General features: G+C 44.2%; 45 protein-coding genes and 1 pseudogene (2 of these 46 cut by a window edge). 23 read left to right on the forward strand and 23 right to left on the reverse strand.

Going from position 1 to position 57,671, the window contains the following annotated elements:
- The 3 genes from ACED53_RS04785 to ACED53_RS04795 form a co-directional block, all read left to right on the forward strand.
- Positions 1 to 1,006: the 3' portion of a hypothetical protein gene (locus tag ACED53_RS04785; protein WP_032498905.1), read on the forward strand. The gene continues 809 nt to the left of window position 1, outside the view; only the last 1,006 of its 1,815 coding nucleotides appear in the window; the start codon falls outside the window, past its left edge; its stop codon occupies positions 1,004 to 1,006.
- Positions 1,003 to 1,740, forward strand: coding sequence for a DUF3726 domain-containing protein (locus tag ACED53_RS04790; protein WP_017099350.1), 738 nt, complete (start codon positions 1,003 to 1,005; stop codon positions 1,738 to 1,740). Before ACED53_RS04785 ends, ACED53_RS04790 begins: the two co-directional genes overlap by 4 nt.
- 387 nt (positions 1,741 to 2,127) lie before the next feature.
- Complete coding sequence (locus ACED53_RS04795) at positions 2,128 to 3,420, forward strand: alpha/beta fold hydrolase (protein ID WP_017099351.1); 1,293 nt, start codon at positions 2,128 to 2,130, stop codon at positions 3,418 to 3,420.
- A 168-nt stretch (positions 3,421 to 3,588) separates the two neighbouring features.
- Here ACED53_RS04795 and ACED53_RS04800 read toward each other — a convergent pair whose 3' ends face one another.
- From ACED53_RS04800 to ACED53_RS04825, 6 genes are all read right to left on the reverse strand, one after another.
- Positions 3,589 to 3,771, reverse strand: a complete 183-nt coding sequence (locus ACED53_RS04800) for a hypothetical protein (protein WP_004730424.1) — start codon at positions 3,769 to 3,771, stop codon at positions 3,589 to 3,591.
- A 263-nt stretch (positions 3,772 to 4,034) separates the two neighbouring features.
- Complete coding sequence (locus ACED53_RS04805) at positions 4,035 to 4,262, reverse strand: PAS factor family protein (RefSeq protein WP_004730426.1); 228 nt, start codon at positions 4,260 to 4,262, stop codon at positions 4,035 to 4,037.
- Between the two features lie 262 nt (positions 4,263 to 4,524).
- On the reverse strand, positions 4,525 to 6,681 hold the full coding sequence (locus ACED53_RS04810) for a c-type cytochrome (protein WP_017099352.1): 2,157 nt from the start codon (positions 6,679 to 6,681) through the stop codon (positions 4,525 to 4,527).
- Positions 6,678 to 7,292: a cbb3-type cytochrome c oxidase subunit II gene (locus ACED53_RS04815; protein WP_017098968.1), complete on the reverse strand. Its 615-nt coding sequence runs from the start codon at positions 7,290 to 7,292 to the stop codon at positions 6,678 to 6,680. Before ACED53_RS04815 ends, ACED53_RS04810 begins: the two co-directional genes overlap by 4 nt.
- Positions 7,293 to 8,717 (reverse strand): cytochrome-c oxidase, cbb3-type subunit I, encoded by a 1,425-nt coding sequence (gene ccoN / locus ACED53_RS04820; RefSeq protein WP_017099353.1) that lies wholly within the window; start codon positions 8,715 to 8,717, stop codon positions 7,293 to 7,295.
- Positions 8,718 to 8,732: 15 nt separating this feature from the next.
- Positions 8,733 to 9,128: a cytochrome c gene (locus tag ACED53_RS04825; protein ID WP_017099354.1), complete on the reverse strand. Its 396-nt coding sequence runs from the start codon at positions 9,126 to 9,128 to the stop codon at positions 8,733 to 8,735.
- A 367-nt stretch (positions 9,129 to 9,495) separates the two neighbouring features.
- Here ACED53_RS04825 and ACED53_RS04830 point away from each other — a divergent pair, with 367 nt between their 5' ends.
- Positions 9,496 to 9,963, forward strand: coding sequence for a hypothetical protein (locus tag ACED53_RS04830; RefSeq protein WP_012600765.1), 468 nt, complete (start codon positions 9,496 to 9,498; stop codon positions 9,961 to 9,963).
- Positions 9,964 to 9,972: 9 nt separating this feature from the next.
- Positions 9,973 to 10,998, forward strand: coding sequence for a diguanylate cyclase domain-containing protein (locus tag ACED53_RS04835; protein WP_017099355.1), 1,026 nt, complete (start codon positions 9,973 to 9,975; stop codon positions 10,996 to 10,998).
- A gap of 53 nt (positions 10,999 to 11,051) precedes the next feature.
- Here ACED53_RS04835 and ACED53_RS04840 read toward each other — a convergent pair whose 3' ends face one another.
- Both ACED53_RS04840 and ACED53_RS04845 read right to left on the reverse strand, forming a co-directional pair.
- Entirely contained in the window at positions 11,052 to 13,484 is a 2,433-nt protein-coding gene (locus tag ACED53_RS04840) for a bifunctional diguanylate cyclase/phosphodiesterase (RefSeq protein WP_017099356.1), read from the reverse strand.
- Positions 13,485 to 13,487: 3 nt separating this feature from the next.
- A complete protein-coding gene (locus tag ACED53_RS04845) occupies positions 13,488 to 14,519 on the reverse strand; it encodes a PotD/PotF family extracellular solute-binding protein (RefSeq protein ID WP_017099357.1) in 1,032 nt (343 codons plus the stop codon).
- A 370-nt stretch (positions 14,520 to 14,889) separates the two neighbouring features.
- On the opposite strand from ACED53_RS04845, the gene ACED53_RS04850 reads away from it, so the two are divergent.
- From ACED53_RS04850 to ACED53_RS04870, 5 genes are all read left to right on the forward strand, one after another.
- A complete protein-coding gene (locus tag ACED53_RS04850) occupies positions 14,890 to 15,540 on the forward strand; it encodes a LysE family translocator (protein WP_017099358.1) in 651 nt (216 codons plus the stop codon).
- A gap of 288 nt (positions 15,541 to 15,828) precedes the next feature.
- The gene (locus tag ACED53_RS04855; protein WP_029225298.1) at positions 15,829 to 16,629 is read left to right on the forward strand and encodes a PhzF family phenazine biosynthesis protein; all 801 of its coding nucleotides are present in this window, start codon (positions 15,829 to 15,831) and stop codon (positions 16,627 to 16,629) included.
- Between the two features lie 70 nt (positions 16,630 to 16,699).
- Positions 16,700 to 17,203 carry a YgjV family protein gene (locus tag ACED53_RS04860; protein ID WP_017099360.1) on the forward strand — a complete coding sequence of 168 codons (504 nt, stop codon included), beginning with the start codon at positions 16,700 to 16,702 and terminating at the stop codon, positions 17,201 to 17,203.
- Positions 17,204 to 17,328: 125 nt separating this feature from the next.
- Entirely contained in the window at positions 17,329 to 17,643 is a 315-nt protein-coding gene (locus tag ACED53_RS04865) for a cupin domain-containing protein (protein WP_017099361.1), read from the forward strand.
- Between the two features lie 53 nt (positions 17,644 to 17,696).
- A complete protein-coding gene (locus ACED53_RS04870; protein WP_017099362.1) occupies positions 17,697 to 18,164 on the forward strand; it encodes a GNAT family N-acetyltransferase in 468 nt (155 codons plus the stop codon).
- Positions 18,165 to 18,291: 127 nt separating this feature from the next.
- On the opposite strand, the pseudogene ACED53_RS04875 reads toward ACED53_RS04870, so the two are convergent.
- Positions 18,292 to 18,788: pseudogene (locus ACED53_RS04875) on the reverse strand (fasciclin domain-containing protein).
- 481 nt (positions 18,789 to 19,269) lie between these two features.
- Here ACED53_RS04875 and ACED53_RS04880 point away from each other — a divergent pair.
- Positions 19,270 to 19,764, forward strand: coding sequence for a GNAT family N-acetyltransferase (locus ACED53_RS04880; RefSeq protein ID WP_009844954.1), 495 nt, complete (start codon positions 19,270 to 19,272; stop codon positions 19,762 to 19,764).
- Between the two features lie 105 nt (positions 19,765 to 19,869).
- Here ACED53_RS04880 and ACED53_RS04885 read toward each other — a convergent pair whose 3' ends face one another.
- Positions 19,870 to 20,523, reverse strand: coding sequence for a DUF2057 domain-containing protein (locus ACED53_RS04885; protein WP_029225299.1), 654 nt, complete (start codon positions 20,521 to 20,523; stop codon positions 19,870 to 19,872).
- A gap of 288 nt (positions 20,524 to 20,811) precedes the next feature.
- Complete coding sequence (locus ACED53_RS04890; RefSeq protein WP_017099364.1) at positions 20,812 to 22,374, reverse strand: arylsulfatase; 1,563 nt, start codon at positions 22,372 to 22,374, stop codon at positions 20,812 to 20,814.
- 346 nt (positions 22,375 to 22,720) lie between these two features.
- Between ACED53_RS04890 and ACED53_RS04895 the strand changes: the two genes are divergently transcribed.
- From ACED53_RS04895 to ACED53_RS04935, 9 genes are all read left to right on the forward strand, one after another.
- A complete protein-coding gene (locus ACED53_RS04895; protein ID WP_009844956.1) occupies positions 22,721 to 24,268 on the forward strand; it encodes an arylsulfatase in 1,548 nt (515 codons plus the stop codon).
- Positions 24,269 to 24,459: 191 nt separating this feature from the next.
- On the forward strand, positions 24,460 to 26,844 hold the full coding sequence (locus tag ACED53_RS04900) for a tetratricopeptide repeat protein (protein ID WP_017099366.1): 2,385 nt from the start codon (positions 24,460 to 24,462) through the stop codon (positions 26,842 to 26,844).
- A 184-nt stretch (positions 26,845 to 27,028) separates the two neighbouring features.
- Positions 27,029 to 28,012: a MoxR family ATPase gene (locus ACED53_RS04905; RefSeq protein ID WP_017099367.1), complete on the forward strand. Its 984-nt coding sequence runs from the start codon at positions 27,029 to 27,031 to the stop codon at positions 28,010 to 28,012.
- A gap of 12 nt (positions 28,013 to 28,024) precedes the next feature.
- On the forward strand, positions 28,025 to 28,987 hold the full coding sequence (locus tag ACED53_RS04910; protein ID WP_017099368.1) for a DUF58 domain-containing protein: 963 nt from the start codon (positions 28,025 to 28,027) through the stop codon (positions 28,985 to 28,987).
- Positions 28,988 to 29,548 (forward strand): DUF4381 domain-containing protein, encoded by a 561-nt coding sequence (locus ACED53_RS04915; RefSeq protein WP_017099369.1) that lies wholly within the window; start codon positions 28,988 to 28,990, stop codon positions 29,546 to 29,548.
- Positions 29,541 to 30,620 (forward strand): VWA domain-containing protein, encoded by a 1,080-nt coding sequence (locus tag ACED53_RS04920; protein WP_017099370.1) that lies wholly within the window; start codon positions 29,541 to 29,543, stop codon positions 30,618 to 30,620. Before ACED53_RS04915 ends, ACED53_RS04920 begins: the two co-directional genes overlap by 8 nt.
- A complete protein-coding gene (locus ACED53_RS04925; RefSeq protein WP_017099371.1) occupies positions 30,613 to 32,337 on the forward strand; it encodes a VWA domain-containing protein in 1,725 nt (574 codons plus the stop codon). The genes ACED53_RS04920 and ACED53_RS04925 overlap by 8 nt, the downstream gene beginning before the upstream one ends.
- The gene (locus tag ACED53_RS04930) at positions 32,334 to 33,728 is read left to right on the forward strand and encodes a BatD family protein (RefSeq protein WP_017099372.1); all 1,395 of its coding nucleotides are present in this window, start codon (positions 32,334 to 32,336) and stop codon (positions 33,726 to 33,728) included. The genes ACED53_RS04925 and ACED53_RS04930 overlap by 4 nt, the downstream gene beginning before the upstream one ends.
- A 78-nt stretch (positions 33,729 to 33,806) precedes the next feature.
- Positions 33,807 to 34,712 carry a LysR family transcriptional regulator gene (locus tag ACED53_RS04935; RefSeq protein WP_017099373.1) on the forward strand — a complete coding sequence of 302 codons (906 nt, stop codon included), beginning with the start codon at positions 33,807 to 33,809 and terminating at the stop codon, positions 34,710 to 34,712.
- A 196-nt stretch (positions 34,713 to 34,908) separates the two neighbouring features.
- Here the strand turns inward: ACED53_RS04935 and ACED53_RS04940 are convergent, their stop codons facing one another.
- Together ACED53_RS04940 and ACED53_RS04945 are read right to left on the reverse strand one after the other, a co-directional pair.
- Positions 34,909 to 36,591 carry an alkaline phosphatase family protein gene (locus tag ACED53_RS04940; RefSeq protein ID WP_371715238.1) on the reverse strand — a complete coding sequence of 561 codons (1,683 nt, stop codon included), beginning with the start codon at positions 36,589 to 36,591 and terminating at the stop codon, positions 34,909 to 34,911.
- Positions 36,592 to 36,771: 180 nt separating this feature from the next.
- The gene (locus tag ACED53_RS04945; RefSeq protein WP_009844966.1) at positions 36,772 to 37,560 is read right to left on the reverse strand and encodes an SUMF1/EgtB/PvdO family nonheme iron enzyme; all 789 of its coding nucleotides are present in this window, start codon (positions 37,558 to 37,560) and stop codon (positions 36,772 to 36,774) included.
- Positions 37,561 to 37,696: 136 nt separating this feature from the next.
- Here ACED53_RS04945 and ACED53_RS04950 point away from each other — a divergent pair, with 136 nt between their 5' ends.
- Positions 37,697 to 39,028, forward strand: a complete 1,332-nt coding sequence (locus ACED53_RS04950; RefSeq protein ID WP_017099375.1) for an anaerobic sulfatase maturase — start codon at positions 37,697 to 37,699, stop codon at positions 39,026 to 39,028.
- A gap of 87 nt (positions 39,029 to 39,115) precedes the next feature.
- Entirely contained in the window at positions 39,116 to 40,174 is a 1,059-nt protein-coding gene (locus ACED53_RS04955; protein WP_017099376.1) for a tetratricopeptide repeat protein, read from the forward strand.
- A gap of 114 nt (positions 40,175 to 40,288) precedes the next feature.
- On the opposite strand, the gene ACED53_RS04960 is transcribed toward ACED53_RS04955, so the two are convergent.
- The 10 genes from ACED53_RS04960 to ACED53_RS05005 form a co-directional block, all read right to left on the reverse strand.
- The gene (locus ACED53_RS04960; RefSeq protein ID WP_017099377.1) at positions 40,289 to 41,341 is read right to left on the reverse strand and encodes an ABC sulfate transporter permease; all 1,053 of its coding nucleotides are present in this window, start codon (positions 41,339 to 41,341) and stop codon (positions 40,289 to 40,291) included.
- Between the two features lies 1 nt (position 41,342).
- Complete coding sequence (locus tag ACED53_RS04965) at positions 41,343 to 41,819, reverse strand: hypothetical protein (protein ID WP_009844970.1); 477 nt, start codon at positions 41,817 to 41,819, stop codon at positions 41,343 to 41,345.
- A 9-nt stretch (positions 41,820 to 41,828) separates the two neighbouring features.
- The gene (locus ACED53_RS04970; protein WP_017099378.1) at positions 41,829 to 45,032 is read right to left on the reverse strand and encodes a response regulator; all 3,204 of its coding nucleotides are present in this window, start codon (positions 45,030 to 45,032) and stop codon (positions 41,829 to 41,831) included.
- A gap of 215 nt (positions 45,033 to 45,247) precedes the next feature.
- Positions 45,248 to 45,622 (reverse strand): hypothetical protein, encoded by a 375-nt coding sequence (locus ACED53_RS04975; protein WP_009844972.1) that lies wholly within the window; start codon positions 45,620 to 45,622, stop codon positions 45,248 to 45,250.
- Between the two features lie 109 nt (positions 45,623 to 45,731).
- Positions 45,732 to 47,870: an ATP-binding cassette domain-containing protein gene (locus ACED53_RS04980; protein ID WP_017099379.1), complete on the reverse strand. Its 2,139-nt coding sequence runs from the start codon at positions 47,868 to 47,870 to the stop codon at positions 45,732 to 45,734.
- Positions 47,867 to 49,453, reverse strand: coding sequence for an ABC transporter transmembrane domain-containing protein (locus ACED53_RS04985; protein WP_017099380.1), 1,587 nt, complete (start codon positions 49,451 to 49,453; stop codon positions 47,867 to 47,869). Before ACED53_RS04985 ends, ACED53_RS04980 begins: the two co-directional genes overlap by 4 nt.
- Positions 49,443 to 50,867 carry a TolC family protein gene (locus ACED53_RS04990; RefSeq protein ID WP_017099381.1) on the reverse strand — a complete coding sequence of 475 codons (1,425 nt, stop codon included), beginning with the start codon at positions 50,865 to 50,867 and terminating at the stop codon, positions 49,443 to 49,445. Before ACED53_RS04990 ends, ACED53_RS04985 begins: the two co-directional genes overlap by 11 nt.
- A complete protein-coding gene (locus ACED53_RS04995; protein WP_017099382.1) occupies positions 50,842 to 53,073 on the reverse strand; it encodes a response regulator in 2,232 nt (743 codons plus the stop codon). The genes ACED53_RS04990 and ACED53_RS04995 overlap by 26 nt, the downstream gene beginning before the upstream one ends.
- 3 nt (positions 53,074 to 53,076) lie before the next feature.
- Positions 53,077 to 54,426: an HlyD family type I secretion periplasmic adaptor subunit gene (locus tag ACED53_RS05000; protein ID WP_017099383.1), complete on the reverse strand. Its 1,350-nt coding sequence runs from the start codon at positions 54,424 to 54,426 to the stop codon at positions 53,077 to 53,079.
- A gap of 3 nt (positions 54,427 to 54,429) precedes the next feature.
- A complete protein-coding gene (locus ACED53_RS05005; RefSeq protein ID WP_017099384.1) occupies positions 54,430 to 54,792 on the reverse strand; it encodes a hypothetical protein in 363 nt (120 codons plus the stop codon).
- 194 nt (positions 54,793 to 54,986) lie between these two features.
- Between ACED53_RS05005 and ACED53_RS05010 the strand changes: the two genes are divergently transcribed.
- Positions 54,987 to 57,671, forward strand: the 5' portion of a protein-coding gene (locus ACED53_RS05010) for a tandem-95 repeat protein (RefSeq protein WP_102579848.1). Its footprint extends 17,709 nt past the window's final position; only the first 2,685 of its 20,394 coding nucleotides appear in the window; the start codon lies at positions 54,987 to 54,989; its stop codon lies off the right edge, out of view.

The following is a 57,671-nucleotide window of genomic DNA, read 5'->3' on the forward strand; positions in this document are numbered from 1 at the left end:
TTTAGGCATGGCGCCATACCTTATTAACCACCCTAGTATTGTCGACCAGTGGATGACAACCCGTGAACATGCATTGGCGGACGTGTTGTCCAGTGAAACTGATACGGCGTTGATCGAGCCACTACGTACCTTAGTTAAAAAAGCGATTTGTCATTTAGAACAAGTCGTTACTATCAATGAAACACAACAAGAGTTGAACAAAGCTGCTGTTGATGATTTGAAGCACACAGAACAATCATTAGAAGCTTCTGTCAGCCTGTGCGATACATGGTCGCAGTTAGTCGAGCAATCTAAGCAAATGAGTATGGAAGCCCAAGAAATCCTTATCTCATGTTTGATGGAATTGTACCCAGAATTAGTGGACGCCCATCAAGAGCAAATGAATTGCAGCGAAACACTGTCGCTTCCTAGCGGCAAAAAGATTCAAGACCTTCTGGTTGTACTAGAAGAAAAGTACCGTTGGGCGATCACGACCGACTTTACTAAAGCAGAAAACAACTACTGGTTCTGGTATCGCTCTCAAGATAAAGAAGAGCCAAGGCTTGGAGTTCGAGGCGAAGAGTTGGGTGAAGAGCGTGAACTGCCGTTGGATATTGGCCGTCAAGCTTACCGTTTGTACCATGCTTTATTGCAATTCGCGCCTGAGCTTTCATTGGCTGAGTTCCTTGTTAAACAGCCGCAACACCGTGCAATTGCGCGCCGTGTGTGGACGCTAGGTAACAAAGCGATGGGCGACATTCAAATGAATGTGCTGCATCAAGATTCGCCACCAATGCACTTGCTGCGTTGCAAGCTAGCGATGTTTGGTGCGACTAAGTTTGATCCTCGCTCAGACCGTTGGGTACGAGTGACGTTTTTCCAAGGTGCACCACTGCTTGATGAAATTCATCAGGACGAATGGGTGTTCCCAGTCTTACCAAGTGAAGCACCAAGTGAAGCGGAGATGGCTGACTCAAATAAAGTTCCTACACATATCAACGCTCAACATGGAGGTAAATCGTTATGATCGTTTCTCACAATGAACTGGTAGCGGCCGTCAATAAAGCCTTTCTGGGGATGCGTCGTACATGTGGTGAAGCCGATGTGATAGCGAACATGGTGGCAGATTTACAAATGGTGGGCTTGGATGGTGTTCGTCACTTTAACAATGCAAGCAACTTCATTGGGCTAGAAGACGATTGCCCAGTTGACATTCAAGTGCTTAGTGACAATACGGTTGAAGTTGACCTGCACAAAGCGAGTTTGGCGTGTCACCTTCCTGTGGTTATCGATTACGCCATTGAAAAAATGGTCGGCAAAAAGACGCTGAAAATTGAGTTAAATAACTGCCACAACCGTTGGTTGGCGTACAGCGAGTTTGTAAAGTTAGCTGCGAAAGGTATTGCGTGCATGGCACGTTGGGATAACGGCTCTAACCCTAAGAGCACTTTGTATGTGCTTAATCGTGGTTGCGTTGCTCCAGAACTGTTTTTATCAGATTTGCCACTGGCATCGTACGAACATATCCACAATATGACCATCGAACTTTCCGTCCAGGATTTCGATATCGAACGTTTGTCAGATGGCTACCAAACACACATTGAATCAGAAGCGCTTTTTAAAACTCAAGAGAAAGCGTGGAACGATGGCATTGAAGTTGATGATGGGGAGTGGGCGGCACTGAAAGAGACCGCTACCGCAATTTTAGTTCAGAGCAGCGAACGCTCGACTCAAGGTGCAGGTGAACTGACAGCTTCGTAGCCGCTAGATTTAATAGGTTCATTAGAACTAACAGGTTCGATAGATTAACAGCGAGTAAGCCAGTTAGTTTATCAACACAGATAAAACCAAAGAGCTTAACGTATCCTCACCTCGTTAAGCTCTTTTTATTTGCCTCACGCTTTGGGTTTGCTTTACCTCATTCTTTTGATCTCTCGCTGGATCTACCTATTCTAAACTGACTGTTTTGACACACGTTGTTACCCGTTGAGAGGTAATTGAACAATTAAACGAAGCACCTTCACATTCATATTAAACAAACGGTTTCTTTTACAAGCTACTATGCGTATCTTGCTAACTGGAAGGTGCCAAAGGGCGCCGTTTTTATTCGTACCGATGACTTTAGAATTAGATAAAAAGGAATGAAGCGTGCAAGCTAACTTTATTGATGGAACCACCCTGTATCGTCAGCACTCTTTTGAGTTGCCACTCGACTATCAAGCCAAAGATGGACAACAGATCCAAGTCTTCGCACGTGAACTGGTTGATCTCGCAAAAGATGCGCAAGAACTGCCGTGGCTTATCTACTTTCAGGGCGGCCCAGGCTTTCCATCTCCACGAGTGAGCGGTCAATCAGGTTGGCTAAAGCGTGCATTACAAAACTATCGTGTTCTGCTTCTTGACCAACGTGGTACTGGTAACAGCACGGTGATCAGCCATGAAACATTGGCCCATCTGTCTCCAGAACAACAAGTCGAATATTTAACGCATTTCAGAGCGGATAACATCGTTCGTGACGCTGAAGCGATTCGTGAACAGTTTGGTATTAAGCAATGGTCGACGATTGGTCAAAGCTTTGGTGGCTTCTGTACACTGAGCTATTTGTCACTGTTCCCACAGAGCTTGCAGCGTTGTTATGTGACGGGCGGCATTCCTTCTATTGAACGAGAAGCTGACGATGTTTATCGTGCGACTTACAAGCGTGTAGAAGACAAAAACAGAGCCTTCTTTGCTCAGTTCCCACAAGCGCAAGTTATGTGTCGTGAGATCTCTGATTACCTGCTTAACAATGATGTGAGACTGCCAAACGGTCAGGTGTTTACCGTTGAACAGTTCCAGTTGATCGGTATTAATCTTGGTGGCGGCGAAGCAAACCTTCCAATGTATTTCACACTGGAGAGTGCGTTTGTTGAAGTGAACGGAAGCAAGCAGCTGAGCTATAGCTTCTTAAATCAAATGCAGCAAGAGCAGGGCTACCTAACGAACCCAATCTACGCTATTTTGCATGAATCGATTTACTGCCAAGGTACAGCGTCTAACTGGTCTGCACATCGCGTTCGTGAGCAGTACCCACACTTCAACTACCAATCGGGCAGTGAGTTCTGGTTTACCGGAGAAATGGTCTACCCATGGATGTTCGATCAACTTGAAACGTTGAAGCCATTGCGTGAAGCAGCCAATCTATTAGCTGAAAAATCGGATTGGGGTACTTTGTACAACGCTGAGCAGCTGAGCAAGAATACGGTTCCGATGGCGTGTGCAGTTTACGCAGATGACATGTACGTAGAACTGGATTACAGCCGCGAAACATTGGCTAATATTCCAAACTCAAAAGCGTGGATTACCAACGAGTATGAGCACAATGGTTTGAGAGTGGATGGTGAACGAATCGTCGATAAGCTAATGACGATGGTTGATGCATTAGAAAACTTGCCAAAATAATCAAATTCTCTGTGTAGGTTATCTAGGTTAGTAGCTATCTAAGTTAGAAGCTCTTTACGTTAGAGACAAGGCACGCCAGAAACAAGAAGCGCTGCATCCGTGCAGCGTTTTTTTTATGTCATCGAACTATTCGATTTAAGGAACTAGGAGGGGTAGCCCTTGAAGCCATTAAGGTTGGATGACGATATCTTGATTTTCAGTGGTCGATAAGCTGGCGCGGTTCTGTTCGATAAGCTGAGCCGCATAAGAGGGAGTCACAGCTTGAATTTCGCCTTTTGAACGAATCGTTAATGCTTCCCACGCATGATCACGGTATTTGCCTGTCTGTGTATATTCAATAAGTACTCTCATGATTCTTCCATCCGACGTGTGGTTAACGTGCTACTAACATTAGCGCCATTGTTGAGGTTGCACACCTGTTAAAAATGGAACATAAGATTAACCAAATGAGAATGCGTGTAACTTGAAAAACAGACCTTATTGAACTGATCTTAACTAACAGTATTTATCGTACCTAACTGCATTCATCGTAACCAACGGTACTTATCGTAAATGGCATCCATAAAAAACGCTGCACAGTGGCAGCGTTAAAGTTGAGAGCGGTTGAAGATTACTTAGCTGTTTTCTAAGCCAACAATCTTGCGTGCAGACATCACTGCGCTATCCAAATCGGTCAATCTACCAGCACTTGCTGGACCAAGAACTGATGAATACAAAGCCAACTGCTTCTCAAATGATAAATCTAATTGGTTATATAGATTTTGGCGGATTTGAGCGTGTTGCTGTGGCTTTGCGCTCGACAGACCTTCCAATGTATCGTAGATGAGTGTAGTTGTATCCATATCTGTCCTCTGCTGCACCTTTATAAAATTTTGCGTATTATGCACCTGGTACTGTATTTGTTCTGCGAGATTGATCGCATTGTGTGCAGCTCTGCTTAATTGTGTAATCAGTTAGTTATAATTGTGTTGTGGTCTCAATCGTTTAGAGTGTCGGCTTGATAACAAAGAAAAGGAGACACGCTGGTCTCCTTTTAATTGATTAAGCCGTGATAGAAGTAACGTATTGTTGCTGCTTACCGAGTAAATTGAATACGTACAGAACCTAGCGAATGTTAATGTTCTTATCTCGACTTTCGTACATTTCAGGTGTGGTGTGTAACCCTCCAGCGTAACCTGCAGCTTCAAGAGTTTCTCTTACCTCTCGAACGTGCTCTGCCGTTACTGGTTCCTCTCTATCTCCAAGGTGCAATCGTACGAAGGTGATCAACTCAGCCAATCTTTGATCCGACAGCACATCTTCAAAGCTTGCCATTGGCATGAAGTTTCTGTCTTTGTCGAGATAGGTGGGTTGCAGGCCACGCACGGTTACTGCGATGGTGTTGAATGGATCGCTGTGCATGATGATGCCGTTATTCAACAGAGTAGGGGCGATAGGGTCACGTCCCTTACCATCGTCACCATGACAGGCTCCACATGTCTGGCGATACGTGGTGTAAATGTCAGTCGCGTAAGAGTCTTCATCAAACCCTTTGGGCTGCAACGGAACGGCGTCACTGCTGATGGTGTTGTTGATGTCACCACTGAGTAGGTAATAGGACATCGACTCGATATCTTCACGCGTCATCAGGCTTAGGCTGTTTTTTACTACGTCTGCCATGCCCGCAAAAGCAGTCCCTTTGTCTGAGTGACCCGTGTGTAAGAAATCGGTCAGTGTCGCTTCATCCCAACCATCGACATACAGCTCGTTGGCCGTGATATCGGGCGCATTCCAACCGTCAATCAAGTTACCTTGGAAAATACGTTCGGGTATCAGAGCTTGAGCAATGTTTCGAGGGGTATGGCACTCAGAGCAGTGTCCAAGGCCAGCCACCCAATATTTCCCTTGCTGCCATTTCTCAACGTTTTCGACTTCCGTTTTAAGCTCTTCGGGCACTTGATAGTCAATCGGGTCGGTATCCATGAACACAATGTTCCACCCGAGCAGACCTAGACGTATATTCGATGGGAACATCATGCTGTTGTCGTCATTTCGGCGAGGCACCGCGGTGATTGACTGCATGTATTCCCACAAGTCGAGCATGTCTTGGTCTGTGAGGTATTGATAAGAGGTGTAAGGCATTGCAGGGTACAGGTAACCATTCTTACCTTTACCTGCAACTAACGCGGCTCGGAAATCATCAAAATTATAAGTACCAATACCTTCTGTTGTGTGGGGCGTAATATTTGTTGAATAGACGGTGCCGAAAGGGGTCACAAAAGGAAGCCCGCCAGCAAAGGGTTCGCCACCTTCTGCACTATGACACGCGACACAGTCACCGGCATAAGCGAGGTATTCACCACGTTCAACAGACTGAGCTTCTAGGTTCGCGAGTCTTTGCTGCTGCTCTGAGCCCGCATGTCGAATGTAAGCACCCAGTGCGAGTATCTCGTTTTCCGTAAGCTGTTTATCAAATGCAGGCATCAGGTTGTTCAAGCCTTTGTTGATAGTGTGCTGAATTTCTTCAATACTGCCGCCATGCAGCCAAATATCGTCGGAAAGATCAGGGACGCCGATCGCCGGATTCGCGACAGAACCATCGGCGTGACAAGACGAACAGTATTTTGCAAACAGCTCTTTGCCGACTTTGACTTTCACCTCTGGAACATCGGTATGGCGTTGATTGAGCGAAGCTAAGTAGTAAGAAACCTTAGCCACTTCATCGGGGCGCATTATCTCGCTCCAACCCGGCATCGCGCCATTTCGCCCTTTGGCGATCGAATGAATGATCGCTTCATCACTACCACCATATAGCCATTCTTGGTCAATAAGGTTAGGGAAGTGTTTCTGACCTTGAGCGTTGTCGCGGTGACAAGCCGCGCAGTGAGTTTGGAACAAGATTTGTCCGCTGTTTACTATTTCGGGTATGCCAGACAATCCTTCGAGGGTGGTTTCCGTTGTTTGAGAGAATTGCTCGTTTAACGTTGTGCTGGGTGAGCTGAGTTTATCGTCACTTTGCTTCCAATCGACTAACCCTTCCCATTCACCAAGCCCGGGGTAGAGCACCAAATAGCCAGCAGACAATAGAAATGCAATAGCATAGCTGACAAAGAGTAGTTTTGGCGGTGGCGCATCTTTTTCTTCAATGCCATCAAAAGTGCCAAGGGTGTGGTCTTGATCTGCTTGGTGATTGCTACGCCAATATTTAACGACAACAGACACCATAAGAACGAAAAAGATTAAGGTTAAAATTACCGCCCATAGATTCCAAAATGCACTCATTGTGATACCTCCTGTGACGTATCTTTACCAAGGCTTTGTAGATAGCGGATCAGAGCTTCACCTTTAGTTTTTCCTCTTACTTGTAATCGGGCGTCACCTATTTCTTGGTCAGTATAAGGAACGCCAAGTATACGGAGGGTTTCCATTTTGTCGCTTATGTCGTCGCCTGACAGAGTCTGTTCAAATAACCAAGGGTAGGCGGGCATGATCGATGTCGGTACGACTTTTCGAGGATCAATTAAGTGAATAGCATGCCACTGGTCAGAATACTTTCTTCCTAAGTTAGTGAGGTCAGGCCCCGTACGCTTAGAACCCCACAAGTTAGGAAATTCGTAGATGTCGTCTGCTTCTTTGTTTGGGCGACCATTACGTTTCACTTCAGGCTCTAGAGGGCGAACCATTTGTGTATGGCACACATGACAGCCTTCACTGATGTAGATGTCTCGTCCTGCCAACTCAAGAGGTGTGAGCGGCATCGCTAAGCTGCCTTTGGCAATGTCGTCTCCGCGTACAATACTAGGCACTACCCAAACCAACAGAGAAAAGGAAGCGACGACAACAGTGGTCAAAATTAAAATGACGATTGAATGTGTAAAGTCTTTACTCATCATTTAAGCCCCCTCATTAACGGCGTGTTTAGCGTTATGTACTACTGGCATACGAACGGTTTTAAATAAGTTAAATGCCATTAGGAATAAACCGAGAACAAACAGCGCACCACCAAAGAATCGTAAGAACAACCAAGGTGCTTTAAAGTCCATAGCCTCTACAAAGCTATATATCAGTTCGCCATTTTCATTTTGAGCGAGCCACATATAACCTTCACCGATACCCGCGACCCAAAGCGCAATCGCATAAATGGCGACGCCAGCATGAGCAAGCCAGAAGTGCCACTTAATCAGTCGTCGTGACCAAAGATCGGTTTGGCCCCATAAGCGCGGAATGAAATAGTAAAAAACCGCTATCCCTGACATTCCCACCCATCCGAGTGCTGCGGAATGTACGTGGCCGATTATCCATTCGGTGTTGTGTGCCACCATGTTGAACCAGCGAATAGCAAGTAGCGGGCCTTCGAATGTTGCCAAGCAGTAGTAAAGAATCGCTGAGAAAAAGAATAAAAGAATGTAGTCGGACTTCAGCTTTTCTTTGTTTTGTAGAAGGGTCATTGCGCTATTGAAAGCACCCGCCCAGGAAGGGAGCCACAGGATCAATGACATCACGATTCCGATGTTCTGAATCCAGATGGGAACGGAAGAGTAGACTAAGTGGTGCGTTCCGGCCCACGTGTAAAAGCCGACCAAGCCCCAGAAATGGATCACAGACAAGCGGTACGAGTAGATAGGTCGGTCCGCTGCTTTGGGTATGAAATAGTAATTCATACCAATCACACCAGCGGTCAGTAAGAAACCAACGGCATTATGTCCCCACCACCATTGAACAATCGCATCTTGAGCGCCTGCAAACACAGAGTAGGACCTCATCGCCGATACTGGCATCGCTAGATTATTCACAATGAAAATCATGGCAACAACGATAATGAATGCTGCGAAGAACCAGTTAGCGACGAAGATATGGCTGACTTTACGCTTAGCAAGGGTGCCAAAGAACAACACTGCATAGAGCACCCACACCAGTACAATCATTAAGTCGATTGGCCATTCAAGTTCCGCATACTCTTTTGAGCTGGTGTGGCCCCCAGGCAAGGAGATGACCGCGAGTAGTAGAATAAATTGCCATCCCCAAAAGACCATCCACGACAGGCTTTTATTGAACAGTTCGCAATGGCCAGTTCGTTGGGCAATATAGAGTGAAGTCCCCATTAGAATATTCACCACAAACCCATAAATAACGCCTGAGGTATGCAGAGGGCGAAGACGACCAAATTGGAAATATTGAGAATCGAAATTGAGCACAGGCCAATATAATTGAGCGGCGAGGATCACGCCGATGATCATCCCCACAATCGCCCAAATTAAAGAGGCGATGATAAAGTACTTCACAACCTTAATGCTGTACTGCGTTGTCACTTGTTCCATAACAAGGCTCCTTGCCTACAGTTTTGATTTGCTGTCTGTTTTTGAGTCGCTAACTGAACTTGATTCCTTGCCGAGCATTGAATAGAAGTAGGAGATATCTCGGATGTCTTGATCTGAAAGTGTGTCGGCTTGTTGCTGCATGAGAATCGCCAAACCACTGGTTCTTTCCCTTGTCTGATAATCTTTCAGTGAAGATATGAGGTATCCCACTTTTTGACCGCGAAGGTTCGGGTAAGGGTCTTGTGTTGAGATACCATCAACGCCATGACAGGTCATACACACCTTGGCTTTTTGTTTTCCTAACTCGAACTGCTCGTCGTTGGATTCTGCGTAAACTGGATTCATGACCGCCGTCATTAGCAGAATGGAAAGTGCGGTTATGGGGTTAAACTTTAGCTTATTTAATCTCATTACGTATTCCCTTATCGAAGAAAAGAGCGAGTGCTTGATGACCCTCAGAAAACACTCAGCTTGGTGTAAAGGTTATGCATGCATAAGCGTTCTCGCTACTTACTGACTCATATTTATTGTCAATTTTGTTAGTCAGTACGTATTCAGTGGCAAGATTGGATTACTCATTGCCTTTAAAAAGCAGGGATTACTGGTATGAACGCTAATTAAAGTCTTATTTAGATAAGGGGAAGGTATTGTTCGCACCTGGTTGCAGGAATGAAACATTATTTGAGAAAGATTCGAACTGCATCATTGAGAAAATAGGCAATGTCTAAGCAAGTCAAATGACCAATATGAACTAGACTCAAATTAGTGACCTTTTAAAATGGAGTTTAAAATGAGAGCTGCACTTCTGTTTATACTTTCACTGTGTTCATTTTCTATTTTTGCAGCATCGGAACTGACAATATTCGATCACTTAGGGCAAAAACATCAATTCAGTCGAGAACAGCTGTTATTGCTTCCTCAAAAAGAAATCACCACGTCATTACCTTGGCTGGATGGAGAATTGGTTTATAGTGGTGTGGCCTTACAAACGGTGCTTGAAACTATGGATTTACCCATGGCCTCGCAGGTAACTTTTGTTGCACTAAACGACTATAAAATAGCGGTGCCCAAAGAAGACTTTGACGACTACCAGCCGATCATTGCGATTAAACAAAATGGCCAATTTATGTCAGTCAGAGAAAAAGGCCCGTACTGGTTGATATATCCACTTTCTTCGACTCCAGACATTGATAACACTGACTTCCATGCCAAGATGATCTGGCAGATACGCGATATTCATTTGTAAGGACTTAGTATGAAAAAGCTGTTGTCATTGACTGCAATTAAAGTCGTCGTGTTATCTTTAGCGGCAGTGGTACTCACCATTAATATCTACAGTGTGACCCGCATTAACGATATCAATAAGAGTTTTTCCACCCGACAAAATGAGGCAACGTGGTTCGTTTTTCAATTGGTGAAAGAATACGCCAATTTCTTGATGGTAAGCCGTTCTGAAACTATTGATTATGATGAGTTATGGTTAGCGTACGATATTACGTGGAGCCGGTTTGACATATTAATTAACAGTACTGAGTCCTCCAGTTTCATCAAGTCAGCAAACTTTAAACCTTATTTTAGTGCGGAATTTGACAAATTTAAGAGCTTGGAATCCTCAATTAAACTGGTCAGTCAAGGGTTGTTGCCCAAGGAATCTCTGCAGAAAAAAGTCGATATTTGCTACCACACACTCGTCGATTTTATTAATGACAAGTTTCGATTACAAAGCCCTGTGATTGAAGAAAACACCTCAATGGTTGATAACTTGGTTACTGTTCATCGGATCAGTAGCGTTTTTCTTGTTGGCATCTTGTTATTGACTGGGATTATTTTTTATATGGATTTTTCTATTAAAAGAAAGCTCTACTCTACGGATTTTATTACAGGATTTCGCAATCGAATTTCGTTGATGAAATTTGTTAAGAATAGCTACTCGAAGGACAAAAACTTTGATCTCTATTTTGTCCGAATCAGAAATCTTACCGAGATTAATCAAAAATATGGCCTTGAATATGGGGACCTTGTGGTGAGCTCGGCTGCTAAGTCTTTGACCACCAAGATCCCTGAAAGCACCATTTCGTTCCGTAGCAGTGGAAGCCAGTTCTTATTCTTCATTCCTGATCATTTGTACGCGAGTGATGAAATTCAGGACAAGTTTAACGACGTCCTTAGTGATTACATCTCTGCAGGTAACTTAGAGTTAATGATTGACGCCGTAGTGAGGCACAAGAAGAACATAAGCTCTAAAGACATGATGGAACTGTTGACCTCGATGCAAGGCTAAGCCTCTATAAGGTTTGGTCGTGGTTATTAAGTAGTCATGCTTTCGGAATACGACTACTGTTTCTGATTGAGTGCCACAATCCTTTCGTTAGAGCTTGGTTCTAAAAGGGCTTGCTGATCCAGAATAGTCTGCGGATTGTGGTCACGAACAAATTCAATGAACTCAATGTAAGTGAGTGGTTGGCTGAAAAAATACCCCTGTATTAGGTCGCAGTTGGCTTTTTTAAGGTGATGATATTGTTCGAGAGACTCGACACCTTCACCAACAACGAAGGTGTCACAAGAGTGCCCTAAGTTAACCATGGATTCGACCATCTTTCGGTCAGCTTTGTCGTCGACGATATTATCGATAAAGCTTTTATCAATTTTAAGCTCATCGACAGGGTAGTGAAGAAGTTGGTTAAAAGCTGTATAGCCTGTACCGAAATCGTCAAGAGACACTTTTAAACCTAAGCTCCTGATACTTTCGATAGTCTGCACTGTAAGTTTACTGCTTTTAACGTAACTGGTTTCGGTAATTTCTATAATGATGTTGGCTGGTGGTACTTGATAACGCTCGATTACCTTTCGAATATTGTCGGCAAAGTTACGATTGTAAAGTTCCATCGCTGAGATATTTATTGATAAGCTACCTGTGTACTTGTGAATTTCAGAGAGCTCTTTATAGCTTTTTATTGCGGTACTAATGACCCACATGTCGAGTTTGGATATTAGATTGCTCCTCTCCGCGACTGGAATGAACTCATCTGGACCCGCTTGAATGTCAAACAGTGCAGGGCTGCGAATGAGACACTCAGCGCCATCGATTTGCAGGGTCTGAGCATTGAAGATGGGCATAAAGCGAAGTTCAAAGTTGTCGCTTTCACAACACTCCAATAGCCTTTTTTCGATAACGTCATGTCTTTCTAGTGAATGAAGTAGTTCTTCGCCGTAAACGATTCGGCTTTCTCCATCACTGTGCGCTTTGGCATTAATCAGCATCTCATCGATGCATCGGTGCCATATCTCCTCGAACTTAGGGGTATCGACGGGTAGTACACCTGTTGCAATTGAAAGCCTGAATCCGTAGTAATCTAGGAAAGTCGTACCCGTTAGGGTGTTGTTAATGTTCTCGATTTCTTCGTTTATTGATTGGTGCTCACCCATTTCCAATATGGCAATGAATTGGTTTCCTCCTAGCCTTGCAACTGAATAGTCGCTGCAACTGAAGCCGAAAGAGGATTGTTGATTCTGCAGGGTTTCTCTTAGTGTTTTGGCCAGACTAACGAGTACATTGTCACCTACTTTTGCACCATATAAGTCATTGATTTTACGGAAATCGATAATATCCCAGCAAACCAGATAGCAATGAGGGCTTATCGAGCTTTTTAGACGCACATCGAGGTGTCGGATGAACGAGCGTCGGTTGGCTAATTTAGTTAATTGATCAAATTCAGCTTCGAACTTTAATTCCGTGAGTGAATCAATGTAAGCGTTCTTCAAACCATCAATTTCACTGTGCCCGGATGAACGTTTGAAATACCTCAGTTTAAGTCCGCCAATCGATATCTCGTGTAGTAGCTCTTTGAGTGGACGTACTAATTGGTAGCGCACCACCATGTGTACGATGAGCATAATAATGAATAGTGTCGTCAAACTGCCAAGTAAGGTCTGCTTAGCAATGATAGATTTTTCCTGATTGAATTTTTTTTCGCGAATATTAACTTGAGCGAGGAAGTGACGGCTGTTCATCTCAACTTTGATTCTGTCTTTGGTTTGTTCAAACGATTTGATAACAAACTGCGTATTCTCTATGTGTGCAGTATTCGATGATGGCTCAATCAGAAGCTGCATATTGTCATCATCGTTGTATTTTATTAGTAAGTTGGATAGTTGTTTTAATGGACCATCTGCAATCAGTATGTATCGATTTAAGCTGTCGTTTGCGCGTTTGTCTTGTGGGAGCAAGTAAGGGTCGATTGCAATAACGTAAGCGTATCTAAGTTCACCACTCACAGAGATATATGAGAAGCCTTTATGAGACAGCTCGTTTTTATTGATTAACGAGGTATAGATATCGAAGATTTTTTCATAGATGTTATCGGGGATTTTTAACCCTTCGAAAGGGTCTGCTCGTAACGTAGATAGCGTTAACTGGAACTTAGGGTCAACGATATAGATGTTACGTTGACCAAACTGATTAACGTGACTTTGGTTTAAGACGCGAAGCACTCTTTTTTCCAGCAGGGACAAGGTTGTGTAGTCACTAGGGTTTTGAATATATCGCAAGAACTGTAGCGATGAACCAATATCTTTTACAAGCAAAGATAAACCAAGTTGCTCGTACTCAGCGGCCACTAGCGCTGTGTTTACGTCGGATTGCACCTCGTCTAAGTACATGTGTTTCGCATGGTTGGAGGCTAAGTTGTAAGTAACCATTCCGCCTATTGCAAATACGAACAATAAAGTAGGAATGAGCACAAAGTAGAGCTTCTTTAATACTGGCATTAATTATCTCAAACTGTCGACAATGCGGTTACGAATTTGAATGCTATTGGGTTCGAGTTGCTGATACAGATAGCTGCGTTCTAAAACCTCTTTGCTAGGGAAAAGCTCCGGATCATTTTGGTACTCTTGTGTTGTTAAGGCTTTTGCTTTTGAGCTTGGAGTTGCAAACCATGAATCCATTGCGTTTTGAGCTGCGATCTCGGGTTGCGACAAGAATGATAGAATCGTTGTTGCTTGTGCAGACAACTCTCCGTTATTAATCGCAGCAATGCACTCTAACCATAACGTTGTGCCTTCTTGAGGCACAGCGTAGGACCAAGAGGCATCAGGCTCCAAATCATTGAGTACATAACTGTCACCAGAATAACCGTAGGCAAGGTCGATGTTAGCAAGACGTTCGGGTTGGCGAATATAGTCGATGACGTATTCGTTGCTTTCTAGGTGTGGCTTTTGAGCTTGCAGGGTTTTATAGGCAACGCGAAGTTCTTGCTCATTATTGGTGAATGGATCAAATTGATTTGCTAACAGTGCAGTACTCACCAAATCCGTAGGTTCGTAATACATACTTATACGGCCACTGCTGTTCGTGTCTGGTTCGAGAATAGCGTTCCAAGAGGTGGGAGTGTTTACTTTGTCACTGCGATATAAGATTCCCGCAGTCCCCCAAGCGTAGGGAATGCCATACTCGCCGCATCCATCAACCCACCGTGAATCTATGTTACCAGCAATGGATTGTTGTAACTCACTGAGATTATGAAACAGGTTCTGCTTGGCTAACGCATTGAGCTTTACACTTTCTATAATGACTAGCTCAAATGCGCCACGACGTTCGCTCAATAGCACTTCATCTCTGATCGACTCATCAGAAAAAAACTGTTGTTTCAAAGAAATGCCGTACGTGTCACTTAGTTGGGTCACGACGCTATTGGATAGAAATTCATCCCAATTGTAGAGATAAATATCATTTTGTTGGCTAAACGCTGTGCCAGTTAAAAAGGATGATGACGCAAGAACAGAAACATAAAATGCTTTCACTGACGGATTCCTTTCCTACTTTGCTTAACTAAATCGTAGCCCAAATTTTGCGACATAGCTCAAATTTAGGTCTCTAATTTCAGTTCAACCTAACGCAATGCATCTAGGTGTGAAAATCCTATGACCTAATTGGAACTAAAAGTAAGCTTTGAGCACAAAATCATTATGTTAAATCAAGGGGATATCAACCTTTGACCGACGAACGCCTGAAGAAGTGCACGAATGACTCATCTACTTCCGATTTGGCACGACGAAAACACGGGATTTGTTTGATTATTAGGTTATTAGTAAATATATATTCATCTACTTGAGCATTTTTTCGTTAGTTATGCAATAGTAGGGCATTAATTGAACGACAGGAGGTTGGTTTATGGATGCAGGTTTAGTTGGGATTTTTGTTACCGTGGCGATTGCTCACTTTTTGGCGCTATTGAGCCCCGGACCAGATTTTGTGATTGTGGTAAAGAGTGCTGTTAAAAATAAGGGTAGAAAAGCACTCGGCGTTGCATTCGGTATTGCCAGTGCCAATGCAGTCTATATTGGTTTGTGTCTTATTGGGGTCGGTTCTATTTTGGCAGCTTCGGTTTCAGTGATGATCGCTTTAAAAATTATTGGCGGTTTGTTTCTGGTGTACCTTGCAGTTCAAGCGATAAGAGCGAAAAAATGTAATTACAGTAATATCGATGTTGTCGAAGAAGGTGTCTCCATTCAAACCACTTTTCTTAAAGAATTTGTTACGGGTTTTCTATCGGGAATCCTTAATCCTAAAAACCTTTTGTTCTATTTGAGCTTATTCACGGTTGTACTGAATAATGAGGTGGGTTTCATGTTTAAGCTAGGCCTAGGTATTTGGATGACGGTGGTTGTCTTTATTTGGGATGCCGCGATCATCTTCCTATTATCGACGCCTAAAGTGCGTCAAGAGTTTACGCGCGCTGCTTACTATATTGATAAAGTGACAGGAGTTATGTTGGGTCTGCTTGGCTTGACCATTGTGAAATCTGCTCTGGTACGTCAGTAGATTCAATAAAGTTACCATTGCTGAGTAACCTCACGTTTGTGGCACGATACAATGCCTATGTGCCGCGAATGTGTGCTTGCTTCCTACCAGGGCTGATACGTTTTATCTCTTATCTGCCCGATGTTAAACCCTCAGCTTAATCCACCAATTCTTTTCATAACTGTTTGTTTATCATTCCTTAGTTCTTAAATAAGTATTAATAATGTTGCTGTTGAACACTTGTAGCACGGGGTGTTTGTGCTTATTGTAGGCTGCAATGTCTATTCAATATCAGCGCTAGGAGCCATTGTGAATTTAGAGATATATCAAGTGGATTCGTTCACAACTCAAGCTTTTAAAGGAAACCCTGCAGGGGTTTGTATTTCACAAGAAGCTTTAGAAGAGTCGTTGATGTATTCGATTGCTGAAGAGATGGCAGTATCAGAAACGGCATTCTTAGCCCTCAATACGATGACGTTGAAATGGTTCACACCAGAAGTTGAAGTCAAATTATGCGGTCACGGTACGTTGGCAACAGCGCATGTGATGAAGGAAAGAGGGTTAGTCAATGTGGGTGAGGTTGTGACGTTTGATACGCTTTCAGGGGAGCTATCTGCCACAGTTTGTGACTCCACAATCGAGCTTGACTTCCCAAGTACTGTGCTTGATCTTGGATTGGATACTAATAAAGATTTGCTTGAATATTTAGGGCTGTGTGAAGCCCAAGTCGTGTCATACAGTGAGTTCGATACCAAGCAGTTTATTGAGGTTGTCAGCGAACAAGTTTTATTAGATTTATCACCAAACTTTGATGCTCTAAAGCGTATTAAAGGTCGAGGCGTTGTTGTGACAGCATTGTCGTCGAACTCTGAGCTTGATTTTGTTTCGCGCTATTTTGCGCCGTGGGTGGGTGTTAACGAAGATCCCGTTACGGGTTCAGCGCATTGCGCTCTCACACAATACTGGTCCGAGAAACTAAACAAAGCGCATTTCAATGCTTACCAAGCGTCGCGCCGCGGTGGGTATGTATCGACAGAGCTATTACCGAATGGTCGTATAAAACTGATGGGGTCTGCAACCACCGTAATCAGTGGTACTTTAAAAGTCTAAACTTCAATATCATTCATAAAACAGCAACGTCATAATTTAAATCTGCTAGGTCACTACTTAAGGAATAATCGTGTCAGCTTTTTATCTTTCTCAGGTATTAGTCGCAATTGCTATTTGTTTCGATCTTCTGTCTTTTCAATTTAAAGAGAGAAAGAAAATCGTTACCTGTCTGTTCTTTGCTGGCGTGCTTATTTCTAGCCACTTTATTCTTCTTGAACAATGGACAGCGGCGAGCCTAATGACGATCGCCACTATTCGATATTTGACGAGCGTGTTTTCTACGTCACCCAAATTTAAATATTTGTTCAGTTCCATGTCAGTAGTCGCAACGGTTGTGACTTACTCGGGGCTCACTAGCATATTGAGTTGCTTTGCTTCCGTATTTCAAACCTTTGCAGCCTTCAATAAAGATGACCGTCGATTAAGAGAGTTGATGATCATCGGAACTAGCTTTTGGTTGGTTCACAACTACTTAGTTGGTTCTCCAACTGCTGTACTGATGGAAGCGCTATTTATCTGCAGTAACTTGGTTGGCTATTATCGTTTCTATTTCAGAAAAAGTGCTGTGGCTTAGGGCTTAGGGCTTATAGCTTATAGCTTATAGCTTATAGCTTATAGCTTATAGCTCAGGAAGCTAGGCTTTAGATAAAACGATAAAGCACTGCACCATATTCATCTAACAAGGATTAGGAGAGAGCGATGTCAAATATCTACTCGAATGTGCCTTCGTCAATACCCGACGAAATCTTCAACGACATCATTACTACTGAGAATGTGCGGATTGAAAGAATAATATCTCATGGGCACCGTTCTCCAGAACAAAGTTGGTATGACCAAGATGAAAACGAATGGGTTATGGTGCTAGAGGGGCAAGGTGTTATTGAGTTCGAAGACGGACGTGTCGTTACCTTGTCTAAAGGGGATTACATCAATATTGCCGCGAGAGAGAAGCACAAGGTTGTTGGTACGGATAGAGACGTTGTGACTATTTGGCTAGCTGTGTTTTATCGTTAGTATTGCTATCAAGTAGTGAATAGGCAATCAGCAATACATGAAAGGACTGTGTCGTGGTTAGAATTCGAAATTACCAAGTTAGTGATGCCAAAGCATTATGGGAGATCTATTTCCATACCGTCCGAAATATTAATGTTCGTGACTATTCTCAAGAACAAGTTGAGGCTTGGGCTCCAAGTGACTTTGACTCCGAGGCGTGGGAAAAGTGTCTGCATCGTATCCAACCTTTTGTAGCGGAGTTGGATGGCCACATTGTTGGCTATACTGACTTGCAACCGAATGGGTTGATAGATCACTTCTTTTGTCATCATGAATATCAAGGTAAAGGTGTAGGGCGAGCTTTGATGGAGCATGTATTCGAGATTGGTCGATTTCGTGGTGTATCGAGATACTTCTCTGAGGTGAGTATTACCGCTAGGCCTTTCTATGAGCACCTTGGCTTTAAGTTAGTGAATGAACAGGAAGTCGAAATACGTGGCGTTAAGCTGACTAATTACGTGATGGAGAAAACCACTAAGTAGCCATTAACGTTATGTCTAGTGTAGGTAAAATTGGATATGCTCAACGCTTAGCCCAGTAGGTTAAAAAGGGTGTGAACTGTCACACCCTCAAAGAGTTTGGTTTGCCTGAGACTTTCTTTCTATTTGATTATTTCGGGAGCAAGACCGTATCAATTACGTGGATTACACCATTGCTTGCTTCCACATCAGCCGCAATCACTTTCGCATTGTTAATCATAACCGTGCCATCTTTTACGCTTACCATCACGTTTTGACCTTGAATTGTTGTCGCTTTGTCTATTTTCATAACGTCTGCCGCCATCACTTTCCCTGCGACTACATGATAAGTCAGCACGGCGACTAATTTGTCTTTGTTTTCCGGTTTCAAAAGCATATCGACAGTACCATCTGGCAACTTGGCAAATGCTTCATCGGTTGGAGCGAAAACGGTAAAAGGTCCTTCTCCTTTCAAAGTATCTACAAGTCCACCCGCTTTAACAGCAGCTACAAGTGTATTGAAAGAGCCATTTCCTACTGCGACATCGACGATATCTTTTTTCATCTCATGATGATTGGCGTTAGCGAATGCACTAAAAAAAGTGCAGCGACAAGAAGAGATAGAGACTTGCTAATTTTATTAATCATGTTGGAATCCTTTGAGTTTGTCCGTTATTTTCGTCAGGTATTACGAAAGGCTCAAAGCGATGGATCAATTTATACCAATCACAGTAAGTAAGTGATCAAAAATAGCGCAGGAAAAAAGCTTGAGAACAAGGCTGCTCTTTTCAATAAATAGTTTCGATAAGTAGTTATTCTACAATCAAAAAACCTAACGACGTTATCGAGATTTTTAACAAGCTAGGGTGAACAGTTATTTACTACGATTGGTATTATTATACCTTTGAGCTATTTGCTTCGAGAGCGAACTTTACTCTATGAACAGGCGAGTGAGGGCCTTCAATGGTGCATTTTTAGTATTTGAGTTTGTTATTTATGGGCTGTGGCGACTGTTTTATGGGCTATGACGATTATTCAATTATTTCTGTCACTTACGGTTGTAGCTACTCGTTGCTATCCGTAATATGAAAATTAGCTTAAGGATAGAAATAGACAGTAAGGAATCACTTTGGAAATACAAATTAGACATCTTGAAACCACAGACAACCAAGACATTTTTGATATTTATCGTCATTCATCAGTATCAGAAAATACTTCACAAAAACCTTTCCTTAGCTCTGATCAAGTGGAGCGATTGTTTGGTCATTCAGACCATTTCACTTTAGTCGCAGAAGTGTCAGGTAAAGTCGTTGGGCACATTACCTTATTCATGACGACTAAGGTGAGAGACCGACATAGTGCTGGCTTAGGGATTGCGATTCACCCTGATGCACACGGCAAAGGGGTTGGGAAGGCATTAATGAAAGAAGCGATTAATCAGGCTGATAATTGGCTTAATTTGGTCCGTCTGGAGCTAGAGGTTCATGCCGATAACAACGCTGCCATTGCTTTGTATGAACGAGTAGGTTTTCAGTTAGAAGGCACTAAAAGGCTGAGTACATTCAAAGGCGGGAAATACATTGATATGTTGTTGATGTCGAGGATTAGACCTGATTATCGTTGATTGTTAGACCTATAACGTCCTATTTAGATGAAATCAAAGAAGCTGGCAGTGTGCCAGCTTCTTTGGTTTGAACGAGATATTTTATAGACTTGTTCGTAATCGAATCTACTTGTTCACGTAATCTTTGAATTTCTGCTTCGTTTCAGCATCGGCTTTTTCGTACCAAAAATACAACATTTCTTCAGCGGTGTTAGCCGCATTTCCATCAATTTTTGCTGGAAGTGTTACAGGTTGAACAACCGCCGCTGTTGCGCCTACTGTTGTACCTATAGCTAGTGCAGCAATGCCGCCTTGCTGGTTGTATTCTTTTGCTTCTTGAGGGTATTTACGTCCAATTTGCATACCGTCTTTAACTAGCTTGTCTTGCTTAACGCTGATTTCATTCTGGTTCTCGTCAACAAGGCTCCACTCTAAGTTTTTAAACCCAGATTTTGCTTCTGCTGTGTTGCGGTATTTTGGCAGATCGAAAGTCAGTGTGGTATCAGTCGCATCGAATGTTGCGATAACAGCGTCGCTGTCTACGAATTCACGATCGTTACCTTTATCAAATGCAAGTTGATATTGGAATACGATTTGGTTTTGGCCATCTGGTAACGTCAGTGTTTTATGAGAAGAGAATAAGCCGCCGTCTAAGTCAGGCTTAGCTTCGTTAACCGCTAGAATATCAACACTGGATGGAACTTGGATTTCAACGTCAGCTAATACTGAAGGTGCAGCAACGATAGCTGAGAGTAGGGCAATGCTTTGGATTGTCTTCATAATCATACAGTTGTTAGGGTGAGTTAAAATACAATCGCACGCATATCTCTGTATTTCAAGTGATGTCCGTGGGATTTGAAAAAATTTGCGTAATCTTAACGTAACGGTCATAAACGAGGCGAGTTACAAGGCTATGCGAGTAAATGTATGCGGATAACCTTGTTCGTCACTCGTTTGTTGAAGGCTTATGTGGGACAGTTTTCATTGTTGATATACTGAAAAGCCGTGATAGCACTTGAGCTATCACGGCTTGGTTTCGCTTTCCTAGGTTGGTTAAGCTTTAGCTAATTATTTAGCTTGCGCTGCTGCCGCTTCTAGTTGCTTAAGTTTACCTTGAAGCATGTACGCATTCTGGTTGAAGTTACCAGGGTTCAACACTTGGCTTTGCTGCATTGGGTAGTCAGGTAGTGTGTTCATGAACTCTTGTACTTTGCCGCCTACTGGTACGAATAGCCACATATTGTCTGCCATCCAGCGTAGGTACATGCCCGATTCGTGTGGTGCTTTTTCGAATGGGTCAGCACGTAGGTGAACGACTTGAGGCCAGTTTGGTTGGAAGCGAACTGCATCAACAATGTTCCCGTCCATTACTGCGAAAGAAATCTTGAAGTCATTCCAACGTACCGCATTTAGTTCAGCGTTAGCAGAGAAGTAAAGCATGCTGTCACGAGGGCCTTTCTCTTCTTTACCTTGGAAGTAAGGTAGGAAATTGTAACCATCTAGGTGTACACGCCAGTTTTTACCGTTGTAAGTAGCACCTTTATCAGACGCTAGTTTCTCAACCACTTTATCATCACCAGCGGCTGCTAGAAGAGTCGGGATCCAGTCTTGGTGGCTCATGATGTCGTTGATCTTAGTTCCCGGTTTGATAGTACCAGGCCAGCGAACTAACTGAGGAACACGCATACCACCTTCGTAAGTTGTACCTTTTTCACCGTGGAAGTAAGTTGCACCACCATCAGGCCAAGATACTGTCTCTGCACCGTTATCGGTAGAGTAGATTACGATGGTGTTGTCTGCGATCTTAAGCTCATCAAGTTTGTCTAGGAGGATACCCACTTGGTCATCATGCTCTAGCATGCCGTCTGCGTAGATGCTGATACCCGATGCGCCTTGGTATTTTTCTTGTAGACGAGTCCACACGTGCATGCGAGTCGTGTTGTGCCAGATGAAGAATGGTTTGTCAGCTTTCACTGCTTTTTCCATGAATGCTAAAGATTCTTCTAGGAACTCTTCATCCGCGTGCTCCATACGCTTACGCGTCATAGGACCTGTATCTTCAATCTTACCGTCAGAAGTCGACTTGATTACACCACGAGGGCCAAAGTTCTTACGGAACTCAGGATCTTTAGGGTAGTAGTAAGTCTCTGGCTCTTCTTCCGCGTTTAGGTGGTACAGGTTACCGAAGAACTGGTCAAAACCGTGGTTCGTTGGAAGGTGTTTGTCTTGGTCACCCATGTGGTTCTTACCGAACTGAGCGGTCATGTAGCCCTGTTCTTTAAGAAGGTCTGCGATCGTTGGAGCCCAATCAGGGATGCCGTGGTCAGAGCCCGGCATACCGATAGTCAGTAGACCTGTACGGAAAGGTTCTTGACCGGTTAGGAATGCAGCACGGCCAGCAGTACATGATTGTTGACCGTAATGGTCAGTAAATAGTGCGCCTTCGTTAGCAATACGGTCGATGTTAGGTGTTTCATAACCCATCATGCCGTTGTTGTATGCACTGATGTTGAATACACCAATGTCATCACCCCAGATAGCAAGAATGTTTGGTTTTTCTGCTGCTGTTGCCGCTGAAGAAGCTGCTAATAAGCCAACACCTAATGCTAGTTTATTAATTTTAGTACCCATAAGGACTCCAATTCACTTTTAAGATTAATGCGTTAGAACAACACATCGATGAGCAAATGTTATTCTCAAAATTCCGTTCCGTCCTTTTATAGTGCTTATAACCAATCGTTATGATGTCTAGTTAACTTGTTGATTCATATAAGTTCTAGTGTGTTGCCAGAACAACCCCTTAGTTTGTATGTGTGATCCTTATCATGTTTGTTGCCGTAAACCTTATCGATGACTTCTGTATCCATATCTCGATGAAAATGACAAAAATATTAATAGCTTAGGTAATCTCGCGTATGCGCAAAAAATGAACTATACGTTGTAGGGCAGGATGCAAATAACTTACGAAGAGGTTTCTATGACAGCGAAGTATGGCGCTAAACGTCGATTAGCGATTTTGGGTACAGCAATGATGGCCGCGTCTAGCGCCACTTTTGCAGCAGAAAAGCCAAATATATTGGTCATTTGGGGGGACGACATTGGTCAATCCAATGTGAGTGCGTACACCTTTGGTTTAATGGGTTACAAAACGCCCAATATTGATAGCATCGCCAAAGAAGGGATGATGTTTACCGATTATTACGCTGAACAATCGTGTACTGCGGGTCGCTCTACCTTTATTACGGGACAAAGTGTATTACGAACGGGTTTAAGTAAAGTAGGCCTTCCAGGAGCAGACATTGGTTTGCAAGCGGAGGATGCAACGATTGCAGAAATGCTTAAACCTATGGGGTACATGACAGGTCAATTTGGTAAAAACCACCTTGGCGATAAAGATGAATTCCTTCCAACAGCACACGGGTTTGACGAATTTTTTGGCAACCTTTACCACCTGAATGCTGAAGAAGAACCGGAGAATGAAGATTACCCAACTGACCCAGAGTTCCGTAAGAAATTTGGCCCTCGTGGTGTGATCAAATCATTCGCTGATGGCAAGATTGAAGATACCGGTCCACTAACGCGTAAGCGTATGGAAACGGTCGATGAAGAAACGCTGGACGCGGCACTTGATTTCATGGATCGCGCAGTGAAAGCGGATAAACCATTCTTCGTTTGGTGGAACGCAACAAGAATGCACTTTAGAACGCACGTGCAGCCAGATAGCAAAGGCGTAACCGGTATCAGTAACTACGCTGATGGTATGGTTGAGCACGATCGACACGTTGGACAACTATTGAAGCAAGTGGATGAGTTGGGAATCAAAGACAACACCATCGTTTTCTACTCAACGGACAACGGTCCACACATGAACTCTTGGCCTGATGCCGGTACAACTCCGTTCCGTGGTGAGAAAAACACCAACTGGGAAGGCGCATATCGTGTACCAGCAATGGTTCGTTGGCCAGGAAAGATTGAACCGGGCAGTGTTTCAAATGAAATAATGCACCACATGGACTGGATGCCAACCTTCGTTGCAGCCGCTGGTGATGATCAGATCAAAGAGAAACTACTGAAAGGTCATACTGCGGGTGATAAAACGTTTAAAGTGCACCTAGATGGTTACAACTTCCTTCCTTACCTAACCGGTGAAGAAGAGAAAGGCCGTCGTTCGGAGATATTCTACTTTACCGATGACGGTGACCTTGCGGCACTTCGTTACAACCAATGGAAAGCGGTGTTCATGGAGCAGCGTGCGACGGGTACCATGCAAATTTGGGCAGAACCGTTTGTAACGTTACGTCTTCCTAAGCTGTTTAACCTCCGAATGGACCCATACGAAAACGCAGATATCACATCGAATACTTACTATGACTGGTTGTTGGACCATGCTTATATGTTTGTTCCTGCTCAAGCGTATGTTGGCAAGTTCTTAGAAACCTTTGCTGAATATCCACCACGCCAAAAAGCAGCGAGCTTTAGCTTGGATCAGGTTATGGAGAAACTTCAAGAGAACCATAATAAGTAAGCTTTGGTTTATTGAAACTGCTAACACGAAAGAGCTCTTCGGAGCTCTTTTTTTATGCGCATATCGATGAGTAAATACCAGTCGTGAATATGAGTCACAACAATCAAGCTCACTGCCACTAAATAATTGTAAATTCATTGTTTTTACGTCTACCTTATTAAGCATAAGGATGTATAAAAACAAGGAATGTTATGTCTGCATGGTTGTGCTCACTAGTGAACGGATTGAAACACCAGCGAGTTGCAGTATTATCCGCAATGTTGTCTTTACCTATGTTGTCGACACTCAGTGTCAATGTGTATGCTAATGAACAAGCTCCAACGACTGAAGCTACGCTTATTGGTTCAGGAACTTTAGATGCCAGCTCTCCCAAGGCTACGTATGTCGGTTCTGAAGCATGCGTTGACTGTCACAGCGAAGAAGTGGAAGCGTGGCAAGGCTCTCATCATGATATGGCGATGAAGCACGCCGACGATGAATCTGTGTTGGGCAACTTCGACGATCAAACCGTGACTCATAAAGGAAAGCCCAACCGTTTTTTTCGCAAGGGAGAAGAGTTTTGGGTCAACATCGAAGGGCCGGATGGCCAATTCAAAGATTACAAAATCAGCTATACCTTCGCCTTTGAACCTCTACAACAGTACATGGTTGAGTTTGAAGACGGACGCGTACAGTTGATTCCTTTCGCTTGGGACTCTCGCACTGAGGGCGAAGGCGGTCAACGCTGGTTTAACCTCTACCCGGATATCACCAACACCGATGAGTTTTACTGGACCAACAGTGGTCAGAACTGGAACTTCATGTGTGCCGATTGCCATTCAACAAATCTAGAAAAGAACTACGACAGCGCAAGCAATACTTACAATACCACTTGGTCCGAGATTAATGTTGGTTGTGAGGCGTGTCATGGCCCTGCGAGTGAGCACGTAGAACAAGCTAAGTTAGCAAAAGCGAATGGCGAAAAGGATGTTCAAGCCTCCGCGCATTATGGCTTTGATCGCGACTTGTCGAAGTCGGTTAAAGAATGGGTCTACCAAGAGGGCAACTCAACCCTACAACCAAAAGACATCATCCATACCAATCAGGTTCAAACCTGTGCGCAATGCCACAGCAGACGTACTCGGTTAAATGAAACTGGAGATCACGTTAACGGGTCTTTCTTTGATAAGTATCGTCTAAGTTTGATTACTCCTGAGCTTTACCATAACGATGGTCAAATCTACGATGAAGATTACGTTTACGGCTCTTTCTTACAATCAGTGATGGCAGAGAAAGGCGTTACTTGTACTAACTGTCACGATCCACATACTGCAGAACTGAAAATTGCAGAAGAAGCTGTGTGTAGTCAATGTCACATAGCCTCTGAATACACGCCTGAAAAGCACACATTCCATGAAGCGAATACTGAGGCTTCACAATGTACCACTTGTCACATGCCAGAAACGACGTACATGGAAGTTGACCCAAGGCGTGACCACAGTTGGCATATCCCACGCCCTGATATCAGCCAACATATTAAAACACCGAACGTCTGTACCAGTTGTCACGAAGATCAAACTGATCAGTGGGCTGATAAACAAATCGGTAAATGGTTCCCAGATTCTAAGTATCGAAACCAACAACATTTTGCTGTCGCTTTTTACGCGGATTCAATAGGGCACAGAGGAGCAGAAGATGCACTGGCGTATTCGGCTCAAGATTCCAGCTTAAGCAATATCATTCGTGCATCGAGCTTAGAACGTTTGGGCGGCAATACGGGTAAGAATACGCTTATCTCGCTAGCAAGAGCGGTGAAACATGATGATGAGATGATCCGTTTAGGCGTTGTGCAAGGCTCGTCTGGTTTCCCATTCACTGATCGTTGGCAGATTCTAGAGCCACTATTGAAAGACCCAGTATTGTCGATTCGCTCAGAAACCGCAGGTGCATTAGTGCGTTACTGGGGAGAAATGAATCCTTTGCAGAAAGACCAAATCAAGCCTGCATTGGAAGAGTACATTGAGATACAGCAGTTTAATGCCGACAGAGGGTTTGGGCGTACTAATCTAGGAAACGTTTACCGAGATTTAGGTCAGCACGACAAAGCAATTGATTTCTATTTAGGTGCTATCGAGATTGAGCCTTACTTCGAAAACAGCTACGCCAACTTGGCGGATTTGTATCGAGCACAAGGTAACGAAGCAAAAGCGTTATCGACCTTGAAGCAAGGTATTGAAGCTCAGCCTAAATCGAGTGTTTTGCCATACAGCACAGGGTTATCTCTGCTTCGTGTAAAAGATTACGAACAAGCAACGGAGTACCTTAAACAAGCTGCTGAAACTGCACAAACCGACCCACAATATTGGTATGTGTACGGATTGGCTTTGGAGAAATCGGATGTGCTTGCGGCAAGTCAATCACTGCACAAGGCTTACCAATTTAGCCGCAACCCACAGCACTTGTATGCCCAGTGTGAAGTGTTGGCGCGAAACAGCCATATACCGGGCGTACCAAAGGCGTTTGAGCAATGTATTTCATCACTGAGCAAAGTGGCACCGCCGGAGGCCATTAACCAATTGAAAGCTAAGTTTGAATAAAGCGATGAGGTGAGTTTGGCTGTTGTGCTTGCTGCTTATTCCGCTTGTAACCAATTATCGCGCTTATGAGCAATTATCACGTTTATAATTTATCGTGCTGATGAACAATTATCACGTGTATAACTAATAGTTATGGGGCTTGTGAGTAGGATGTACGCAGCCAGATTGAATTAAGGGAAGACCTATGAACCATGCACAACAAGCAATAAACCAACTGATTGAACAAACAGAGAAAAGTGTTATCGGTCAGAGCCACGTCGTTCGGGCTCTGGTGATAGGGTTATTGACTAATGGGCATGTGCTTTTAGAGGGACTTCCCGGTACAGCGAAAACTCGTTCAGTGAAGTCGCTGGCGAACCTACTGAACACCAGTTTTGGTCGAATTCAGTTTACGCCTGACCTGCTGCCATCAGATGTAACCGGTACAGAAGTGTATCAAGAGCTTGATGGAAAGCCTCAGTTGCATTTTCAACCGGGTCCTATTTTCAACAGTATTGTTTTAGCCGATGAAGTGAACCGTGCTCCTGCAAAGGTACAAGCGGCTCTGCTTGAAGCCATGGCGGAAGGGACGATTACGGTTGGTGGTCAAACTCATATTCTGCCAGATCTATTCATGGTGCTAGCCACTCAAAACCCAGTAGAGCAAGAAGGTACGTATCCACTGCCTGAAGCACAAATGGACCGTTTCATTATGAAAGTGACGGTCGACTATCCAGAAGATGAAGCTGAACGCGACATCATTCGACTTGTGCGCAGTGAGGAACTCGGTAGCGAGACGAGTTCAGAATTAGTCACCCCACAGCATATTGAACCTGAGTTGGTACTTGAAGCTCGCCGCCAACTTCCAGATATTGCCGTTTCCGATTTAGTTGAGAACTACATTGTGGCTTTGGTGATGGCGACTCGTAAGCCAGAGCGTTACCCAGAATCAAACCTATCAAAGTGGATTGAGATTGGCTCAAGCCCACGTGCTTCTATTTCATTGGATAAATGCGCTCGCGCTTATGCGTGGTTGCAAGGGCGTGACCACGTCACGTTGGACGATGTGCGTGCCATGTTGCCGACCGTATTAGGCCACCGATTCTCGTTGTCTTACGATGCATTGGCCGATGGTATTGACCATCAAAGAGTGGTTGAAGAACTGCTTGATAATGTTGAGATCGGATAACTAGGGGGCGTCATGGCGAAGCCAACACAAGCTCCCAAATCGCAAGGTCTTGATCCACGATTGTACTGTGATTATTCAAGGTTAGTGCGAATTCAGGCTCAAGCTGAGTCGTTTTCTCTGTTGCCTCATCTAAAGGCGGGCAGTGTGCTGTCGGGTCGACATAATTCCCTGTTTCGTGGTCGTGGTTTGAATTTTGAGGAATTACGTCACTACCAACTTGGTGATGATATTCGTAATCTCGATTGGAAAGTCACGATGCGAACGGGTAAGCCTCATGTTCGTAGCTATACCGAAGAGAAAGACCGAAATGTAATCATCTGTGTCGATCAGCGCAGTTCGATGTTCTTTGCTTCTCAAAACACCATGAAATCAGTTGTTGCGGCCGAAGTCGCGGCATTGTGTGGATGGCGAGTGCTAAAAGATGGTGACCGTGTTGGCTTTGTTTTAGCTTCTCATCAAAAACTCTTCCACACCAAAGCACAGCGTTCACAGTCTGATTTACTGGCTCAGTTAAAGCACCTTACTAAAGCAAATCAAAGCTTAGACGTGAGTGTGAGTGACAGCGAAGGAGTCGGGTTCAGTCAATGGATTGAACTGATAAAACGAATGAGATTAAAGCAGTCGACCTTAATCTTTATTAGCGATTGGCGCGACTGCCAAGAACAACATCTAGACCGACTAAAGCAGTTACAGCAACACAACGATATCTTGGCCATAATGGTCACAGACCCATTGGAACAATCATTACCTCAAGATCTCGCAAGCGCAAATTGGGTGGTGGGTGATGGTCGCTTTCAACTTAATCTGGATAGCCAATCTAAGGTTAACCTCGCAAGTGAAAGCCTTGCTCAAAAGGCGGCACTCCAGAAACAGTCCCTTGCTAAATTAATGGCGATGAAAAACCTCCCTTATATCGAATTAGATACGTCTGGAACTCATATTTCTCAGCTTCAAAAGCTGGTGGGAGGGCGTTAGATGGCCGTTGAACATACGCCTCCAAGTACTTATATCCTTCGCGATCTGCACGATGTCGCCATTCCCGAGAGCGTGAGCTGGATGCCGCAAACTATTGGCTGGAAGATCCTTGGCGTCATTCTGTTATTGGTCGCTATCTATCTGGCTTATCGCTTGGCGCAGAGATGGTGGAATAACCGTTATCGTAAAGAAGCGCTTAAAGAGCTCATGGTATTGGATGCGAGAGACAAAAACTCAACCGAACGAACCTTCAAGGTACTGAAAGTGGTACTCCGTTACCTAGACAGCAGCAATGCCAAGCTGTTTGGTCAAGCTTATGTCAATCGCTTGAACGCTTACCTGTCTGTTAGCGCTAACACAAGTGAAAACAGCAATGCGTTCTTTGCCGATGAAGTTTCGGGGTTATGGATGCAGAGCCTAATTGACCCTAAAGTACGTTTGAGCTTTGAACAGCGTTTAGAGGTGATTCAAACTGCGATGATGTGGCTAAAGCTTCATAAACGCGATGTACAAACAAAACCGAATGTACAGGTAATGGCTGAGGGGCAAGACAATGTTTGATGTTTTATCTGCCAGCTTTGAATTTGCGCACCCGCTATGGTTTATCGCGCTGCCTTTGCCGTTGTTAGTCTACTTTGCCGTGCCAGCTTACCGAACTAAGCAAATGGCTATTAAGGTGCCATTTTTTCGAGAATTGGTTGAAGCGATTGGCGAAGCACCGTCAAAAGGTGCCAGCCAGTTAACACCAAGCTGGTGGCAACGGACCACGCTCATTATTACTTGGGTATTGGTCGTGTGTGCGTTAGCGAAACCAACCATTCTTGGTGAGCCACAAATTCGTGAACAATTGGGTCGTGATGTGATGGTGGTGGTCGATTTATCCGGCTCAATGGCGGAGCAAGATTTTACCTCTCAGCAAGGCGATAAAATCTCTCGTTTAGATGCGACCAAAGAAGTGCTGGCTGATTTTGCGACTACCCGAAAAGGGGATCGACTCGGTTTGATTCTTTTTGGTGATGCAGCGTTTGTACAAACACCGTTTACAGCTGACCAAGATGTGTGGCTTGAACTGCTTAATCAAACCGATGTCGCTATGGCAGGGCAAAGCACGCACTTAGGTGATGCAATTGGCTTGGCGATTAAGGTGTTTGAACAAAGCGAAAAGCAAAGTGCTGCCGTTCAAGATTCAAGTGTTGATGCCAACGAAAAAGAGAAGGTCGTGATCGTACTAACCGACGGTAATGATACGGGAAGCTTTGTTGAACCGATTGATGCAGCCAAAGTTGCGAAGGCGAAAGGCGTTCGTATTCACGTGATCGCCATGGGTGACCCACAAACCGTTGGTGAAGTGGCTTTGGATATGGAAACCATCAAACGAGTAGCGCAAGAATCCGGTGGTGAAGCCTTTGAGGCACTTAACCGCGACGAACTTACCAAAGCCTACGCTCAGATTGGTGAGCTAGAACCACAATTATATGAAAGTACCACTTATCGCCCTAAACAGGGGCTGCACCATTACTTAATGGCGATTGTTGTTGTGATGTATCTGACTGCCTTTAGTCTGGCGACTTTACGTAGAAGGTCGCTTTTGGCTTCTAAAACTAAAAAATTGAAAGGAGAGGATGATGCCTGATTCTCTCACTCTGCAACAGTTCTTTACCCAGTTTCATTTTATCCGACCTTTGTGGTTGTTGGCCTTTATTCCGATGTTCTTCCTGTTATGGGTTCGTTGGAGAGAAGAAACTAAGCCGACGTGGAAAGATATTCTTCCCGTGCATTTACGTGATGCCTTGACGATTGGCGAAACAGGCTGGCGTAAGCAGTTGCCATTGAAGCTATTGGTGGTAATTGTAACTATCGCCATCATTATTTGTTCGGGCCCAACATGGCAGCGTGAGGCTTCACCTTTTGGGGAAGACAAAGCGTCGATGTTAGTGGTGCTTGATAACAGCGAATCCATGCTGGCGAAAGACTTACCACCGAGTCGCTTGGAACGCTCTAAACAGAAAATTAGAGACTTATTAGCAGCGCGCAAGGGCGGTAATACGGGCTTAGTGGTTTACGCAGGCAGCGCACACGTCGCGATGCCTGTGACTCAAGACAGCAAGGTATTCGAACCGTTTCTAGCGGCTATCACACCCGACATCATGCCGGTATCAGGTAAGTCAGCAGAAGAAGCGTTGCCACTCATAAATCAGCAATTGTCTGGTGAGCTAGGTTCGTCAGTGTTGTTGGTATCGGATGGTGTAAACCCAAGTACCATCAGAGCGTTCGAGAACTTCTTTAACGACAACACGTATCAGTTGCTTATTCTAGCCGCAGGAAACAGTAATGTGGTGAGCGATAATCCTGTCGACCTCGATTCATTACGGAATTTGGCGAGTAAGACAGGTGGACGACTGATCGAAGTGACCGTTGATGATTCGGATATCCAACAGCTCAACAACGCGGTTGAAAGAAACATGCAACTCAACGGTGAGTCTTCAATGCCTTGGAAAGACATGGGGTACGGGCTGCTTATTCCAATGGCTATCATTATGTTGTTGTGGTTCAGAAAAGGGTGGTTGGTTCAGTGGTGTGTTGTTGGCGTGCTGATTACAGGTAGCATGTATTCACCAGACACTTTGGCGAAAACAGTCAACTTAACCGCTGAGAAACCCGTTGTGGTGGAGTCGGTTACGGTTTGGGATAAAACAGCCCAATGGTGGTGGGATTTATGGTTAACGCCCGACCAGCAAGGTCAACGCCTGTTGAACCAGAAGGAATACCTTGAAGCGGCAAAACATTTTACTGACCCAATGCGAAAGGGCGCGGCTTACTACTATGCTCGTGATTTTAAGTTAGCTCACAGTGCCTTTTTACAAACCAAAACCGATTATGGTTTGTATAACGCCGCGAGTGCTTTAGCTCGACAGCGAGAATACCTTGCCGCGCGAGACCTTTTGAAGTCATTAAGCGAGAAAGAGGGTCTGTCACCAGAACTAAGAACGGATGTGGAGAACAATCTTGCTGTGCTTAGTGGCATTGTCGAAGAGGTTAATCGCACCAGTGAAAGCCAATCAGGCACAACTGATGGCCCTGAAGAATCTTTAGAATTAGATGACGACCAGCCGCGCACGGGTGATGGTGCAGAAGAGGAAACGGTAGCGGAATTGATGCTTAAGGAAACACTTAACGCGAATGAGATTTTGGGTAGCCAAGAGCTTGCCGACAAGTGGTTGAAGCGAGTAGAAGCCGATCCTAAGTTCTTCTTGAAATCCAAATTCCAAATTCAGTTAAGAGATCCTGCGCCTTCGATCGAGCAGATGCGAAAACAAGAACAGACGCCAAAACAGGAGCAAACCCAATGAGTCGACATGATTTAGCTCTTGAAGTAGTTCAAACAAAGGTAGGGCGCTCAGAGTCCTTTAAACTAACCAAGACCTTGCTTGTGTCGATGGTTCTATGGATTAGCACTGTTTTCCCTACTCTTGCTTCTGCGGCTGATATCTATGATCTGCAGAAGAGCGGTGATGTAGAACTGATCGCTTGGGTTGGAGAAAAACCAAAGTCAGGCGATAAGATAATGCCAACGAAAGTCAGCGTTAATGAGCAAGTGATTTTGAACATTGAGGTGGCGACCCCTCGCTGGCTAACGGGTGGTACGCGAATTGGCAGCATCGAAATCCCCAATGTTATTGCTAAGCAGCGCAACCAACTCGCGACGAACTACACAGAGCGAGTGGGTGGCACAACATGGTCACGTCAACGTTGGGAAGTGACGCTTTATCCGATGACTTCTGGCGAGTTTGTGATTCCTACAGTGCCTGTTCGTATCCAAGTTTCTGCTCCTGATGGTTCAAACGTTGGCGGCACGCTTTACACGCAGCCGATTAAGTTTGAAACCTCATTACCGTCTGGTGTGTTAAGCGATGAATCGCCTTGGTTTTCTGCGACAAACGTGGATGTTGAGCAGCAATGGCAACGTTCGAGCGAGGACTTAAAAGTGGGTGATGCGGTTACTCGAACCGTGACGATCAAAGCGAAAGACAGTTTGTCGGTGTTACTTCCCAATGTGTTGACCAATGAATCGACACAGCAATATCAAGCTTACCCTCAGCCTAATCGTTTAGATGACACACAAGAACGTGGTGACTACCGTTCCAGTAGAATTGAAGAGACGGTTTATGTGATTCAGCAAGGTGGTGAATTTACCTTACCGGAGTTCACATTCCAGTGGTGGGACAGCAAAAATCAGCGTCTTGAGAGCGTGGTAATAAAAGGCGAGGTGTTTGAAGCTAAACACACAGTCCAATCTTTCATCAAAGCTTACATGTCGGTCTTTATCAGCGTTGGCTTGGCAGTGGTGTTATGTGTTGCACTATTTGTTTCTTTGAAACGATATTACAAGAAACGACCAACACCGAGTTGGTTGGTATTACGTCGTTTGCTTAAGCAAGGTAATTGGTCTGCATTGAGAACCTTTATCTATCGTCAGTTGCGAACTCAAACTAGCCAGCTAGAACTCGGCAAAGTGAAACTTAGTAAAGCGCAATTTGGTAAATTGAATGGACAAAAACGTTGGGTGGAAGATTGCGAAGCACTTCAACAAGGGCGTGAAGATAGAAACGTATTTTCTCGTTTATGGAGAGGGTTACGTAACTTACCCAATGACACATCAAACTCAAGCAATTCTCGTTCAATTTTCGACCGCTTGAAAATCCCTAAAGCCTTGCCAGACTTAAAAGATAGAACTAAGTAGCAAACTTTAGTCATTCGCATCGAATAAAATCGGCAGGCTCTCTACTATAGGGAACCTGTTTCTTTAATATGGAACTGTATGAAAAGCACCGAACTCAATTTAATTCCTATATTTGTTGCTATCTATGAAGAGCAGAACTTATCTAGGGCTGCTAATCGCATGGATATAAGCCAACCTGCTGTGAGCAAAGCGCTTGCACGGTTGCGAGATATCTATGACGAGCCACTGTTTCACCGCACCACATCAGGCGTAGAGCCAACCACATTCGCTATTGATATCTACCCGGCAATGGCCGCTGCGCTAAAAAACTTTACGTCTACCTTATCCGCATCAAGAGATTTCGACCCCAAAACTTCAGGGCGCGTGTATTCAATTGCCTGCGTCTCGGCGGCGAGCTACGAAATGATGCCAAGAGTGATGCAGTTAATCAGCCAAGTTGCACCTGGTATCGCATTAGAAGTTCACCCTCTATTTACGGAAGATTACGAGTCTGATTTAAGGCTTCAAAGACACGATGTTATTATCGATATGACACCTAAAGGAAGAACCATGCTCAAGCATGAGGTGATTTCTAAAGAGGAACTGGTGGTGGTGTGCCGTAAGGACCATTCTACAATTGGTGATACGATCGATATGGAGCAGTTCCTATCAGTTGAGCATGTGGTTGTATCTCGTTGGCATGCACGTAAAAGCTTATTGAGTTCTGAACACTACAGTGACCTTGAAAAGCGCAGAATAGTCTATCGTGCTGCGGGTGTTGTTGAGATGCTGCCAGTTATTGAGGGCTCTGATTACATCGGAGTGTTACCTATGTCATCGGTGCGCTGTTTTTCTGAAAAGTACGCGGTTAAAACACTACCACTACCATTCGAATTGGAAGACCTCGATATGTGTATGATTTGGCACCCGAGTCGCACTAATGAACCTAGCCACAAGTGGTTGCGGGCTAAGATCAAAGCGGCAGCAAAAGACATATCAAGTTAACCTTTGAAGGGAGTTTAATGGAAAATGTTTGTGCGAATAGCCGTTATTCCTAGCACTGACATACGTTGATTGCCTAACAACAGGCAATCAAAAAGAGCCGCTTATCTGTTTTGACTGAGTCAGTCTGAATTGATAAGTGGCTCTTTTACTTGGTGTGGGTTTCGACATTAAAATGAAGAAACCTCAATGACGTCTATTATTCGGTAATTTCTTGCAGCACTTCTCCAATTGATCCACTTGGTTGGGTTATCCCTAGTTTGTTCGAAAGTGTTGGCGCAATGTCGTATGGCGTGATTGCCCGCGAGATCTTCTGAGCTTCAACGTCGTAGCCTGCGAAGATTACAGGGACATGTGTATCGTACTTCCATGGCGAGCCATGTGTAGAGGCGATTTGAAGGCCTTCCATATCGTTAATGTAACTACGCGGAGCAAATACCACATACACGTCACCTGAACGAGCAGGGTGGTAGTTGTTTTTGATTAGCTGCATCACATGAGTATCAGGCACTCGGTTTGCTGCAATATCGCTGCTTGATACTGCAAACGCCACACCCTTCACTTTCGCTATTTCATCGGCGATCGCTTCCTGCACTTTAGCTAGGTCAAGTTTCTTCTCTGCAATTAAATCGTGATTCAGATAGATATAAGGCTGTGCGTACAAGCGAATTGCGTCTTTGGTTAGACCAAATTCATCCTTCAATCGTTTCTCAACACCACTCGAGAGCAGTGTATCTTTATTGAAGTATTGAGCTTGATTGAAGCCAAGCGCATTTGCCGCAGGTGAAGATTCAGGGACACCATGATCGGCAGACAATACAATTAATGTATTTTTTAGCCCGACTTGGTTATCAACGGTTTTAAGAAGCTTGGCGATCGTCTTATCAAGTCGAATTAGGTTGTCTTCTGTTTCTAGGCTTTCAGGGCCGTATAAGTGCACCACGTAGTCGTTTGATGAGAAACTCACAGACAGATAATCGGTCACGTCACCTTGGCCTAACTTCTCTTGCATTAACAGTGTGCTTGCAAAATTTTCTGTGATCTCGTCACCAGCCGGGCTAACGGTTAGCGTTGTGCTGTAGTACTTATAACTTGCAGGGCCATAAGGGTGAGGGAAGGTGCGTTGGAAGTCACCGAGTTTCACTTTGTGTTCGGTATCGTGTTCTTGAAGCGTGTACTTCTCACGTGGTAATGAGAGCTCCCACTTCTGTTTCGAGTACTGAGCAGCAATTGCTTTCTCGTTCCAACGTGATACCCAATCTGGATACTCGTCGTAGTAATAGTTGCTGGTGACAAACTCAGATTGCGCTTTGGAGAACCAGAAGGCTTTACCACTGTGTCCCGCCAATGAGATTGCGCCGCGGTCTTTCACGGATACACCGAACACTTTTGATTTTCCACTATTGGAAATCGTCAACTCGTCACCAAACGTGGTGGAAAGTATTGGCTCAGGAGAACGTCCATCACCTTGTGCTGTCTTCTGAGTTGGGTCGATCTCAGTTGCTTTATCGACACCCGCACCAGAGGTCAACATTTTGTAGTTACCGTCTTCTACGTTATACACCAAACGTTCTTCGCTACGGTCAGACCAAACGTTACCTACCATGCCGTGTACGCTCGGTGGAGCGCCGGTTGCAAGCGACACATGGCCCACGATCGTTTCCGTGTTGCCATGTTGATAGTTCGCGTTGGTGTAGTAAGTGCCGTCATCCATTAAGTACCGGAAACCACCTTCACCGAAGTTGTGCTTATATCGTTCGATTAGGTCTGCGCGCAGGCCATCTACCGTGATTTGAAGGACTAGATTTGGCTTCTCTGCTGCTGAGGTAGGGAAGGCACAGAGTAACGCGAGTGTAAGTCCTGAAAGCTTGGTGTATTGCATAGAAGTTCCTTATTCAGCGTTGCCGCAGAGTTCTAACGTTTGGTCAGATTTCTAACGTTTGGTCAGATTTCTAACGTGTGTATAGTGCAAGTCGTATTTTAGTATTGCTTGTGAAGATTGTTGATTCATAACCGTTGGCACCTTTAGTTAGTTCATTCTTTAACTAGCTCACAGCTTTAGCTAGTTCGTATCCTTAACTAAACGCAGGCCCATATCTGACATAGTGATCGATTGGCTTGCGAAGTCGCGACGGTAACTTTCAGATTCGTTTTCGTCATAAGCAAAGCTGCCACCGCGAACCGATTTATGTGATAAACCAACGTCGCTGTGTTTTGCGTTGTTAGGATTGTCTGTTGGACCGAATCGGTAGAAAGTGTCATCGAAGGCATCAATCACAAACTCACCCACGTTTCCGGTCATGTCATATAAGCCTAGTTCATTTGGCTTCTTTAGCCCGACTGGATGTGCGCTATTTTTAGAATTTGCTGAGTACCACGCAACATCATCTAAGTTATTGGAACCACTGTAAGTATAGCCTTTGCTCTTGTTGCCACCTTTCGCTGCAAATTCCCATTCAGCTTCAGTCGGCAGACGGTATTCTTCACCTGTAAGTTCGTTCAATTGTTCAACGAAGTAGTTCGCCTGTTGCCAACTTAAGTTATTGACCGGAACTTGTGGGTTTTGGAAATAACTGAGAGATGAACCCATCACCGATTCGAACAATTCTTGAGTCACCTCAAACTTTGCAATGTAGAAACTATCTACAGTTATATTTCGTGCTGGTCGTTCTGCTTTGGTCGCTTCAGGATCGTTCGAACCCATGGTGAATGTACCACCTTCAACTAGCACCATTTCTTGGTCAATTTGTTGGGCGATGGGGTGTGTAGGCACGCTCGCACAGCCGCTTAGGAAAATAGTCATGGTGACGCTGCTGATCGCCGCTATTTGTTTGTAATTAAAAAATTTCATCACGTGCCTCGAATGTTCGAAATAGAGGGCAATTTTAACGTTTAAGGTCATTCCTATTGGTTATAAAGGGTATAACATGCCACTGATTGAAATAGGCATTATGATGGCTACAGACACTAAGATAGGTAGATAAATCATGCACATTACTCAAGGTCCACAATACAATGGTAAAGCGTCTAAACGCTTGCATGTTATGGCTAAGCCAATTGGCGCAGCGTGCAACATCGACTGTAAATATTGTTATTACCTAAGTAAGCAAGATTTGTTGGAGTACAAGAAAGGCAGTTCTCCGAGAATGGATGATGAGACGCTAGAAACCTACATCCGACAATATATCGAAGGTCAAAACACGCCTGAAATTATCTTCTCATGGCAGGGCGGCGAGCCAACTATGCTGGGTTTAGCGTACTTTGAAAGAGTGGTTGAACTACAGAAAAAGTACCGACCTGAAGGTGTGTTGATCTCAAACGATCTGCAAACCAATGGCACACTGCTCAATGACGATTGGGGCCGATTCTTAGCAAAGAATAACTTCCTGATCGGCTTGAGTATTGATGGTCCTGAAATGCTGCACAATGCGTATCGTGTTAACAGAGCAGGCCGTGGCACATTCAAACAAGTGATGGCGGCGGTTGAGTTGCTGCACAAACATCAAGTTAAATTTGCAACGTTGACTTGTGTGAATAACCTCACCAGTCAAAATGCACTTGAGGTGTATCGCTTCCTACGTGATGTGGTGAAGTCTCCACAAATGCAGTTTATTCCTATCGTTGAACAGAAAACCTTTAGAACGGTTGCGCCACAAACATCCCAAGTGAGTGAGCAGCTAAAACAAGGCGAAAAACGCCTGATCCCCGGCCATAAAGACTCGATCATGGAATCGTGGTGCGTGTCGGATTTAGCTTGGGGTAACTTCCTGATCTCTGTGTTTGATGAGTGGGCGAAGAACGACATCGGTAAAGTGTTCGTTCAGTATTTTGAAGCGAGCTTAGAAACGTGGATTGGTCGTCCGAATCCGCTTTGCACTCTGAATGAGATCTGCGGTAAAGGCCTAGCGATGGAGCCAAACGGTGATGTGTTCTCTTGTGACCACTACGTTTACCCTGAATACAAAATTGGCAATATCCACCACGAGAAGCTTGATGATTTAGCGTACAGCGCACCACAGCAAAAGTTTGGTTTCGCTAAATCACGCACAATGACCAGTCAATGTCAGCAGTGTGATTACAAGTTTGCTTGTCATGGTGAATGTCCTAAAAACCGCTTTATCAAAACTCGCGCAGGCGAACCGGGCTTGAACTACTTATGTGCAGGTTGGCACAAGTTCTTTTCTCATGTCGACAAGTCGATGGCTTATATCGCTCGTGCGATGGGGCATCCGGTTGCTCATGGCAAATTCAGTGATTCAGTATTGATGGCACATCGTGCAAAACAGGCGCAACAAACTACGTTCGAGACCAAGTTTTAACTCGTTCTTTGGATCAACAGGTCCAAGATAAATTTAATCAGATACGAGTCTAAGGACAGGCTAAGTTCTCCAGTTTAAGGTAATACTATGATGAAGAAGAGTTTAGCGACGGCTGTTGCTTTATTGGTTTCAACGTCCACATTGATTTCAACGTCTGCGATGGCTGCGAATAGCGTTCAAAAAACGGTTGACGCGCCAGCACAAAATATCAATCAAGTGCTTGAAATGACGGACACTCAAACCCGCATTCAACAGTTGTCTTACATGGCACAAGACCAGAATCAATCTGTTGAAAATCGTACTGGTGCACTGCAAGCGCTTGCTTCATACCCAAGCCAAAATGCGCTGGTGGCGGTGGCAAGAGGTTTGAAAGATCAAAACCCTGAAGTTCGTGAAGCGGCAGTTATCGGTTCTGAACCTTACCAACTTGAGCATCGTTGGGCGTTAATTTCCCCGCTGCTAAAAGACATCGATACCATGGTTCGTCACACGGCAGCGTCAAATCTGATTCGTGACTTTAATACGTTAGATGACCAACAAAAAGCGCAAATTGAACCACCGGTACAAGAGTTGATTAGCTTCTTGGAAACGCAAGAATCTGAAAAATTTCAACTGTTGTTTGCTGATGTTCTTCGCTGGCACAACGAGTGGGATAAGGCGGAAACGGTTTATCTGGAGCTCATCAACACTCATCCCAGAGACCCACAAGTTTGGTTGAGCTACGCGGACAACTTCCGAGTTCAGAATAAAGATCAACAAGCGGTCGAGCTATTGGATCGTGGTTTGAAGAATGTACCGGACAATGCAGCGATGCACTATTCTAAATCATTAACTTTGGTTCGCCTTGAAGACAAAACAGCAGCAGCCCACGAGATTGAAGTAGCAGCAGAACTTGCAAAAGATAACAGCTATTACTGGTACTTGAATGGGGTACTACAAGAAGAGCTGGATATCGACAAATCGACTAAATCGTTCGAGAAAGCGTATTTGATCTCTGGCTCTCCAGAACAGTTATACGCGGTATGCGATATTTATGTACGCTATGGCAATGAAAAAACAGATGATTGCTTGGGTGAGCTAGGTAAAGTGGCTCCTGATTATGTTATTGAACAGTTGAAAGAGAAACGAGTCGCGCCAAGCTCATAATCTTTAGATGGGTTAATGGTAAGCTGATAAACCGTTATTGAGAAAGCCAGTCGAATATTCGACTGGCTTTTTTGGATCTTAATTGCTGCAAGTGACCATCGATTTGAATTCGAGCTAAAAAACAAAACTCAACATGATGGTGTAGAGCAATGCATCTTTATCGGTTTTAGGGGCGTCAATAAAGGCACCGTTTGACCTACGAGCTTCGAAGAATTGCATTTCACCATTGATAGATATATTTGACATCAAGTCGTAATCTACACCAACTAAGTAGCTATTCCCTTCTAAGTGCTCATTGGCGTTAAATTGCGCGCCGTATACTACGTAAGGTGTAAATGCTCCTAAATGGTAACCTAGGCTGGCGTACATGGATGAAGAAACGTCACTGATTTGACCTTCGCTCGCCAATACCGCTTGGCCAAATTCATATTCAGCGCCTAGCGACCAAAGTTGGATGTGTTGGTTGTCTGCTGTTGGAAGCGTGCCAACGTTTTTAATTTTTGTCGTTTGATCGAAATTTGAATCAAGGAAAGATAAGTTCCAACGATAGTTATCACCACTTAATTGAAGGTTTGCACCAAACATTCGATTTGTTTCGAATTCCAGCTCGGTTGTCGAATTGAACTCTACTTCATTCTTATCTTTGATTCCGACAAATGGAGAGAGTTGTAGGGTAGCTTCATCGGTTACATCATGAGTCCAACTCACTTTGACACCGTTGAAAGCGGTAATACCAAGAACGCTGTTATACACCTCTGTCGGTGGTCTTGCCGTCATATAGGCTTGGCCAACATAATAGTATTCAGAGGCAAGGAATAGTGGCAGTCGTAATCGACCAATACTCACATCGAAGTCGTTAAATTCATAGCCCAAGTAAGCCCACTCGAGTTGAGGATCACTCCAATCATATTGGGGTGGTTTGACAACTTGTACGGAAGCTTTAAATGAGTTGTAAAAGTAATCGAGTTGAACTCCAAGTGTGGTATCACAGTCATAACAATTTTCATCGGTAAAACCATTGTTGATGATTAAAGGGGAGTCGTTATCTGATGTTGCCCAAGAAGTAGAACCAAATCCGCTTAACGAAAAATTATCGGTAAGTTCAATAATAGCGAAAGCCGGAGAGGCAATTGAAGCACATAGCACTGACGTAATTATTTTTTTCATATTATTTCTCCGAGCTTATAACGTATAGAACATTGGCATTTTCAGGGAGCGTCGAGAGCGGGGCGTACCCAATTCGATTGGGCTTGTCATCAAGCCAGTCAACCAAGGTTTCGGTGGACGCCGATTTAATCTCTCTTGGATAACGAGCTTTACCTGAGAAGGATAAGCTCGCCCAATGGGCATTCATTTGAGCTGCGTTTTTTCCAAGCAGTTGTTGGTAAAAAACTTCACGTTCGCTGCTGTTTTCAGGCCAATCAGAAAGTTCTACACGTTTACCATCGAGTCGTTTTGTTTTTCCTCTATACAGCTTCCTTGCTTTGTTTATCGATATTTCTTCAAATCCTGAATCTAAAGAGAATATGGCGTAATCTTCTGCGGCATGAGCTGGGCTGAGAAGAAGCAAGTTTCCTAATAGCCCTACCGCGACGGGCAATATGACTCTGCGTGGAAGTGTTTTTATTGTTTTAATCCAATCCATGGGTTTCTCCTAACAAGTCGCACTTTCTATTTGATGGAATAGCTTTTCTTTTCTTACGGGCTTCGCTACGTATCCATCCATGCCTGAATCAAAGCACTTTTGAATGTCATCATCGATAACACTGGCGGTTAGCGCGATGATAGGAGTTTTGCTTAAGCCTAGGTTTTTCTCATGCTCCCGAATCTCCTTAGTTGCTGTGAAACCGTCCATAACGGGCATCATGCAATCCATTAGTATAATGTCGAAACTACTGTCGTTTTGGTACATATCAACGGCAATTTGACCATTCTCTGCAATTTCAAAAGTGTAACCAGCCCTTGTTAGCATGACCGAAGCGACTTTTTGGTTAACTCGATTGTCTTCGACGAGCAGTATTCTTTCAGATTTGCTCGGAACCGGGTTTTGTTCTCTTTCCTCTGGCACAGTCCGTTTAGCTGCAGCATTAAGAATCGGCGTTACGGTCGCGGGTTTTTTCGTAGATTTAGTTTTGTAGGCAACAGGAAGTGGCATTGCTTCAACGGCGGCAAGTACTTTTTCTTTTAACATTTCAAATTTGAATGGCTTTGGCACATAGTCATCCATGCCCACGTCGAAACACCTTTGAATATCGTCATCAATAACACTGGCGGTCAGGGCAATGATAGGGATACGACGCTTGGCATTGGTCTCTTTTTCAACGCGGCGAATATTACTTGTCGCTTCAAAGCCATCCATAACCGGCATCATGCAGTCCATGAGTATTGCTGCGTAGTGAGGGTTCGATCTGAACATGTCCACGGCTTCCTGGCCATTATTCGCAAACTCGAATTCAAAACCACTTTTACCAACATGAAGCCCGGCAATTTTTTGGTTGACCTTGTTGTCTTCGACGATCAGAATTTTGTGTTGTATCTCTAGAGAAGGTTGGCTCGCCTCTGAAAGCTCAACCCGACCCTGTGTATCACAGAGCTCAACCGCTTTAATCAAACGTAAACCGAGTAGGGGCTGTGATACTTGAGCCGTAACACAATTGCCGATGTCAGCCGGCTCGCTCAAAAATGATCGAATCAAGCAGATAGTGATGCCGTTTTGGTGGAGCTTATCTAAGTCACTGGTATAGTCACTGGCTTGGAATGTGTCATCTTCAGCAAAGACAACTGTGATTGGGTTAGCGTGCTTTTGAATCGTGAGTTGTTGCGTAAGCTCAGCTGTATCTCTCGTTTGTTGGGTTATTTCTAAACCATAGAGGTTAAGGTCCCATTCTATTCGTTTAGAGAGCATGTTCGCGTTACCTAGAACATAAATGTCGGCGGTTGCTGTGCTTGGTTTTGGCAACATTAAATCAATGGGTAATTCTAGATCGAAGTAGAAACAACTGCCTTCACCTTTGACGGAGTCGAGTTGGATCTGACCACCCATAAGTTCAACAAGCTGAGTACTGATCGCAAGGCCAAGACCAGTACCACCGAATTGTCTGGTCGTTGAATCATCTTCTTGAGCGAACGGTTCGAATATCTGTTTCTGTTGCTGTTTATCGATACCAATCCCCGTGTCTCGCACAGAAAACCTTAGGGTGACATTGTTTTCTGCTTTGTTTAGCGTTTGGATTGACAGGGTAACGCCACCTTTTGCTGTGAACTTCACCGCGTTCGACATAAAGTTCATCAAGATCTGTCTTAATCGGTGATCATCGATCATCACGCGTGCAGGTGTGTCTGGGCTGATATCAACGTTCACTGATATTTTTTGCTCTTTAGCTTTTGGCGCGACAATAGATGCGATGTCGTAAATGGATTCTCTAATCGATGCCGAATGCGGGCTGATTAATAGCATGCCAGATTCAATCTTAGAGAAGTCTAAGATGTCGTTGATCAGGCTTAGCAGTAGTTGGGATGAGGTCTCGATCGTATCTACATAATCACGTTGTGTTGGTGTAAGTGGTGTGTCTGACAGGATCTCCGAAATTCCGATAACGCCATTCAGTGGGGTTCGAATTTCATGAGACATATTGGCCAAGAAGCTACTTTTCGCTTTGCTAGCTTGTATTGCGTGGTCTTTGGCTTCTTCGGCGTCTTCTTTCGCTCGCTCTGCGTCTTCTTTCGCTATCGTTAACTTCTCTTTTGCATGTTCTCGTTCGATGGTCAGTCGCTCTACTTGCTGAGCAAATAGGCTGAGTTCGTCTTTGCCTTGAATCAGTTTGTCCAAAGAAGGGCGGGTATCATCATTTTCACTTTTTAAGAACCTAAGAACTAGCCCAAGATTGTTGGTGACTTGTTTCGCTAAACTGAGGGTTAATCCCATAACAGTTGCTGCAAGCAACGTGACGATGGAAATAAATAGCGTTCTTTCTGTTTGAGCATCTGAGATCGCTTGAGCTACTTCGGCCTGGAACTCTTGTTTGATCACGTCACCTAAATTCTGCAACAGGCTTAGGCGAGCACTCATCGCATTGAGTCCGGTAGTGATCTCTTGTGGAGTTAATGCGCTTATTGTGGATGAACTATGAAGTGCGTGACGTATCTCTTGGCTTTTCATAAAAGCCTCATCTTTAAACACTTCAATCATGAGTGAAACTTGATGTGTATTGGCATTCAAGGACACAAATCTTTCTAAGAACAAAACTTGCCTAGCATTGAGGCTTTCAACCAACTCGGCTAGTTCAGAATCATACTCTTGATGATTTTGGTAAATATCGAAGAGTGAAGCGCTGAGCTTAAATTCTTCATTTGACCAAAACATCAACCACTCTAGTTGATGCAAGGCGGTGAGGTGCTGTTGAATCTCACGCTTGGTGATATCAAAAGGGACTTTCTCAATGGCTAGCAACAATTGTTGGTACAAGTCACTTTGCCATTCAATCGCATCCAGCTTATCGAAACTGTCGGTCGTTTTCATAGTCGACAAGGTTGCCTCACTGAAGTCGGCCAGCAGTTGGTTCACTTCTTCGGAACTGTTTAGAAATATGCTAGGTGAAAGTGCTTTGAGCTCGGCATTTACCTTAGCACTTCGATTAACGAACTCTTCAGTGTTTGGTGCCAAAGTACTTCGATACAAGACAGAGATATCTTCAAGGTAAATTGCTAACTGATTGGTTCGCTCAAAATCGTTTAACTGCGTCGTCAGAAAGTAAGCTTGTCTACCGGCTAAGAAAAGGAGCAATGAGATTGGTAGTAGAACTAAGCCAAAGAGTTTATGTTTAACTGAAAGGTTATTCCAGACCGTAAGTGTCGACATATTAAGGATCCATCCAACTGGTTTTATATAAAAACAGTAGAATAAAAATGCCGATATGGAAACTTTGAAACTGTAAATTTAATGGAAGTGTGGGAGGGGTATAAGTTCTTGTGATTCCTAAGCTTATTTTGAAATAGCTTCTCTTGCTAGCAATTTATAGCGTTTGGCGGTCGGTTTGATTTTGATGCTTATTGATGAGTATCTTAAAAAGCGAGTTAATTAGGGTGATTTTTATCGAGACTTAGTTCAAATAGAAGTTGCTCTAACACCGTTTTTGCAGAAGGTTCTAGTGCCCAAACACCGAGCATTCTGTTCAGTGCAGCGCGGTATACTCTGTTTTTGAGTAGGAAAGCGAGCGTACGCGTATCGTTGCTCAGAACATTTGATTGTACGACGGTTAACTCAGCTTTGTTCTCGATATCGATTTTCTGAAGATTGAAAGCGGGTAGAAAGGCACACTCATACCAAACTTCTATGATCTCTCGAAGTTCGATTTCCTCTTCAGGCACATCGCAGCCCTGAAGTTGATGGTTTTCAGGAATTGCGGATAAGTAAGCTACATCAAGCTTGTCTGCAACGAATGTGTACATTTGCTTCCTTTTTATCGGTGATTTTAGAGCGAATCATCTCTCTCACTTATGTTTTTGTCAATTACATCCATTTATCTAACGAGTAATTTGTGAATAAGCATCGTCGTGTTTAACTCAAGCTGTTTAAGTATTTGTCTGTTAAGCCAAAATATTTCAAGTTGCCATCAGGTTCTAGAACCAAACTCATATTGGAAGTAGCGATCAAACCGGGATCATTGGTCGAAAAAATGACGGTTTTATTCAGCAACTTATCGCTGAACAGGCGGTTAAAATACTGAGCGTTTTCATTTTCAGCCCCGTTGAACGGTTCATCAATGATTATCAGAGATTGCTCACAGTTACCTAAACCAAGTGCCAAACGCAGCTTTTGTTGAATGCCATTGGGAAGACCTTTGCACTTATCGACACTCAATTGAGTCGCCAAGCCTTCTGGCAGCCATTCGTCTAGCTCGAAGAAGCTCACCATCTCCTGCATTTTCTCTGTCGGAATCAATCCATTGTGTAAAATGAAATTGGTCTCCAAAGAACCTTCGAAAATGTGCAAATTGAAAGGGATGTAGTTAATCGACGTGCGATAGCGATAACTGTTGAATTGCTTAATGTTATAGCCATCGACAGACACCGCGCCCTGATAACGATCTTCTAAACCAGCCATGATTGAAATGAGCGTGGTTTTTCCACAACCAGTCGGGCCACATATGACGACTTTTGCACTGGGAGGTATCTTGAAACCAAGGTTGGTTAACCCTGTTGCTGCCCCTGTGTAACGGTGGCTGACACCACTGCCCACAATATTTCCTTGGAACAGCCGAATAGGCGGGCTTTTTTCTAGCGTTAGCTTGTCGTCATTCATCGACATTAAATTGTTTATCTGTGCCGATGACGCCTTGATGGATTGAAACTTAGAAATTGAGTTATAGATACCCATGATCGGGCCTAGTGCTTTCCAAACGAGAATAACGGTCGCAAGCATCGCACCCGCATCAGAAGTGCCTTCCATGACTCCGATTACTGCGGTCACGATACTTGCAGTACCAATCACCTGAATCAAACTACCGCCTGCAGCCTGAATTTTACTGTTGGTTACAGCAACATTCTCCGCATCACTGGTGCTTTGCATATGGGAGGCACTAAAACGAGATTGAACCACGCGCAACAAAGGCAAGCCTTGAATGGTCTTGATACCACGAAGGATTTCATTCCATTGATAAGAGACCATGGCGTTAGCGCGAGAGCTTTTAGATGTAGCTTGTGAGTAGATGTAACGAGAGTAAACACAGAACACCAACATTAATATTAAGCCACCCATCACCACAAGCGCTGCCGTGCCAGACATCAGAGCAATCGCAATGATGAATACAATCACAAACGGCATATCAAAGTAACTAAGGGTCGATTCTGCGGTCACTAAGCGGCGGAAGGTATCGATATCTTTCAAACGAGCCAACTGAGACGAAACCCCTGCGGTTGAAGTCATTGCGTAGGGCAGCCAAAGCAGTTTCGATATTACGGCTTGGGATATGTGAACCGCGAGATCTTTACCGGAGGTGGCAATGATGTTGACCCGCATCTTTTTGAAGAAGTATTCCGAGAAGCCGACGATCACGGCAAATAGGGTCAACCAATAGAGCGTGGCTTGAGAGCTCGAAGTCAGTGCGAAGTTATAGACACTCATGATGAAGAATGGCTGCAATGCACCGAGAATACTAATGACGAAGCTCAGAATGATCAGGCTTTTAAGTTCATTGTTGTAACGATAGAAAGCGTATTTTATCCAATTGCTTCTGTCTTGCGATTCCGGAGGTGGTTCGCGGAACAGACGAGAATATTCGCTAATAGAAATCAGCAAGCAGGGCTTTTTACACATTGGGTATTCAATGGTGTTGTTGTTCGTGTAATCAAACAGCAGCAACTTCCCATCTTTTGTCCCTAAGAAGATGGCACTGAGGTTTTCTATCTCAATAAAGCACGGGTGAGGATATTTATCGATATTCTCGAGTGTCTTTAGTTTTGTCACATCACAGCGGTATCCAAGGCGCTCTATGGTTGCTGTAAAGCTGTCGCCGTCTTTGGGTTTTGGAATAAAAGCATCGCTGAGTATAGCGGGCGTGCCTTCCCATTCGAGTGCTATCAAGGTGTAGGCCAAACCACGAATAAGTGGCGATTGACTGTAACGTTCGTCGTATCCACTAGATTCAAAATCCAAAACACGTTGCGGCACATTATTGAAGTCTACTAGGATACTCATTGGTCACCTCCGGTAAGTTTTACGCGTTTGAGGCGGTGGTTAAGTTTATCCATCTTGTTGCTAGCGATAATTAAGATCTTGTCATTGGCACGATAGGCGGTACTCGTGAGGACGACGCGTGCGAACTCTTCATCAAAGACACAATCAATGTCATCGAATATCAATACACGTTTACTGGCGAGCAGGGCTCTGACTAATAACAGAGCATATCCCACTTGGCGAGAGAATGGATTGCGCATATGCCCTTTGAGTTCCGTATAAAAACCAGCAGGAAGTCCGTCAATTTGCGCCTTGATGTTCATGGTTTCACATAAGGCGAAAGCCGTATTGTTCAGGCTTGGACGGAAACAGGTTAGGTTATCAATAATGGTCCCTTCCACGAATGAACTTGTTTTATCGACCATCAGCACGCTGTTACGCCAAACGTTGTAGTTTACGTCACTCAGAGGCGTGTCATTAATCATGATGTCCAGTTTGTTATCATTGTTCTGACGTGTAATACAGTTAGCAAGGTGGGTCTTACCTGAACCACTTTTCCCTGTCAGCAAATAGGCCTGCCCGAGTTCGAACTCGATACGCTGCTTTTCAGAATACTTAACCGAAATACGTTCAACTTCTGTTGTTTCATGTTGGTGTTCAACAGAGGCGGCCAATTCAAGGAGGTCAGCGATACGTTGGATATGGAGTTTGTTTAACTCCCAGCGGCTTGCGGTACGCATCACTTGTTGGTAGGGCGCAAAGTAACGGTTGGTCAACATGATTATCGCGGCCATAATGCCTTGGCTTGACTCCATATTGATAACGGCTGTTGCCAATACCACAACAACACAAGCAATCGAGAGTTGTTGGATGAGCGCTAAGATCAAGCCAAAATTCGATTCAATCTGTTCGTATTTGATGTTTTCAACTTCACGTTCCTCGACCATTTGTGTCATCAGGCTTTCAACGCGGTATTCCATGTTTCGCGCTTTAATATCAAGCGGGCTAGAGATGATCTCAATGATTTTGGAGGTAGTTAACCCTTCGATGTCTGACTTATTCTGCAAGCTACCAATTTTCTGTTTGGAAAGGCTCCAAGCGAAAATAGCTAAAATTAGCGAGGCAATCAGAAGCGTCACGCCAGCCCATATGTTGATAAGGCCAATAATGAGGATGGTTATAACGCTGACGGCAAGATTGATCAGCGCTCGAACTGATTCGCCACCAAAGAAGGTTTTCAACTCAGGAATGGTTGAGATTCGTTCTAGGTATTCGCCCGGTTCTAAGCGGCGGAATTTTGAGATCTCAGCCAAACAGATGGATTGAAATACCTTATTGGTTAAGTTGGTCTCAAACTGCCTCATGATGACAGAGGAAATCTTCTCTTCCTGATTTTTTAAGTGATAGTCGAGGAAGATAGAAATCAAGATAATCGCGAACAATAAGAACAGAGTATCTTGAGCTTGGTTGGGTAATACTCGGTCAAAAATGATCAGAATAGAGAAGGGCAGTACCAAGCCAAACAGGGTCGATATTATCGTTGAGAAAGTCAGATAACACTTATCTGCCATGTTGATCTTTTGCGAAAACTGCTCAGTTTGCATTGCGACCTCCTTTCCTCAATGACTCCGTTGAGAGAAGGTGTTTAGGCACCAAATCTTGATTGTCTCGTCCCTCAATATCGCTCATCAATTGCATGATGCTCTCTATCGATTGAATTGAGAGTATGCCTTTAATTTGCTCAAGCTTGATGGTCTCGATGATGTAGTCGTATCGTGCGCTTTCATAGTCTCTCAAAGCACTGAACAGTTTACTTTCCGCGGCAAGTAAATCGGTGATGGTACGCGTGCCTAATTGGTAGGCTCTTTGAATCCCTTTATAAGAGGCGTAGTTGGCGCGAATGATGTTTTCGAAACTGCTTATAGACTGCGAGAAATCGTTAATGTTGAGCACTGAGGTATTCACGCTGTTACGTGTGGTATAAAGCGAATCTTGGTAAAGCAGCTCAGTACGTTCGATGGCCGTCGATGATTTTTGATAGCCATAGTAATCAGAACCACCAGACAAGATAGGCACGGCGAGGTTTAAGCCAACACTGGTTGAGTTACTTTCACCTGTTGCTGTAATGTCGGTTTTATCGTAGTTATTGGCATCATCGTGTCGATAGCTGGCTGAAAGCGAAACGGTCGGTAAGAAGTTCGAACCGCTCTCTTTTAAGCTTCTGCGGCTTCTCTCTACGTTTTTCTTTGCCACCAACAAGTCGTTATTCAGCTTTAACGCCTGATCCATGATCGTGCGTTGCTCGGTTTCGTTGATCTCTTTTAACGGCACGCTTTCGTATATGTCTTGCGACGGAGTGATAGGGTATTGAATTTGAATAGAGAGCCCGTTGAGAATGACACGACGATCTTTCTGCAAGGTTCTTAGTCTGTTCGACACACCTTCTTTCTGAGCAATCACTTCGTAAAGCTCACTGGCTGCGGTGTTACCTAGCTCTACATTGCGTCGCATTTGATGTTCACGCGTTTCGGACGATTTAAGCTCAACCTTGGTCGCTTTAATTTGGGCGTTGTTTTTTAAATACTCAAAGTATTGAGACCCGATTTCCGAAATGGTGCTTTGGACTTTGTTCTCGTGTTTAATCTCTTCAATATTGAAGTCGAGTTTTGCCGTCCCATATTTAAAAATGTCACCAAGATTGAATATGGATTGGGATAACGAAAGGCTGTAGCTGTTTGAGTTATAGCTAGAGGTTTCATCGGGTACGCTCGATAGCAAGGTTTCATTCTCGTTCCATGTGGTATCGGCAGCACCATTGAGTGAAGGCAGAAATTTAGAGCGACTGATCCCAATGTTGTATTCGTTCTCTTCCACACCTTTATCACTGGCGCGAAGAGACAGGCTGTTTTGCAGGCCGAGTTCTACCGCCTCAAGCAAGGTAGTCGCCGATGCTGAAGGTGTCGTGCTGAATGCGAGTGCAGCTATGATGCTGCTAGTTAAGTTTCTGTACCGCCACATACTTGTTGATCACCTTGATGATTTGGTCGCTTTTATAAGGTTTGCTGATCACGTAATCCATTCCGGCCTCAATACAAGCCTGGTGTTCGTTACTGCTGGTCAATGCGGTTGCACCTATGATGGTACAAGGGTTTTTCTCGTTCTCTTGTTCGAATTGGCGAATGCGTTTTGTTGCTTCGATGCCGCCCATACCCGGCATGATGCAATCCATGAAGATGATGTCAGAACGTTTATTCATGAAGTGCTTCACGGCATCGGCACCATCGCCAACGGTGTCTGGTTCATACTCTTGTTTGGTGAGTATTCGTTTAAGTAAGATTTGTTGAACTCGGTCATCCTCTACGATAAGGAATGAGCTGTTCTCCATCTGCTCTTCTGATGCTTCTGCTTCCATAATGGTGAGTAAGTTCGGAATAAACTCATAAGGAATCGCAGGGGAGTTGATGATCTTATCGACGAAGCTGTGACACTCTTGTGCATGCTGAGTATTGGTTACTGAAAGCAACAGCTTGGTATTTGGGTGACTCTTAAGTTGAGATTTCACCGTCTTACTCAACGATGGCAGCTTGTTGGGTTCAAAAGTATCGGTGAGCATAATCGCATCGTAATCACCAAAGGTCTTCGCCGCTGAAAACAACTCATTTGCAGTGCGGATTTCAGTGATATCAAGCCCCAAGTTACTGAGCATTTTCTTCATTACATCGATACGAACTTGTGTATTGGCGCATAGCAGTAAACGCTTGCCGTCGAAGCGAGTTTTCTCTGTATGGAAATTCTTCGCCTTGAGATCAAGCTCGATCTGAAAACGCTCCTGTGTACCCGATTGGAACCAGTGACTTTCGTAATACCCGTAATCTTTTAATACGCTTTTCGCTAAGTCGTCTGTGTTAGCAGTATGGTGTTTATGATCGCTCCAATGGAGCTTATTGAGTTTGGCAACAGAGACATCTAACGTTGAAAGGAAGTTAAGATTGATGGTGACACGTGTATTTTCCATATCCGAAGCGGCGCCAGACTCTATTGTCACGAATAACTTCTTGTTTGATTTAAGTTGGATGGCGTTAGAAAGTTGCAGAAACAAGATCCAGAACAAGCTGGTGGATTGGCCTTCAACACGGTTCGGCAAATTGTCAGAGATAAAGCAGTCGAGTTGACCTTCGTTCCTCTGTACTTTGGCGCTGATATGAATCATCAATTCAGACAACACGCTCAGTAGCGAGAATTCCTTCGACTTACTTTCCGTACCCTGTGAAATCAAACGGTTATAGTTTTCTGCTAACTCAGATAAGGTACTACACGCAGAGGTAATATCCTTCGCCATCAATACGCCGTTTTCATCGGTTTCTTGAACCAGATATTGGACACCGCCGTTGATGGTGTTGGTGATACCGCGGATCTCATACCCGATTAGCGCATACAGTTGTTTGTAGAGGTCGTTATTGCGCTTTTGGTCTTCCAATTTACTGAAGATCAGTTTGAGGTGAGAGTAGATCTGGCGTTGCTTCGGATTGATGCTCACTTCATTCAGAAGCTCTTCGAGTCTTTGTAAGTCGAGTTGTTTCAGCTCTTGATAGAGGGCATCGAACTCATAGTCGATTTCTCGTTCATTAGAGCTGGATTTCTTCAGCTTTAACATAGCAACTGAATTCGATAGGACCGTGATTACTGCCAGTATCACGACCACCATAAACAACCAGATAAAGAACTCGTTTTTCTCTGACATCAAGTCGCTCGCATGGTTGTTGAACATGGTGCGGTAGTTGTCGTCCATTTGTAGGTAGTTGTTGGTCAGTGACAGGTATAAGTCGAGTACGTCGTTGCGTGTTTTAGTGCTGTCGGAAAAGCGATTGATCGCTAATTCAAGTTGGGTGTATTCAGTCGCGCCAACCAAGCTGAACTCAGTTTTGTTCAAAGAAGCTAGCGATCTAAATTCATCTATTTCACGCTTCAAGTTAACTAGATTGAATTCGTTAGTACCACAAGTGTCGGTACTTAAGCACTGCTGTAGAGTTTGAATATCTTGTTCGATGGTCTGATTAAGCTTCTGAGCTTGTATGAGCAGTGGGGCACTTTGCACTTGAGCAACCGAATCTACTTTTGACCAAGAAAAGTATAAATAGAAAGCGAGCGCCGCCAGTACTACGCTGAACAATATGCTCAGACGTAGAGCTGGTACGGAAATGTTATAAGAAGGTTTTCCGCTCATTGATTACCTCTCATCGAATGCATCTTCGATGGCTGACATCACAGGTTTTGCTGCGTATTCGATCACGCGACGCGAGCCTGTTTTTACGTCGGCGGTAAATTCCATATAAGGTGATAATTTGTATTGAGTGCCTCCTCGTTCAAGAAAATTTCGATCAATCTCAATCTCTGCCAAATAGAATTCGGCATCTTCTTCTTCGTATGATGAACGGCTAATTGAGGCGATGGTTCCCTCAACAAATCCATATTTTGCGAAGTTATAAGTATCCATTTTTACTTTTACCGCTTGGCCAATTTCGACAAACCCCATGTCTTTACGCGGAATTTTCGCTTCACCGTGTAGGGAGTTATTGATTGGTGCAATATCAGCGATACTCTCGCCGGGTGGTATTACCGCAGAACGGAAGTTGAAGTGTAATTTGTCGACCACACCATCCACTGGTGAGTAGACGATTAAGCGGTCTACCTTATCGGAATGTTGTGGTTGCAAGATCCGTTTTAGTTTGAGGTCTTTATTGGCCTGGATGATCTGTGCTTGGTACTCAGAGTTGCGGTTCTCAACTAAATCTCGATGTTGTTTTTCGAGTTTGTCGAGCTGGAAACGTTCGTTCATGACGGACTCATCAAGGTTTTCAATCTCACGAACCATATTGGATTCTTGTACTTTCATATTTAGAACGTCGACATAGGACGCCATCTCTTCTTTATAAAGCGTGTTTTTGATGTTGAGTTGTTTGCGAATGAGCGAGAGTTGGTTCTCTGAGCTTTTGCGACGCTTTAGCATTGATCCAATCAGAGAGTTTTTGTGTTTAATATCGTGAGTGATCAGCTCTTCGTTGGAGCGGTTCTTCGAGAACTCTTGCTGCCACGTATTCATGTTGACTTGAACTTGTTCTGGGTACTTTTCGATGTAAGAAGCAAAGTTTGGTTCGATCATGTCACGTAAGCTTTCATAACGAATTTTATCGAGTTCCAACTGAATGATTTCAGTGTTCACTGTATCGAGTTGGGTGTTACGGTCGAGTGAGCGGATTCGAGCAATAGGCTGGCCTTCATACACAACTTCCCCTTTTCTCACTAACAGCTCTTCTAAAATACCGCCTTCTAGGTGTTGAACTTTCTCAACATCAGACTCTAGTAACAGCTCGCCACGCACAGAAACGACAATGTCGATGCGTGCTTGTGACGCCACGGCGATAGCCACCAAAGCAAGCAGAAAAATGATGAGCAACGTCTTGTGAACGCTTGTCATCGCACTTGCAAGCACGATGGTGTCATCTGCTGTGACCTTGGAAGCCTCGTTGTTAGAAACGAGCGCTTTTCTGAGGTGATGCTCTATTTGGTTATTGCTCATGACCTACCTCGATGACTCGTCATCTACAACTTCCTTAATATCCAGCAAGTGATTGATTTGTCCATTGACGTTTTGTAGTTCAGTTTTCACATCTTCTAAAAGCGCTTCCGGCGCAGGGAATTCGTGTTTACTCAAATGTTCCAACTTGGCCATTTTGGGCGGCAGGTCTTGGTCGCATAACAAAGTTAAGATGGTTTTCAATTTTTTAGAGTAGTTGTTGAGTTCATCAAAACGATTACCTTTATGAAGCATCTCTATGTTCATCGGTGCGTCCGAAAAGTCCTTATAAAAGTCGCCTAGCAGCAATTGCAGCCCTTTGTGGTTGTTGTCGATTGAACGCAATAAATTCGTCATGTCTATCATCATTCCACTGCCTTAATTGCCTTAATTGCTTTAATCACAATAACTAAGGATCTTTAAAGGTAGTTTTCAAATTTTTTTTACTTCTTTATGCATAAAAAGAAAATATGAAAAAAGTTGTATAAAAACTTGGTTTTTCAAAATGGTGTCCTTTAATGCCTCTAAATACGATCAGTAAGCTAGTAGCAACGGAGGCTGTAATGGCAGGTGAAAATAACCAAAACAACCAAAATGAAGATCTCAATGACGCGGTAGAACAGACGGACACGAACGACGCGGGTACACCCTCCCAACAGCAGAATCAACAAAATCAACAGAACACGATTGCGTCTACGGTAGCGACGGGTGCTGAAAATACCGACGCGGCAGACGAAGTGAACCAAGCGTTGGAAGACAATCCAAGTGGTGCTGGTAATTCAGAAGAAGCAGCGGCTTCTGGTGCTGCTGTTCAAGAAGAGACGCCAGAAAGCGATGGAGATTCAGATGCAGCTCAATCTAATGTAGTCGGTGGTGCGGCTTCGGAAGCTGACTCGGATAATGCTGCTGGCAGTGGTGGCGGAGCAGGTGCTGGCGCTCAAGCCGTAGGTGGCGATAACGCAGAGGCTGCGACAGGTGGAGCCGACGCTGAGGGTAATGAAGAACAAGGCCAAGCAGCACGTACATCTGCAGCGCCGAGTGCTACATCTTCTGAATCGGATGGCCAACAAGTCGATGATGATCTCGATTCACAGACAGTCGAAGAGACATTTGCCGTTGATGTTCAAGCTTCAGATGAAGAGACCATCAGTGAAGTAGAGGATGACTTTGATTCTGAGACAGTAAGCGAAACGTTCAAAATCCAAGTAGAAAGTGAAAATGATGCGCCAGAAGCAGAACAAGATCTGGCTTACATCATGGATGAAGATGGATCCATAACATTTACTCAAGAACAATTACTCGAATACGCAAGTGATGTTGATGGTGATGAGCTTGTTGCTTCAAACGTTCAAGTCGGCGCAGATGCAACGGTTCAAGATAATGGTGACGGTACATTCACAGTTGTACCTTCCGCTGACTTTAATGGCGAGCTAGACCTTACTTTTGATATCAGTGACGGCCAAGAAACCATAAGCAGCGCCATTGATCTAACAGTTCGTCCTATCAATGACGCGCCTGTACCAGAAGATAAAACCTTTGAAATTGAAGAAGACGGCACACTTATCTTCACTGACGCTGACCTATTAACAGGTGCGACAGACATTGAAGGTGACAACCTTACGGTTGAAGGTGTGACCTACGACGGTGGCGACGGTATCCTTACTGACAACGGTAACGGCACGTATACCTTCGCTCCGAATGAAAACTTCAATGGCGACGTAAACTTCGTTTTTGATGTGTCTGACGGTACAGATACGGTGTCAGCGAACATCGATGTGAGTGTGACTGCGGTTGATGATGCGCCAGTATCGGGTGACTTAGCATACTCAATCGATGAAGACGGTTCGATTCGCCTAAGCCAAGAGCAGTTGCTTGCTCAAGCCTCTGATGTGGAGGGCGATGATCTAACAGCAAGCGACTTAACCGTCGGCGGTGATGCAACCGTTACTCAAAACGATGATGGCAGCTTCACCATCACGCCAGATGAGAACTTCAATGGTGACATCGATATCAGCTTTGATATCTCAGATGGCACTAATACCGTTCAAGCCTCAGCTGACCTAACCGTTAACCCAGTAAACGACCTACCAGTGCCTCAAGATCAACAATTCAGTGTTGAAGAAGACGGCACGCTTCAATTTACTGATGCAGACCTGCTTACAGGCGCAACCGATATTGAGGGTGATGATTTAACGGTTGAAGGTATCACTTATGAAGGCACTGATGGCGTACTGACTGACTTAGGTGAGGGCTCATATAGCTTTGCGCCAAACGAAAACTTCAATGGTGATGTGAGCTTTAGCTTCGATTTGTCAGACGGTACCGATACGGTGTCTGCAAACATTGATGTTAGCGTGACTCCTGAGAACGATCCGCCAGTTGCGGGATCAACGTCTTACACCGTAAATGAAGACAATTCGATTACCATTTCTGATGCACAACTATTGGCAACATCTTCAGATATTGAAGGTGATGTATCGATAGACAGCGTGACTTACTCGGGTAGTGATGGTGTCCTTGAAATCAACGGTAACGGTACTTACACCTTCTCGCCAAACGAGAACTTCAATGGTGAAATTGCTCTAGATGTCGTGGTTGCCGATGAAGAAGATGCAACCGATGCGACAACTGCGGGTATCAGCGTACTTGAAGTGAATGATCTGCCAGTCGCAGGTCCAACGTCTTACACCATTGATGAAGACTCAGTACTGACCTTCAGTGAGTCACAAGTGCTACTGAATGCTTCTGATGTAGAAGGGGATGTTGAGCTTGTTGGTATTAACTACAACGGCCCTGACGGTATCTTCTCGGTAAATGGTGACGGCACTTGCAGCTTTGCACCGAATGAGAACTTTAATGGCCAAGTTCAACTCGATGTGACCATTCGTGATGAAGATGGTGCAGAAGTTGATACCGTCATCAACGTGGATGTTCTGCCAATTAACGATGCACCAGTCTCGGGTGATTTGGCTTATAACGTAAACGAAGACGGTTCAATCACATTGAGCCAAGATCAGTTGCTGTCTCAAGCGTCCGATGTTGAAGGCGAAGACCTAACTGCGAGCGACCTAACGGTTGATGGAAACGCAACGGTAACCGCTAATGATGATGGCAGTTTTACCATTGTTCCAGATGCGAACTTCAATGGTGACGTTGATATTCAATTCAACATCACGGATGGTACTGACACGGTGCAAGCAACCGCCGATCTTACGGTTAATCCAGTTAATGACTTGCCGGTTCCTCAA

The sequence above is a fragment of the Vibrio sp. 1F169 genome (assembly GCF_041439605.1).
In the GTDB taxonomy this organism is placed as follows: domain Bacteria; phylum Pseudomonadota; class Gammaproteobacteria; order Enterobacterales; family Vibrionaceae; genus Vibrio; species Vibrio tasmaniensis_A.

Bases quoted from the DNA above. Each gene is read 5' to 3' on its own strand.
- ACED53_RS04840 (WP_017099356.1), bottom strand. From the start codon at position 13,484: ATGCCAGTATTAAAGAAGCTCTACTTTGTGCTCATTCCTACTTTATTG.
- ACED53_RS04895 (WP_009844956.1), top strand. From the start codon at position 22,721: ATGACAGCGAAGTATGGCGCTAAACGTCGATTAGCGATTTTGGGTACA.
- ACED53_RS04800 (WP_004730424.1), bottom strand. From the start codon at position 3,771: ATGAGAGTACTTATTGAATATACACAGACAGGCAAATACCGTGATCAT.
- ACED53_RS04885 (WP_029225299.1), bottom strand. From the start codon at position 20,523: ATGAAGACAATCCAAAGCATTGCCCTACTCTCAGCTATCGTTGCTGCA.
- ccoN (WP_017099353.1), bottom strand. From the start codon at position 8,717: ATGGAACAAGTGACAACGCAGTACAGCATTAAGGTTGTGAAGTACTTT.
- ACED53_RS04810 (WP_017099352.1), bottom strand. From the start codon at position 6,681: ATGAGTGCATTTTGGAATCTATGGGCGGTAATTTTAACCTTAATCTTT.
- ACED53_RS04975 (WP_009844972.1), bottom strand. From the start codon at position 45,622: ATGTACACATTCGTTGCAGACAAGCTTGATGTAGCTTACTTATCCGCA.
- ACED53_RS04830 (WP_012600765.1), top strand. From the start codon at position 9,496: ATGGAGTTTAAAATGAGAGCTGCACTTCTGTTTATACTTTCACTGTGT.
- ACED53_RS04825 (WP_017099354.1), bottom strand. From the start codon at position 9,128: ATGAGATTAAATAAGCTAAAGTTTAACCCCATAACCGCACTTTCCATT.
- ACED53_RS04995 (WP_017099382.1), bottom strand. From the start codon at position 53,073: ATGAGCGGAAAACCTTCTTATAACATTTCCGTACCAGCTCTACGTCTG.
- ACED53_RS04900 (WP_017099366.1), top strand. From the start codon at position 24,460: ATGTCTGCATGGTTGTGCTCACTAGTGAACGGATTGAAACACCAGCGA.
- ACED53_RS04790 (WP_017099350.1), top strand. From the start codon at position 1,003: ATGATCGTTTCTCACAATGAACTGGTAGCGGCCGTCAATAAAGCCTTT.
- ACED53_RS04950 (WP_017099375.1), top strand. From the start codon at position 37,697: ATGCACATTACTCAAGGTCCACAATACAATGGTAAAGCGTCTAAACGC.
- ACED53_RS04805 (WP_004730426.1), bottom strand. From the start codon at position 4,262: ATGGATACAACTACACTCATCTACGATACATTGGAAGGTCTGTCGAGC.
- ACED53_RS04890 (WP_017099364.1), bottom strand. From the start codon at position 22,374: ATGGGTACTAAAATTAATAAACTAGCATTAGGTGTTGGCTTATTAGCA.
- ACED53_RS05005 (WP_017099384.1), bottom strand. From the start codon at position 54,792: ATGATGATAGACATGACGAATTTATTGCGTTCAATCGACAACAACCAC.
- ACED53_RS04835 (WP_017099355.1), top strand. From the start codon at position 9,973: ATGAAAAAGCTGTTGTCATTGACTGCAATTAAAGTCGTCGTGTTATCT.
- ACED53_RS04970 (WP_017099378.1), bottom strand. From the start codon at position 45,032: ATGTCGACACTTACGGTCTGGAATAACCTTTCAGTTAAACATAAACTC.
- ACED53_RS04865 (WP_017099361.1), top strand. From the start codon at position 17,329: ATGTCAAATATCTACTCGAATGTGCCTTCGTCAATACCCGACGAAATC.
- ACED53_RS04980 (WP_017099379.1), bottom strand. From the start codon at position 47,870: ATGAGTATCCTAGTAGACTTCAATAATGTGCCGCAACGTGTTTTGGAT.
- ACED53_RS05000 (WP_017099383.1), bottom strand. From the start codon at position 54,426: ATGAGCAATAACCAAATAGAGCATCACCTCAGAAAAGCGCTCGTTTCT.
- ACED53_RS04990 (WP_017099381.1), bottom strand. From the start codon at position 50,867: ATGTGGCGGTACAGAAACTTAACTAGCAGCATCATAGCTGCACTCGCA.
- ACED53_RS04910 (WP_017099368.1), top strand. From the start codon at position 28,025: ATGGCGAAGCCAACACAAGCTCCCAAATCGCAAGGTCTTGATCCACGA.
- ACED53_RS04940 (WP_371715238.1), bottom strand. From the start codon at position 36,591: ATGCAATACACCAAGCTTTCAGGACTTACACTCGCGTTACTCTGTGCC.
- ACED53_RS04920 (WP_017099370.1), top strand. From the start codon at position 29,541: ATGTTTGATGTTTTATCTGCCAGCTTTGAATTTGCGCACCCGCTATGG.
- ACED53_RS04960 (WP_017099377.1), bottom strand. From the start codon at position 41,341: ATGAAAAAAATAATTACGTCAGTGCTATGTGCTTCAATTGCCTCTCCG.
- ACED53_RS04815 (WP_017098968.1), bottom strand. From the start codon at position 7,292: ATGATGAGTAAAGACTTTACACATTCAATCGTCATTTTAATTTTGACC.
- ACED53_RS04850 (WP_017099358.1), top strand. From the start codon at position 14,890: ATGGATGCAGGTTTAGTTGGGATTTTTGTTACCGTGGCGATTGCTCAC.
- ACED53_RS04985 (WP_017099380.1), bottom strand. From the start codon at position 49,453: ATGCAAACTGAGCAGTTTTCGCAAAAGATCAACATGGCAGATAAGTGT.
- ACED53_RS04955 (WP_017099376.1), top strand. From the start codon at position 39,116: ATGATGAAGAAGAGTTTAGCGACGGCTGTTGCTTTATTGGTTTCAACG.
- ACED53_RS04925 (WP_017099371.1), top strand. From the start codon at position 30,613: ATGCCTGATTCTCTCACTCTGCAACAGTTCTTTACCCAGTTTCATTTT.
- ACED53_RS04945 (WP_009844966.1), bottom strand. From the start codon at position 37,560: ATGAAATTTTTTAATTACAAACAAATAGCGGCGATCAGCAGCGTCACC.
- ACED53_RS04930 (WP_017099372.1), top strand. From the start codon at position 32,334: ATGAGTCGACATGATTTAGCTCTTGAAGTAGTTCAAACAAAGGTAGGG.
- ACED53_RS04965 (WP_009844970.1), bottom strand. From the start codon at position 41,819: ATGGATTGGATTAAAACAATAAAAACACTTCCACGCAGAGTCATATTG.
- ACED53_RS04915 (WP_017099369.1), top strand. From the start codon at position 28,988: ATGGCCGTTGAACATACGCCTCCAAGTACTTATATCCTTCGCGATCTG.
- ACED53_RS04905 (WP_017099367.1), top strand. From the start codon at position 27,029: ATGAACCATGCACAACAAGCAATAAACCAACTGATTGAACAAACAGAG.
- ACED53_RS04935 (WP_017099373.1), top strand. From the start codon at position 33,807: ATGAAAAGCACCGAACTCAATTTAATTCCTATATTTGTTGCTATCTAT.